We start from the raw sequence: 47920 nt of genomic DNA, 5'->3' as shown, positions 1-47920 counted from the left end.
GCGGGTGGAGTAGGGGTGGGTTTTTCGCCCCCTCCGCCCCTTCCCGTCCCGTTCCGGGGGGGGGGGGGCCCCCCCCCCCCCCCCCCCCCCCCCGGGCGCCCCCCCCGGCGGGCCCCCCCCCCCCCCCCCCCCCGCCCCCCCCCCCCCCCCCCCCCCCCCCCCCCCCCCGCCGCCCCCCCCCCCCCCCCCCCCACGACCGCGCACAGTGAGACGAACGCGTGCTTCCCGGACATCCCCCGTACCCCCGTCCCCGTGGGTCCCCGTCGCCGCCTCCGCTCTCGGTGCGGCACCCACACCATGCGGCGCGCGGCGACGGCGCGGTACCTCGGAACTCTGAGGGTCACTTCTTCCCTGGTGGGGTGTACTCCTTGAGGTAGTGAGCGACGCGGTCGGCGTAAGGGCGGTACTTCGGGGGAACCCCGCCCGCGTCGTTCACTTTCTTGTACGAGGTGCGGTAGGCGGCGGCGATCAGCACCCGGCGGTCGCCCGGCAGGCCGGATTCGAGGCGCGGCGCGATCCAGCACAGATAGCGGCCCATCGCCGGAATGGACTCGGCGGGCGGGAAGGGCGGCTGGGGAACCTCCTCCTCGGGCGTGCCGTCGTCGTTCATCCACCAGCGCAGCACGCTCGGTGTCCAGCGCGCGATGCCGTACTCGTCCTTGTCAGGGTCGGACAGGTCCGGGTCGAAGTCGCTCTCCACCTTGAGCATGGCGGCGAGGAGCGGGGGCGTGACGCCGCCCTGCGAGCAGTCGTGCGCCGTCTCGACGATCAGCAGGCGGTAGGCGGGCGGGATGCCCCGGTCGGTGCGGAGGTCGGCGGCGCCGTACGCGGTGGCGGTGACGTTCGCGCTCCGGTCGGCCCCCTTTCCGGCCGGACCGTCGTCGCCGGCCCAGGTGCTGATGCCGTATCCGAGCGCCGCGACGGCCACGGTGGCCGCGGCTGCCGACCCGCCGAGCACCAGCGCCGACCGGCGCCCGCGGCGGACGAACACCCGGGGCATCCCGGGCAGCCGCGATGCCCGTCCGCCCGTGCCGGCCACCGCTTCCACGCGCCGCAGCAGAGCCTCTCCGGTGACCCGCTCCTGGTGCGTACGGGCCAGGCAGTCCCGCAGGATCTCCCGCCAGGTGTCCGGGAGTTGAGGAGACATGCGCAGTTCCTCGGTGCCGCGCGCGTAGGCGACCGCGGCGTCCCGGCGAGCCAGGGAGGTGCCGCCGGGCAGCGGGTAGGAGCCGGTGAGCACGAGGTGGGCGAGGACGCCGAAGGCCCAGATGTCCGCCGACGGCCTTATCCGGCGCCCGCGTTCGCCGATCTCCGCCCACAGCAGCTCGGGCGGGGTGTAGTCGGGTGTCGAGAACGCGGGCGTGTACGCGTGGGTGCCCTCCATCTCGGCGGCCATGTTGAAGTCGGCGAGGCGGGCCGAACCGTCCTTCATCAGCAGCACGTTGGCCGGTTTCAGATCCCCGTGCACCCAGCCCGCCTGGTGCAACTGGACCAGCCCTTCGCAGATCTGGCCCAGCAGGGCGGACCCCGCCGGGGGACGCGGCGCCCGAGACAGCAGCGCGGCCAGTGAGCCCTCCGCCTTCTCCAGTACGAGGACGGTGGCGCCGTCGAGTCCGGGGCGGGCCGGGTCGTCCACCGTCAGGGTCTCGTAGAGGCGCACCAGACGGGGCGCGGAACGCAGACGGCTGAGCAACTCCAGCTCACGCTCGGCCAGTTCGCGCAGGTGGGTGAGCTGGCGGGGCGTGTGGGTGCCGGTGGGCAGGAACTTGAGGGCGGCCGTGCCGGGGAGTTCGGCCCGCGAGTCGGCCCGGCGTGCCTCGTACACGCTCCCGAACGCGCCCGTCGCGATCGGCGCGCGTATCTCCCAACTCCCCACGCGGTAGCCCTTGGGGACCGAAACCGCGTACGGATCGCTCATGACACACCCCGGGTCGCGGGCGCCGTCAGGACGGAGAGGTCGCTCTCGCGCACGAGGTCGAAGCGGAGCGCCAGGGAGACCAGGGACTCCTTCTTGCCGTTGAGGCGGGGGCCGGAGTCCGCGGTGTCGGGGCCGGGTTTGAGGCGGAGCTTGACGGCCAGGTAGTCGATGTTCCACTGGACGTTGGCGCGGCTCGCGGAGGGCCAGTGGGGGCGCAGCCGGTCGACCACCTGGTCGACCGTGGGGATCGGGGCGTGCGGTTCGCCGCGTAACCGGGGTTCGCACAGGGCGGCGAGGACCGCGAAGTAGCGCTTGGTGCGGTCCACGGAGAAGGCGGGCGCGGTGGTCGCGCCGTCGAGGCCGCCGGAGGCGCGCAGGTAGTCGTGGCGCGGCGCCCACACCTCGATGGGCAGCAGGTCGCCCGCCGCGGGCAGCACGATCCGGGAGAACTCGAAGGGGACCGGGGCGTCCAGCCGCCCCGGGCCGACCTTGATGTGCTCGCCGGCGCCCTCCGGGTTCTCGACGACGTACGTCTGGTGCGCGGAGAGGTTGCTGAGTGTCCAGAAGGCGCCCTGCGCGGTGATCTCCCCCGCCCGGCGGGAGACGCCGTCGTGCGGGATCGCGAGAACGTTGTCGTGCGCTGAACGCCCGAAGCTCAGCCGTTCGCCGGGTGCGAGCCGGAACTGGTCCGTGCTCCGGTCGGTGCGGGGCTCGTCCTCCGTGGTCGGCGGAGGTACCACGATGATGCTGTACAAGATGCGCTCCCCAGGCCTGGCAACTGCCGCAGTCAGGTTAGGGCGACACACCAGGGCCGTGTCTCCCCTTGTGCACAGGGAGACACGGCCCTTGGAGCGATTGGCGCGAACTGTTCAGCGGTGCCCCCGTGTTGCCGGGCTCCGCCGCTCGCCGGTCGCGGGTGTCAGGAGGTGCGGATCACGATCGAGGAGCACACCTTGTCGGCGAACGTCTGCTTCTTCGCGTCCCACGCCGGCCACAGCCAGCCCAGGTAGCACGCGAAGCTGTCGAGGAAGTGGGCGAGGCGGCGGACGAACGCCATGCCGACGCCCATCGGCCGGCCGTCGATCTCGCGCACCAGGCGGATGCCGAGCGCCTTCTTGCCGAGGGTCTGGCCGGTGCGGCCTTCCTGTATCAGCTGCCATATCGCGATGCCGATGATGGCGATGAAGCCGATCGCCACCAGCGCCGGGGTGTCCTTGCCGACGATCACCAGGATGTAGGGGACCGCGAACACGAGCATGTCGACCAGGGTGCCGAGGAAGCGCTGGCCCCAGTTCGCGTAGGGCGGCTGGGCGCCGTAGCCCGGCTGCTGCGGGTAGCCGTAACCGGCCTGGCCGGGCTGCTGCGGGTAGCCGTAGCCGGGCTGCTGATCCTGCTGGGGGTAGCCGTAACCCTGCTGCGGCGGAACGCCGGGGGGAGTCTGCGGGGCGCCGTAACCGGGCTGGCCCTGCGGCTGGCCCTGCTGGGGGTAGCCGTAGCCGGGCTGCCCCTGCTTCGGGTCCTGCGGCTGTCCGTACGGGTTGGGTGAGCCGAAACTCATGGCGGTTTTCCTCCAGGCAAGGGGCGGGGACGGCGCGGATGCGCGGAGGAACGTCATGATATGAGCGGTATGCCCCCCAACACGGACCGCGATGGTGCACCGCATATCGTTCTGTGACAGGCCAGTTCTTGTCCAGCCGATGAGCACATATGTTGTGCAGCTGCAATCTTCGTGATCTTCCCGGCCCCTCCCGGCTCCGCCCGATTGGAACGATGCCGCGGTCATCCGGGAGGATGGGGCACATGACCGCCCAGATTCTCGATGGCAAGGCCACCGCAGCCGCGATCAAGTCCGACCTGACCGTCCGCGTGGCGGCCCTGAAGGAGAAGGGCGTCACGCCCGGCCTGGGGACCGTCCTGGTCGGCGACGATCCCGGAAGCCAGAAGTACGTCGCCGGCAAGCACCGCGACTGCGCGCAGGTCGGCATCGCCTCCATCCAGCGCCAACTGCCCGCCACCGCCACGCAGGAGGAGATCGAGGCGGTGGTGCGCGAGCTGAACGAGGACCCCGCCTGCACGGGTTACATCGTCCAGCTGCCGCTTCCCAAGGGCATCGACGAGAACCGCATCCTGGAGCTGATGGACCCGGACAAGGACGCGGACGGGCTCCACCCGATGAACCTCGGCCGCCTCGTCCTGAACGAGCCGGCCCCGCTGCCCTGCACCCCCAACGGCGTTCTCACCCTGCTGCGCCAGTACGGCGTCGAGATCAAGGGCGCCGAGGTCGTGGTCGTCGGCCGTGGCGTGACCATCGGGCGCCCGATGCCGCTGCTGCTCACCCGGCGCAGCGAGAACGCCACGGTCACCCAGTGCCACACCGGCACCCGTGACCTCGCCTCCCACCTCAGGCGCGCGGACATCATCGTCGCCGCCGCGGGCTCCGCGCACCTCGTCAGGCCCGAGGACGTGAAGCCCGGCGCGGCCGTCCTCGACGTCGGCGTCTCCCGCGGCTCCGACGGCAAGATCGTCGGCGACGTCCACCCGGGCGTCGCCGAGGTCGCCGCCTGGATCTCCCCGAACCCCGGCGGCGTCGGCCCGATGACCCGGGCCCAGCTGCTCGTCAACGTGGTGGAAGCGGCGGAACGCAGTGTCGACTGAGGGCAGCTCCGGAAAGACGACGGACGGTTTGACCGGCGGGACGGGCGACGGACGTACGGCGGACGACCGTGTGGCCGACGAACGTACGGCGGAGCCGACGGCGGCGCGGAACGGGCGGGGCGGCGGTGCCGATCCGGCCGTACGGGGTGTGCCGGGCAACGGCGCCGATCCGGTCGCAGGGGGTGCGTCGGTCAACGGCGCGGGGCCCGCCGTACGGGAGGCGACCCGTGAGGGCGCCGACGACGCCGGGAGCGAGGCCGCTGAGCATGGTGGGCCGGACTCGCCGAGCGAAGCCGACAGTGAGGGTGAAGGGGAAGGCGCCGGCGGAAGCGAGAGGGACTTCACCGAACCGGTCGCGGTCGACGCGGTGAGCGCGCCCGACGCCGAGGGGAATCCCCGGCGTGCCACACGCCGCTTCCCGCTGTTCACCCGGGACACCGCGCGGCCCGAGGGCGGCGGCCGGGCGGCTCCCGGCGACGCCCCGGCGCCCGCCCGCCAGTGGCCGATCCTCGCCGTGCTCGGGCTCGTGGGGCTCGGCCTGCTGCTGACGGCCTTCGACGTGTTCCGCTACGGCACGATCCTCATCGGTGTCGCGCTGCTGGGCGGCGCGGTGCTGCGCTGGACCCTGCCCGACGTGGGCATGCTCGCCGTCCGCTCCCGCTTCACGGACCTGGTCACGTACGGCGTGCTCGGCGTGGCCATCGTGCTGCTGGCGCTGATGGCGCAGCCCGATCCGTGGCTGGAGATCCCGTTCCTGGACGACACCCTGCACTTCACGGTGCGCTGAGGGGAGCCCCGCGTTCTCCGTGACGCCGGGCACGGCCGCGGCCCGTCCTCTCCCCCGAGTCCAGGACGGGCCGCGACCGGGCGGGTGTGCCGCCCGGGAGCAACCCTTGTGCACGGGGGCGGCCCGTTCAACACCTGTGGGCCCGCTGTGGCACGGAAGTGACCATTCCGCTACGGTGTCCGCGCCACGCGAGCGAATCCGTCCCGTCTCGTGCGTAAGCCGGGAGTTCGACCGGTCGTACGACAATGCCGATGCGAGACTGGACCGCGGCCCAGCAGGCGTGCGACGGTGCATGCCTCCGCCCGAATGCTCCCGTGCGCCCCTGTCCCGGGAACTGAGATCCTGACCGGACGCATCCCTGTGGGTAACCAGAACGGGACTCGACGGAGAGGTGCCGCGCGCGGGTGAACAGTGAGTCACGTACGGGGGCACAGACCAGTCTCGTACGGGGGGAAAGAAGTAGGGGGGAGAAGCAATGCCTCGTTGGAAGGCCTTGCCGGATGAGCTCGATCCGCAGGTCAGGGAGTTCGCCAGCCAGTTGCGCCGGCTCGTCGACCGGAGCGGCCTGAACGTCGCGGCCGTCGCCGACCGCACGGGTTACAGCAAGACGTCCTGGGAGCGGTATCTCAACGGCCGTCTTCTCGCGCCCAAGGGCGCGATCATCGCCCTGGCCGAGGTGACCGGGACCAATCCCACGCATCTGACCACCATGTGGGAGCTGGCCGAGCGCGCCTGGAGCCGCTCGGAGATGCGCCACGACATGACCATGGAAGCGATCCGGATCTCCCAGGCGCGCGCCGCGCTCGGGGAGTTCGGCGCGCCCCCGGCGAACGGGAGCAACGGCAAGCAGGCCCGCAGGGGCGGCAGCGCCACCGCGACGCCCGGGATCGCCGGACCCGCCGGAGTGGCGCCGTCGGTGCCGCCGCAGCCGTCGGCCGCCGACGTCGAGGACTCGACCGGCGGACGCTCCTCGCGCGGGGCCTCCTCCTACGGGGGCGGCTCGTCCGGGACCGGTTCGTCCGGGAGTGGTTCGTACGCGGGTGGCTCGTCCGGCGGTGCCGGGCGGGGCGGCGGCTGGGGGGTCGTCGCCTCACCGCCGTCCGGCGGCGGGCAGTTCGGGCCCGCGAGTCCCAACGGTCCGTCCAGACCTGTGGGATCCGCCGGTCCCGGCGGGGGCCCGCCGCAGGACGCCCGGCCCTCCGCCGGGAGCGGGGGTTCGCCCGACAGGGCGCGGCGCAAGCGGCGCCTCACGATGTTCCTCGCGGGGGTCGTCGGCGCGCTCGTCGTGATCGCCGCGGCCGTCTTCCTCACCAGCCAGGGGGGCACGAAGGACGAGAGCACGCCCAAGACGCCCACCTCCTCCGCGGCCGTTCCCGACCCCGACCTGCCGGCCGGCGTGAAGTGCAGCGGCACCGACTGCACCGGCGAGGACCCGGAGAACATGGGCTGCGGCGGCGAACTGGCGACGACCGCCACCAGCGTCACCGTCGGCACGACCCTCGTCGAGGTCCGCTACAGCGAGACCTGCTCCGCCGCGTGGGCCCGCGTCACCCAGGCCGTCGTGGGCGACACGGTCGAGGTGTCCTCCGGCACCGAGGCCAAGCAGACCGGGTCGGTCGAGGCGGACACCGACGCGTACACCCCGATGGTGGCCGTGAAGGACGCGGGCGACGCGAAGGCGTGCGCGACGCTGGCTTCGGGCGAGAAGGGCTGCACGGAGTAGGACCCGCAGGAGCGAGAAGGGCTGCACGGAGTAGGACCCCCAGGAGCGGGAAGGGCCGGAGCGGAGGGAACGAAAAAACCTCCGCCCATCCGGAATGCCCGCCGACATCCGGGGCAGACGCTCGGTACCCCCACGGGATCCGGAACCCCCGGTACCCCATCGGCGGTCGCCGAGCCCACTCTCCCGGGCCCGGCGACCGCACCCCCACAGGGTTCTGTGGGCTGGGCCACACGGACCCGGACACTCGGGCCTGCGGATGCGCGATAGCCTGACGGCGGATCTCTCTTGACGCCAAGAGATCGATCATCGGTACCGACGCCGAGAGGCCTCTCACCGGTACCCCTGACCGATCGGCGCGGCGGACGCAGGGGAGCTCCTGCACCCCGGGGCAGGGACGCCCCACCGCCTGCTGTCATACGGAGAACGCCATGACCCGCACTCCCGTGAACGTCACCGTCACCGGCGCGGCCGGCCAGATCGGTTACGCCCTGCTCTTCCGCATCGCCTCCGGCCAGTTGCTCGGCGCGGACGTGCCGGTCAAGCTGCGCCTCCTGGAGATCACGCCGGCGCTGAAGGCCGCCGAGGGCACCGCCATGGAGCTCGACGACTGCGCCTTCCCGCTTCTCCAGGGCATCGACATCACGGACGACCCGAACGTCGCCTTCGCCGGTGCCAACGTCGGTCTCCTCGTCGGCGCCCGCCCCCGCACCAAGGGCATGGAGCGCGGTGACCTCCTGGAGGCCAACGGCGGCATCTTCAAGCCGCAGGGCAAGGCCATCAACGACAACGCAGCCGACGACGTCAAGATCCTCGTCGTGGGCAACCCGGCCAACACCAACGCGCTCATCGCGCAGGCCGCCGCCCCGGACGTACCGGCCGAGCGCTTCACCGCGATGACCCGCCTGGACCACAACCGCGCGCTCACCCAGCTCGCGAAGAAGACGGGCTCGACGGTCGCCGACATCAAGCGCCTGACCATCTGGGGCAACCACTCGGCCACCCAGTACCCCGACATCTTCCAGGCCACGATCGCCGGCAAGAACGCCGCCGAGACCGTGAACGACGAGAAGTGGCTGGCCGAGGAGTTCATCCCGACCGTCGCCAAGCGCGGCGCGGCCATTATCGAGGCCCGCGGCGCGTCCTCGGCCGCCTCCGCCGCCAACGCCGCCATCGACCACGTCCACACGTGGGTGAACGGCACCGAGGACGGTAACTGGACCTCCATGGGCATCCCGTCCGACGGTTCGTACGGCGTCCCGGAGGGCCTCATCTCCTCCTTCCCCGTCACCACGAAGGACGGCTCCTACGAGATCGTCCAGGGCCTGGACATCAACGAGTTCTCCCGCGCCCGCATCGACGCCTCGGTCCAGGAACTGGCCGAGGAGCGCGAAGCGGTCCGCACCCTCGGCCTCATCTGAGCCGACCCGTTAATCCCTCCCCCCGTGGGGCACCGCTCACCGCGGTGCCCCACGGGGCGTTCCGGGGGAAATCGCCCATCGCGCCGGCGCCTCAAGTGCCTGCCTTCGCAGGACAGTTAGGTCCCCTCGCTGGAATCATGAGGGTGTGTCGAGGGTCAACGGGTGGCGCGTACGACGGAACGGGAGCGCCTACGTAGGGGCGGGCTGCATTCTCCTGCTTCTGGGGGTCGGCTGGGCGGTGCAGCAAGGCCGTGTCGACGAGGCGGGGCTGGTGGCGACCGCGCTCGGGCTGCTGGTTTCGTTCTTCCCCACTCTGCAGAGACTGGCCACCGCCTGGTCCGTCGACGACGGTCCGCAGGTCCGCATCGACTCCGCGGCGCTGGCGGAGCGGGTGGAACAGGTCGAAGGCAGGCAGTGGCGGCTCCTGGTGGGCGGCGACCGCCAGCGCATCGACCTCCACTACTCCCTCGTCGACCAATACGTCCCCGGCGCCTCGGTACCCGCCCCGCACGGCCGCCTTCCGGGTATCACCGCGTACTACCAGGCCATGCGGCCGCGCCGGCTGGTCGTCACCGGCGCACCCGGGGCGGGCAAGACCGTGCTGGCCCTGGAACTGCTCCTCGGGCTCATCGAGGGACGGGAGGAGTCGGACCCGGTCCCCGTTCGTGTCTCGTTGTCGGCGTGGGCTCCGGGCACCTCGCTGGAGCAGCTCCTCGTCTCCCATCTCAGGCAGAACCACGGAGTGCCCCGGCGGCAGGCGGAACGCCTGGTGGCACACCGGCTGATCCTCCCCGTGCTGGACGGGCTCGACGAGATGGACCCGGACCTCGTCGACGGCGCCGGCCACCAGTGTCCCGACCCCGCGGCTCCGCGCGCCCGGGCGGCCTTGCACGCCCTGCACGCGTATGGCGAGGGCAGATGGGCGGGGCCACTCGTTCTCACCTGCCGGACAGCGCACTACGACGCCTTCGCCGGTGAGGAGCACCTCCGGGACGCGGCACGCATCCGGATCGAACCGGTTCCGGCGGCGGATGCCCTGGTCTACCTGACCGAACGCTCGGGAGCGGGGCCGCGCTGGCAGTCGCTGCTCGCGCATCTGCGCGGCGAACCCGGGGGTGTGCTGGCCCGGAGCCTGTCCACACCGTGGCGTCTGACGCTGGTGGCCACGAGCTACCGGCTCAGCGGTGACCCCGCGGAGTTGATGACGCTGGCCACGGCCCACGACATCGACGAGCATCTGCTGGGCCGGTTGATTCCGGCGACACGCGAACTGCATCCGCCGGCACGGGGATACACGGCGGGGGAGATCCGCGAGTGGCTGGCCCGCATCGCCCGCGATCTGCAGGAGGGCAACGCCGGTCGTCCGGGGGCCGACATCCACTGGCACCTGCTCTGGCGTCTGGCGGGCCGCGCGCGGGTACGCAAGTGGGACGGCGTGCTGAGCGGGCTGGTCGCCGCAGCGGGAATCCCACTCGCGTGGCTCACGCCCTACCCGCTCGTCGTCGCCGTGGTGACGGGCCTTTGCGCCACCCTGACGGTGCGTGTCGCCATGTCGCCCGCGGACGATCCCCTTCCGTTCGATCAGTGGCTGCCACCGGACCGTCAGCGACGCGCCAACTGGCGGACGGCTCTCGGCGGACTCACGGCGGCCGTGGTCACCGGTGGCGTCGTCGTGGGGGCCACCGGGGACACCCTCGCGAGCGTCATGGCCGGGCTGACCGCCGGCTGTCTGGCGGCGGTCGTCGTCGCCCTCGCCCATCAGATCGAGACGAGGGCCGCCGTCGTGACCAGTCCGCGGCAGGCCCTGCGCGCGGGCGCCGGGGCAGGTCTGTCGTGCGCGGTCCCGTCGCTGTTGCTGGCCACAATCCCGCTGATCGCGGCCTGGCACGGGCCTCGCATGGCCACCTCGCCGGTGGCCGACGCGCTTCCGCTGCTCGTACCGCTCTCCTGCCTGATCGCGGGCGTCGCGGCCCCCGCTTTCTGGGTCATCTTCGGGGCTTCGCCGCGCCGGTATCTGGCGTTCACCCTGTGCGCGGGCTCCCACCGGCTGCTGCCGCTGCGGTTGCTTCCGTTCCTGGAGTACGCCCATCAGGTGGGCCTGCTCCGCCTGTCGGGCAGCGCCTACCAGTGCCGCCACCGCGAACTGCAGCTCTGGCTGGCCCGCAGCCCGCAGTGAGGGCCGGGGCGTCGCCGACAGGGCCCATGAGCCGGGGTCCGGGAGCCGGGCTGACCCCACCGCTCAGGTACCGCGAGGGTTCAACCGCTTCTCGAACCAGTGAGCCGCGTACACATTGTCGTCGTAGCGCGGGATCTCCCGGTAGCCGCATGCCCGGTACATGGTCTGGGCCTCCGTGAGCACGGCGTGTGTGTCGAGGCGTACGACGTCGTAGCCGCGGGTGAGGGCCTCGCGTTCGAGGCCGGTCAGGATGCGGCGCGCGAGGCCCAGGCGGCGGGCCGCGGGGCGTACCCAGACGTGCCGGATCTCGCCCACGCCGGGTTCGAGCCCGCGCAGCGCCCCGCACCCCACCGGCTGCCCTTCCTCGTACGCGACCAGGAAGGCACCCGAGTCCCCCGACACCTCGTCAGGCCGTACGAGGGCGCCGGGGTCGAAGCCTTCCGGGAACCGTTCGTCGATGTCGGCCGCGTACCCGGCCAGGCAGTCGCGGGCGTCGCGCGAGGCGCCGTCGACGACCTCGACGGTGATCCCGGCCAGTCGCAGCAGGCGTTCGGCGACGGCGACGGCGGCGGTGAGGTCGCCGCGCTGCCGTTCGTCGAGACCGCCGAGCAGCCCCTCGGCGAGCTGGTCGGCCCGCCGGTTCTGCTCCTCCACCTCGGTCCGTCCTGCCGGTGTGAGCTCCGCGAGCCGCAGCCTGGTGTCGCCCGCGTGGACGCTCACCCGCACTAGCCCCTGCGCCTCCAGGGCCCGCACCATCCGGCTCAAGTACCCGGCGTCCAGGCCGAGTCGGCCCCTCAGCTCTCTCAGCGAGGCTCCGTTCCCGATCTCGAACAGCAGCCGCGCCTCACCGAGCGGCCGGTCCTGCCCGAGGTAGTGATCGTCGAGCACTCCGATGCGCCGGGTGAAGTAGCGGTTGAAACGCCGCAGCGCGCCAACGTCGTCCGCTGGCACTGGCACTGGCACTGGCACTGGCACTGGCACTGGCACTGGCTCCATAGTTCTTTGACTTTAGTCAAAGGAATCCCGGGGGTCTATGTCCACGTAGGGCACGGGCACGCACGGGCCCTACGCCGCCCCCAGTACCGCCCGCAGCTGGGCGAGCCCCCAGTCCAGGTCCTCCTTGCTGATGGCCAGCGGCGGGGCGATCCGGATGGTGGTCCCGTGGGTGTCCTTGACCAGGACGCCCCGGTCCATCAGCTTCTCGGAGATCTCCCGGCCCGTGCCGTACCCGGGAGCGATGTCGACCCCCGCCCACAGCCCGCGCCCGCGCACCGCCGTCACCTGGCCCGAGCCCGTCAACAGCCCCAGCTCGCGATGCAGATGGTCGCCCAGCTCGGCGGCCCGCCGCTGGTACTCGCCCGACCGCAGCATCGCGATCACCTCCAGTGCCACCGCACAGGCCAGCGGATTCCCCCCGAACGTCGACCCGTGCTCGCCGGGCCGGAACACCCCGAGCACCTCGGCAGAGGACACCACCGCCGACACCGGCACCACCCCGCCCCCGAGCGCCTTGCCCAGCACGTACACGTCGGGCACGACCCCCTCGTGCTCACAGGCGAAGGTCCGGCCCGTCCGCCCCAGCCCCGACTGGATCTCGTCCGCGATGAACAGGACGTTCCGCTCCCGCGTCACCTCGCGCACCCCCCGGAGGTAGCCCTCCGGCGGCACCACCACCCCCGCCTCCCCCTGGACCGGCTCCAGCAGCACGGCGACCGTCTCCTCGGTCACCGCCTCCCGCAACGCCGCCAGGTCCCCGTACGGCACGACGTCGAAGCCCGGGGTGTACGGCCCGAAATCCGCCCGCGCCTCCGCGTCCGTGGAGAAACTGACGATGGTCGTCGTACGCCCGTGGAAGTTGTCGCCCGCCACCACGATCCTCGCCCTGCCGTCCGGCACGCCCTTGACGCGGTACCCCCACTTCCGGGCGGTCTTCACGGCCGTCTCCACCGCCTCCGCGCCCGTGTTCATCGGCAGCACCGTCTCCATGCCGCACAGCTCCGCCAACCGCGCGCAGAACTCGGCGAACCGGTCGTGGTGGAACGCCCGCGACGTCAGCGTCACCCGCTCCAGCTGCGCTCTCGCCGCGTCGATCAGCCGCCGGTTGCCGTGCCCGAAGTTCAGCGCCGAGTATCCGGCCAGCATGTCGAGATAGCGGCGCCCCTCGACATCCGTCATCCACGCCCCGTCCGCCGTCGCCACGACGACCGGCAGGGGGTGGTAGTTGTGCGCACTGTGCGCGTCCGCCGAGGCGATGTACGCCCGCGTGGTCTCCGAAGTACTCACGGGGTCCTCCGTTTCCTGACGGGTTCTCGCCCCCTCCTATCGTCGCTCGCATGGTGGACCGGGGAACCCCGGGATCCGGCGCGCCCGGTAGGGTGACCGGCGAGCCGTGACTGGCGCGCTGGGATGGGACCGACCATCGGGGAGCGGCTCGCAGACTTAGTGCCGTGCGCCTGGGCCGAACCGTGAATCGTGAGTTCTGTACGCCACGCCGTCCGGAGGCCGACATGTCGCAGCAGCCCCTTTCCAGCGAGTCCACCGCGTTTCGCAGCGCCCTCGACGTGATCCGGGCCGTGGAGCCCCGCGTCGCCGACGCCATCGGCCAGGAAGTCGCCGACCAGCGCGACATGCTCAAGCTGATCGCTTCCGAGAACTACGCCTCCCCGGCCACCCTCCTGGCCATGGGCAACTGGTTCAGCGACAAGTACGCCGAGGGCACCGTCGGCCGCCGCTTCTACGCCGGCTGCCGCAACGTCGACACCGTCGAGGCACTGGCCGCCGAGCACGCCCGCGAACTCTTCGGCGCCGAGCACGCCTACGCCCAGCCGCACTCCGGCATCGACGCCAACCTCGTCGCCTTCTGGGCCGTCCTCGCCCAGCGTGTCGAGGCCCCGGCGCTCGCCAAGGCCGGCGTCCGCAACGTCAACGACCTCACCGAGGCCGACTGGGCCCAGCTCCGCCGCGACCTCGGCAACCAGCGCATGCTCGGCATGTCACTGGACGCCGGCGGTCACCTCACCCACGGCTTCCGCCCGAACATCTCCGGCAAGATGTTCGACCAGCGCTCCTACGGCACCGACCCGGGCACCGGCCTCATCGACTACGAGGCCCTGCGCGTCTCCGCCCGTGAGTTCAAGCCCCTGATCATCGTCGGCGGTTACTCCGCCTACCCCCGCCTGGTGAACTTCCGCGTCATGCGGGAGATCGCGGACGAGGTCGGCGCGACGCTGATGGTCGACATGGCCCACTTCGCCGGCCTCGTCGCAGGCAAGGTCCTCACCGGAGACTTCGACCCCGTCCCGCACGCCCAGATCGTCACCACCACCACCCACAAGTCGCTGCGCGGACCGCGCGGCGGCATGGTGCTGTGCGACGAGCCCCTCGCCGAGCAGGTCGACCGCGGCTGCCCGATGGTCCTCGGCGGCCCCCTTCCGCATGTCATGGCCGCCAAGGCCGTCGCGCTCGCCGAGGCCCGCCGCCCCGAGTTCCGCGACTACGCCCAGGCCGTCGTCGACAACGCCCGTGCCCTCGCCGAGGGCCTGATGCGCCGCGGCGCTACCCTCGTCACCGGCGGCACCGACAACCACCTCAACCTGATCGACGTCGCCTCCTCCTACGGACTCACCGGCCGGCAGGCCGAGACCGCTCTGCTCGACTCGGGCATCGTCACCAACCGCAACGCCATCCCCGCCGACCCGAACGGCGCCTGGTACACCTCCGGCATCCGGATCGGCACCCCCGCGCTGACCACTCGTGGTCTGGGCGCGGTGGAGATGGACGAGATCGCGGGGCTGATCGACCGGGTCCTGACCTCCGCCGAGCCCGGCACCACCGCCAAGGGCAGCCCGTCCAAGGCCCAGCACGTCCTGGACCCGAAGATCTCCGACGAGATCTCCCGCCGCGCCACCGACCTGCTCACCGGCTTCCCGCTCTACCCGGAGATCGACCTCGGCTGATCCCGGCCCGCGTCGCGGCGGACTCGCGGCGGACCCGGACTCACGAGTCGATCAGCTCCTGTCGCGGGCCCGCCTCCCGCTCCGCCCGCCGTCCGGCCGGTGACAGTCGGCGGAGCGCCACGGGGGCCAGCGGCCTGAGCACCAGCGCCAGTGCGGCGCCGGCCGCGGCTCCCGGTATGGCCCACCACCAGTCGGTGCCGTCGCCAGGTGTCCCGGCGGCGGCCGTCGTGACGGAGCCGTCGGTGGCCGTGGGCGCGGGAGCCGCCGCGTTCGCCGTCTGCCAGGGCGCCGGGTAGATGGCCCCGGCGCCCGCACCCGAGGACTCGCCGAGCACCCCGAGCGTCTTGAACAGCGCCCGCACCTTGTCCGGTTGCCCGGCCTTGTGCCAGTAACCGTTCGTGGACCGCGGCACGTCGTTGGCCGTGTGTATCCAGACCTCCCCGCCCTTTTCCGTGTCCGGATACACGCGGTCGACCCGCCACGGCGCCACGTCATGGACCAGCCACGTGACATTGATCTGACGGCCGCTGCCCACGCCCAGGCCTGGCGGCTCCTCAGTCGAACCGCTGGTCGCCTCGCCGAGCAGGCGTTGCAGCTCGCCGTACTCCTCGTCCGAGTAGTACAAGGCCGCGGACTCCTCGCTCTCCGGCGAGACCACCAGCACACTCGTCGGGCCGCCCGCCGTCGCGGCCGACGCACTCAGCAGCACCACAGCGACGGCCGGCGCCACCGCCCCCAGCACCAACGCCCCCAGCGCCGCGACCAGTTCACGAATCCTGCGCATCCGAACCCCCAACCAGCCAGTCGATCCACGTGCGGTGCCCGGCCGGGCACCGCGTGTCACTTCTGGTACACCGCTCGACGCGTCGGGGTTCCCACTCCGCCGGGACCGGTTTCCAGGCCAGTTCCCGAACTAGTTCCTGCCCGCGTCGACGGAGCCCTCGACGGAGCCCTCGACGGCCCCGTCGAGGGACTTGGCGATCTCCACCGCCCGCGACCTGGACGCCACGCCCTCCAGCCGGAGGGTCACATCACCGCCGTGGACCCAGAGCAGCGTCGGTCCGGCGGTCCGCCGGGAGCGGGTGAAGCGGTCGCCGTCCGCGTCCACCAGCCAGAGGTCCAGGAGATGAGCCCTGGGGAACCACAGGGCCTGGTCCGTGAAGTCGGTGCTCGCGCCCAGCGGCACCCATTCCGGCTGCTCCCGGGCCGTCTTGGTGAACATCGGGTCCAGCCGCGCCGCGAACTCGTCCAGCCGGATCGTGCGCCCCCGCTCGCGCCAGCACAGCGTGACCAGGAACCGCCCCTTCGGCTCCCGCGTGACCATCACCGCTCCCGGCGTGCCCAGCGCGGCGGGCACGAGCGGTGCGAAGCCCGCCCGGCGAGCGGCCTCGTCGAGCGTCAGCGACGTGCCCGCGCAACCGGGCACCACGGCTCCGGGCGACGGCACCGCCGACGGGTCGTACCGCACCTCGACCCCGCCGAAGCCGAACCAGTCCACCACCGCGGCACGCACCGGCGGGGTGAGCACGAGGACCGTGAGCAGCCCGCACAGAGCCGCCGTCAGGGCACGCCGGCGCGTCCGCGCCCAGCGGCGCACCCCACGGAGCCGCTCGCCGCGCCTTCGAGGCTCCGCGGCCGGGACCGGCAGCCGCTCGGCGAGTATCCGCTCCAGCACCCTCTCGACCATCGACTCGCTACCGGCCGTCCCCGGCCCGTCCAGCGAACGCCCCAGCGCCCGCAACTCCTCGGGCAGCCGCGAGACACCCTCACCCCCGCGCTCACGGCCGCCCCGGTCACCGGAGGGCGGCCCCGCGCCCCCGGGCTCGTACGGCTCACTCATGCTCGTCACCTCCCTCGCGGGCCCCGGGCTCGAAGTCCGGCAGCAGTCGCCCCAGCTTGCGCAGGGCGCGGTTGAGGCGTGACTTCACCGTGCCGCGGGGCCAGCCCAGGGCCTGGGCGGTCTCCGGCTCGTCCATCTCCAGCAGATAGCGGTAGGTGACGACGAGCCGATGGTCCTCGGACAACTGGTCCAGGGCGGCCAGCAGTGCCGCGCGGCGCTCCGTCTCCAGCGCCGCCCCCGCCGGGTCCGCCGATGCCGGTATCAGCGGCTCCGCCTCCACGAGCGCGGCCTCGCGGCCGGCCAGCGTCCGCTGGCGCACCGCCGTCCGCACTGTGTTCCTCGTCTCATTGGCGACGATCGACAGCAGCCACGGCTTGAACGCCGCGCCGTCCCGAAAGCGCCCCAGTGAGCAGTACGCCTTGATGAAGGCCTGCTGCACCACGTCCTCCGCGTCCGCACCCGCCCCCAACGCCTTGGCCGCCCTGATCGCGATGCCCGTGTGCGCGCGCACCAGCTCCGCGTACGCCTCCGGCTCACCGGCGCGCACCCGGGCGATCACCACGGCCTCGTCGACGACGATGCGGCCCCCCTCCCGCGTCCTCACATTGTTGTTACACCGCTCGGGCCCAATCGGTTCCCACCTGTTCCCGAGCAATGAGAGACACCTGAGAGAATGGGTGACATGGCCTCTGATCGTCCCCGCGTGCTCTCCGGAATCCAGCCCACCGCAGGCTCGTTCCACCTCGGCAACTACCTCGGCGCGGTCCGCCAGTGGGTGGCCCTCCAGGAGTCCCACGACGCCTTCTACATGGTCGTCGACCTGCACGCGATCACCCTCCCGCAGGACCCCGTGGACCTGCGCGCCAACACCAGGCTGGCCGCCGCGCAGCTGCTCGCCGCGGGACTCGACGCGGACCGTTGCACGCTCTTCGTCCAGAGCCATGTCCCCGAACACGCCCAGCTCGCCTGGATCATGAACTGCCTGACCGGTTTCGGTGAGGCGAGCCGCATGACCCAGTTCAAGGACAAGTCCGCGAAGCAGGGCGCCGACCGTGCCTCCGTGGGCCTCTTCACGTACCCGATCCTCCAGGTCGCGGACATCCTGCTGTACCAGGCGAACGAGGTCCCGGTCGGTGAGGACCAGCGGCAGCACATCGAGCTCACCCGGGACCTCGCCGAGCGCTTCAACGGCCGCTTCGGCGAGACGTTCACCGTGCCGAAGCCGTACATCCTCAAGGAGACGGCGAAGATCTTCGATCTCCAGGACCCGTCGATCAAGATGAGCAAGTCGGCGTCCACCCCGAAGGGCCTCATCAACCTGCTCGACGAGCCGAGGGCGACGGCCAAGAAGGTCAAGAGCGCGGTCACCGACACGGACACCGTGATCAGGTACGACGCGCAGCAGAAGCCCGGCGTCAGCAACCTCCTGACCATCTACTCGACCCTCACGGGAACCGGTATCGCCGAACTGGAGGAGAAGTACGTCGGCAAGGGTTACGGTGCGCTGAAGACGGACCTCGCCGAGGTCATGGTCGACTTCGTGACGCCGTTCCGGGAGCGCACCCAGCAGTATCTGGACGACCCGGAGACGCTCGACTCGATCCTGGCCAAGGGCGCCGAGAAGGCGCGTACCGTCGCCGCGGAGTCGCTCTCCCAGGCGTACGACAGGGTCGGCTTCCTGCCTGCCAAGCACTGACACCACCCGCCACGGCCGCGAGTTCCGCGGCCGGTACGGCGGTCGGGACGACAGCGCGTCCGTCAGGACGCCGGCGAGTCCGAAAAGACGGTACGAGACGAGGGCAACACCCGCACGACAGCCGGGATCGCGCGATACCGCCGTACAGTCGATAGCCGTACCGACCGAGCGGTCACCCCTGCCCGCGAGGACCGAGAAGAACCGATACGACGACAGGAGACGACGTGGGGACCGTAACGATCGGTGTGTCGATCGCGGTCCCGGAGCCTCATGGCAGCCTGCTCCAGGAGCGGCGCACGAGCTTCGGTGACCTCGCGGCTTCCGGCATCCCCACGCACGTCACCCTGCTCCCGCCGACGGAGGTCGCCGACTCGGCGCTGCCCGCCATCGAGGCGCACCTCCTGGAGATCGCCGGCGCCGGGCGCCCCTTCCTGATGCGGCTCTCCGGGACCGGTACCTTCCGCCCGCTGTCGCCCGTCGTGTATGTGCGGGTCGTCGAGGGCGCCGAGTCCTGCGCCTGGCTCCAGAAGCAGGTCAGGGACGTCTCCGGGCCGGTGGCGCGCGAACTGCAGTTCCCCTACCACCCGCATGTCACCGTGGCGCACGGAATCGACGACGAGGCGATGGACCGCGCCTTCGAAGAGCTCGCCGAGTACGGGGCGGCCTGGCCGTGCACCGGATTCGCGCTCTACGAGCAGGGCGCGGACGGTGTCTGGCGGCAGTTGCGGGAGTTCGTCTTCGGCGGAGCTGTGGTGCCTCCGCAGGCCGGGGCGCCCGCGGAGCGCGACACCACCCTGCCCGCGCACTGACCGGGCAGCCGATCCGTCGGAGGCCCGGTCTCCGGACCGGCGATCCGTCGGGGTCCCGCCCCGGAGGCCCGGTCTCGGACCGGCGATCCGTCCGGCTCCCGCCCCGGAGGCCCGGTATCAGACCGCCAGCAGTCGGAACAGGGGCCGCGGTGTGTGCCGTAGCGCCGACATCGCGTACCGCAGGGCGCCAGGTACCCACACCGTCTCCGAACGCCGCCGCAGGCCCCTCTCCACGGCTGTCGCGACCCCTTCCGGAGTCGTCGCCGGCCCTGTCCGCGGCAGACCGGCCGTCGCCCTCGTCGCGACGAACCCCGGGCGTACGACCATGACGTGTACGCCGGTGCCGTACAACGCGTCGCCCAGCCCCTGCGCGAAGACGTCCAGGCCCGCCTTGCTCGACCCGTAGATGAAGTCGGAACGGCGGGCACGCTCGCCCGCGACGGAGGAGAGCACCACCAGGGAGCCGTGTCCCTGGGCCTGGAGCGCCCGCGCGCACACCAGTCCGGCCGAGACCGCGCCCGTGTAGTTGGTCTGCGCGACCCGTACCGCCGCCAGCGGCTCCTGCTCGTCCCGTGCCTGGTCGCCGAGTACGCCGAACGCCAGCAGCACCATGTCGATGTCGCCCTCGGCGAAGACCTTGCCGAACAGGGGCTCATGGGACTCGGGATCGAGCGCGTCGAAGGCGACGGTACGGGCGTCCGCGCCCAGTCCGCGCAAATGTTCGGCGGCCTGCTCCAGGGCGGGCGAGGGCCGTCCCGCGAGCCACACCGTGCGGGTGCGCCGGGTGATCAGCCTTCGCGCGGTGGCGAGGGCGATCTCGGAGGTACCGCCGAGGATCAGCAGGGACTGGGGGAGCCCGAAAGCGTCCTTCATGACAACTCCTGGGGGTGGGGGCGGCGGGTCCGGTCCGACGTGGATCACGGGCCGGTGACCAGGCCGGTGTGGGCGGGCGTGATCGTGACCGTAGTGCCGAATGTCCCGAAAAGGGTGCATAACTCCTTCATCTCTCCGGCCCTCTTGGCTCCTCACTGGAACGGGTGATTAATGGCTGATTAGTGAGATTTCGTCATGGATTGACATTGTTCTGGGTTCGCTCCCTAGGAGAGTGCGATTCGTGGACGGTCCCCAGGAGAGTCCGGGGTACTCACACATTGGTTTTCCGAGGTGAGGGCAGAGTCGGATCATGGACTGGCTGAAAAAGCTTCCCGGCGTGGGACCGATGGTCGCCCGCCTGATGGCCACGCACGCGTGGCGGTCGTACGAGCGGCTCGACCGGGTGAAGTGGACGCGGCTCGCCGCGGCGATGACCTTCATCAGCTTCATCGCGCTCTTCCCGCTGCTCACCGTGGCCGCCGCGATCGGCGCGGCCACCCTCAGCACCGAGCAGCAGCAGGACCTCCAGGACAAGCTCGCCGAGCAGGTGCCGGGCATCTCCGACCAGCTCGACATCAACTCGCTGGTCCAGAACGCGGGCACGATCGGAGTCATCGCCGGTGCCCTCCTGCTGTTCACCGGCATCGGCTGGGTCGGCCAGATGCGGGAGTGTCTGCGCGCGGTGTGGGAACTGCCCGACCCGGAGGTGAACCCGGTCCTGGGCAAACTCAAGGACGCGGGCGTGCTCATCGGGCTCGGCGGCGCCGTGCTCGTCACCATCGCCGCCTCCACCGTCGCCTCCACGATGGTCGGCTGGACAGCCCGTCAGCTCGGTATCGACGAGAACGGCTGGGGCGGCCTGCTGCTCCAGGTCATCGCGTTCGGCGTCGCCGTGCTCGCCGACTTCCTGCTCCTGCTGTACGTCCTGACACTGCTGCCGGGTGTGCAGCCCTCGCGGCGGCGGCTCGTGGTCGGCGCGCTGATCGGCGCCGTCGGCTTCGAACTGCTCAAGCTGCTGCTCAGCAGCTACATCAGCGGTGTCGCGTCGAAGAGCATGTACGGCGCCTTCGGAGTGCCCATCGCGCTGCTGCTGTGGATCAACTTGACCTCGAAGCTGCTGTTGTTCTGCGCCGCCTGGACGGCGACGCCGAGCAAGGAGGCCGACGAGGAGGCGGCGGCGGAGGGGGTGGACGAGGCGGAGGAGGCCGAGGAACCCGCCGGGGTCAGCGACGCCGGCGCATCAGGTCAGGCAGCGGCCAGCGGCGGTTGACGAGGAAGCCACCTGCCGCGATCAGCACGAGGAGGCCGCCCGTGACCGCGAGCGCGATGCCCACGCCGCTCGAACCGGTGTCGGTGTCGGCGGACGCGGCCACCGGCTTCGTGGACGCGTCGCCCGGAGCGGGAGTCGACGCGTTCGCGCCGGGCTGTGCGCTCGACTCGGCGCCCCGGGGCGCCACCAGCTCGCCCACCGGCTCGACCTTGCCCGCCGCCTTGAAGCCCCAGTCGAGGAGAGCGGCCGCCTCCTTGTAGACCTCGTTGTGGTCCTTCTTCTCCGGCTTCATGACCGTGACGAGCAGCACCCTGCCGTCGCGCTCGGCGACACCGGTGAAGGTGGCTCCCGCGTTCGTGGTGTTGCCGTTCTTCACACCCGCGATGCCCTGGTACTGCGAGATGTCGCTGTCGCCGGTGAGCAGCCGGTTGGTGTTCTGGATCTCGAAGGTCCCGCGGGACGTCTTGCCCTTGCTGTTCTTCGTCGTCGCGCCCGGGAACTTCGCCGACACCGTCGAGGCGTACTCGCGGAAGTCCTTCTTCTGCAGGCCGGAACGGGCGAACAGGGTCAGGTCGTACGCCGACGACACCTGGCCCCGCGCGTCGTAGCCGTCCGGACTCACCACGTGCGTGTCGAGTGCCTGGAGCTCCTCCGCGTGCGCCTGCATGTCCTCGACGGTCTTGTCGACGCCCTTGTTCATGGCGGACAGGACGTGCACGGCGTCGTTGCCGGAGCGAAGGAAGACGCCGAGCCACAGGTCGTGGACCGAGTACGTCTCGTCCTCCTTTATCCCCACCATGCTGGAGCCCGAGCCGATGCCCGCGAGGTCCGAGGGCACGACCTTGTGCTCGGTCGTCTTCGGGAACATCGGAAGGAGGGTGTCGGCGAACAGCATCTTCAGGGTGCTCGCCGGGGGCAGCCGCCAGTGCGCGTTGTGGGCGGCCAGGACCTCGCCGGACTCGGCGTCGGAGACGATCCAGGAGCGGGCGCTGATGTTCTTCGGCAGTACGGGGGCGCCGGTGCCGAGGTTCACCTGGGTTCCGGCCCTGCCCAGCTGTTCGCCGCCCACCGTCGACATCTTCGCCGGGGGAGTGGCCGATTTCGACGGGCTCGGGGACGGGGTCGCGTCCGCGAGTGCGAACGCGGGGGTGGGTGCGGTGAGCGAGAGGGTCAGCAGGGACAGCAGGGTGGCGGAAGCGACCAGCAACGACCGCGGAGCGGTCCTGTCGGCGGCGGACATGGGCGAGTTGGTGGCGGGCACGGTCGAGAAAGTACATGGCTCCGGTCGGGAAGTCCCATCGCCCTCCCCACCCCGGCGCCGCGGCCCGGCCGGCGACGGCGATACTGAACCCATGAAGCTCACCCGCCCCGTCTCCTGGTTCCTGCTCGCCTTCGGGGTGTGGAGCTGGGGCATCTGGATCACTTTCATCAAGAACCTGGTCAAGGACGGCAGCGGGCTCGCGTTCGACGACGCGGGCGATCCGACGGCGTACTTCTGGGTGCACCTGACGCTCGCCGTCGTCTCCTTTGTCTTGGGGACGGTTGTCGGGGGCATCGGGTTCCGCGGGCTTCGCGCGCTGCGTGACGCGTCGGCCGCTCAGGCGTCGTCGCACTCGACGTCGTCGTAACGGGGGTACAGAGCCGTGGTCGTTGTTTTCGTGCTCGTTCTGCTGGCCGTGCTGGCCGCGATCGGGGCACTGCACTGGTACGAGTGGCGCCGGCTGGTGCGCGACACGACCGTGGGGGCGGGGGTCGCGCGGCGGGTGGGTACCGGGGTCTTCGTCGCCGGGCCCGTGCTGATGGTCGCGGCGCTGGGGGCCGAGCGGGGTGGGGCGCCGTTCTGGCTTCAGCAGACGCTGGCCTGGCCGGGGTTCCTGTGGATGGCCGTGTTCATGTATCTCGGGCTCGCCCTACTGGTGGGGGAGGTTCTGCGGCCGGTGCTGGGGCGGGTTCTGGCGCGGCGGGGGCGGGGCCTGTCGTGGCGGGGGCGGCGGGTGGCTGACTCGCCCGTGGCCGTGCCGCTCGCGGTTGTCGTGGGGTCGGGGCCGCACCGGAGCATCCGTCCTCGGTCTGGCGCGGAATCGGTCGGCCAAGAAGCGGACGGTGTTGACGCGCCAGCCGCTGCGGGCGGACGTTCCGGTACGTCCCCTGCGGCCGGTTCGGCGGCGGGTGCCGGGGCCGGGGCCGGGGCGGGGGCCGGGGCGCCAGCCGCTGCTGGGCCATCTCGTCGGCTCTTCGTCTCGCGGGTCGTGGGGGGTGCCGCTGCTGTGGCCGCTGCGGGGACCGTGGGGTACGGGACCTACGACGTCCTGCGTGGGCCCTCCGTCAAGCGGGTGACCGTGCCGTTGGCGAAGCTGCCGCGAGCGGCGCACGGGTTTCGGATCGCTGTCGTCAGTGATATTCACCTGGGGCCGGTTCTGGGGCGGGGGTTCGCGCAGCGGGTGGTCGACACCATCAACTCGACTCAGCCCGATCTCATCGCTGTTGTGGGAGACCTGGTCGACGGGAGTGTGAAGGACCTCGGGCCCGCCGCGGCGCCGCTCTCGCAGCTCAGGGCGCGGCAGGGGGCCTTCTTCGTCACGGGGAACCACGAGTACTTCTCCGGCGCCGAGCAGTGGGTCGAGGAGGTGCGGCGGCTCGGGCTGCGGCCGTTGGAGAACGCGCGCGTGGAGCTGGCCGCGTTCGACCTCGCCGGGGTGAACGACGTGGCGGGCGAGAGCGAGGGTCAGGGACCCGACTTCGCCAAGGCGCTGGGCGACCGGGACACCTCACGGGCCAGCGTTCTGCTGGCCCACCAGCCGGTGCAGATCCACGACGCCGTCGAGCACGGCGTCGATCTCCAGCTCTCCGGTCACACTCACGGTGGTCAGCTCTGGCCGGGCAACTTCGTCGCGGAGCTGGCGAATCCGACCCTCGCCGGACTGGAGCGGTACGGGGACACGCAGTTGTACGTCAGCCGGGGGGCGGGGGCGTGGGGGCCGCCCACGCGGGTCGGCGCGCCGTCCGACATCACGGTGGTGGAGCTCGCTTCGTTGCAGGCGTGAGGGCGGGCGGGGCGGACTGAGCTCCGTCGGCCGTGTTGGCGCCCCGGAATTCCGGCATTCGGAGTTTCGATGTCGCTGAGGTCACAGGGGTGTTGTGGGTTGATTGAGCCGCTGTCTGTCGGCGGCGGGGGCTTGTGGGACTTGGGCCGAGCAAATACCTGTGCGTGGGCTGAACTGCCTCACGTCGGCGGACGTATTGCTCAGGGAGCGGCGCCGACACCGGGCCGCTTTGGCAGGTGGGCTCAAGGAGGAATGGTGACGGATCTCGTACAGCGAGAAGTAGCTCTACGGATCTACCCCCCAACTCTGGGCGTCGTGGCCCAAGTGACCGTTCTGGTTTTGCTGGGGGCGACAGTGGGGCTCGGTGTGGCCGGTTGGGTCACGGGGCTGGGATTTACCGCGGTTACGTGGGTCCTGCTCTCGCGCGCTCTGCAGCAAGCTGACGTTCACCGATGGGGACCTGCTGACAGCGTCACCTTCGCCCGATTGATTCTGACCGGCGGTGTAGCCGCTCTTGTCATCAACTCTGTTGGCGGAGAAGCGCATCAGCCAGTACTCATCGGATTGGCCGCGGTCTCCTTGATTCTCGATGCCGGCGACGGTCAGGTCGCTCGCCGCACCGGAACCGTGTCGCGATTCGGCGCACGGTTCGACATGGAAGCGGACTCCGTCCTGGCGATTGTCCTGAGCGTCTATCTCGCGACGTCTCTCGGTTGGTGGTCCGTGACGATCGGGCTTTTCCGCTACGCCTTCGTACTGGCATCGTGGGTGATGCCGTGGTTGAGTGGCCCGCTGCTCCCCCGAATGTCGCGAAAAGTTGTAGCCGCGTCACAGGGAGCCGTATTGGTTGTCGCCAGTGCGGGTCTTCTTCCTACGCCAATGGCCCAGGCGTTCGTCGCGCTCTCGATTGGCACACTGGTCTGGTCGTTCGCCCTTGATATCGGGTATCTGTGGAGCCAGTCGGCGCACAAACGACTGAGGGAACTGAGCTACAGCGGAGCCTGATCGTCGGCCCCGTGTGATGCGCTCCGCCGCTGCTCCGCCGGTGTCGGCGTCCAACGCGGGCTCAGGCAGTAGATATCGCCCGCATTCGCCTCATGGGGGAGAGCCATGATGTGAGCGGACATTGTCTTCGACGAAACCCACTCATCGAAATTCAGGTTCATGCTCTCGCCCATGGAGACGTTGAAGAGCTCGAAGCCCAGTTCCGTCACGCGGTCGAGGCAGCGCAGCGCCACCGCACGTTCGATCGTCGTAAACTCGAATGACAGTGCGGGCAGCGCCTGACTGAGGCCGGCCAGTACTGAAGCCTCGAAACCTTCTACGTCGATCTTGGCGAACGCGGGCGTACCGTGAGTTCTGATGAGATTGTCGAGCGTGATGACCGGCACGTCCATCTCCGCGTCCCAGACCTGGTCCTGCCAGCCACTTGCCCCGTCGGCGGCCTTGATGAATTCCGCCGATGCTGTGGATACGGTGGGATTCGCTGAGTTGACGTAGAACCTCGCCGCTCCTTCGTGCGCACCGCACACGGCTTCGACTGCCACCACGTCCTCGTCACCGGCGTAGATTTCCCGGATGGCGCGGATGCACAGCGGTTGGGGCTCCACGGCCGTTACGCGTGCCCCAAGCCGACGGAAACTGCCGATGCGGTCACCGACGTGGGCGCCGATGTCGAAAACGAGGTCGCCGGGCCGCACGAACCGCGCGTAGAAAGCGTCCATCGCCGCATCCTGGTCGGCGTTTCCGTAGTAGAAATCGAGCGACCGGAGGATGGGGGAAGCGGCCGGGTCGGCCTTGAGGGATTCCAGGGCATCGCTGTTGACATCCATTTGGGTTCGACCTTCGACCTTCCTGTAATTCCTTGAATTCGTCATCCAGCGCCGCGCGTGACGGTCGTGGGGCGAATTTGGTCATCGGTCGGCTGGGGCGCAACCGGTCATCAAGGGGACGGCGTTGAACCGTACGCGGTCAGGAAACGGTCGCGGAAGTCGCTCATCTTCCAGACGGGGGTCTGCTGATTGGGCTGCAGGCCGTCCGTCCAGCCCCAGTGGGCGATCTTGTCGAGGACCTTCGGATCCTTGGCGACGATCGAAACCGGCACGTCACGGCTGGCGTTGTCGCCGCTGACCCGGGCGATGGGCTGGTGGTCGCCGAGGAAGACGAGCACGGTGTTGTCGTTGCCGTACTGCACCAGGTAGTCGATGAGGCTGGTCACCGAGTACTGGATGGACTTGCCGTACTCCTCCTTCGACCTGGTGGAGTTGGTGAGCAGTTCAGACGGGTCCGTGCCCTCCTTCTCGATGGCGTCGAAGATCGAGCCGTCGCCGAGCTGGTCCTGGGGGACCGTTTTGGGGATGGGCCCCCAGGGCTGGTGGCTGGAGGTCAGGATGATCTCCGACATCAGGGGCTTGTCGTGCTTCTTGCCGTGCTCCAGGCGTTCGAACGCGGCCAGGGCGAACTGGTCGGGCATGGGCGACCAGCTGAACTTGGGCCCCTCGTAACCGAGGTGGTGGGAGTCGTAGATGTGGTCGAGGCCGAAGAACTTCCCTTCCGGCCAGGTCTTCTGGACGCCCGGCATGATGCCGACCGTGCGCCAGGCACCCGTCTTCTGGAAGGCGCTGGTGAGGGTCATGTGGTCGCCGTTGGTGACGGTGCGGTAGCGCTGCTGGTTGTTGATCCACAGACCTGACAGGAAGGTGGAGTGGCCCAGCCAGCTGCTTCCGCCGTACGTCGCCGAGGTGAGCCAGCCGCTCTCCGCCGCGAATCCCGCCTCGCGCAGCTTCTCGTTCTCGGCTGTGAGGGTCGCGTTCACCCCTGGCGCGATGATCGGGTCCTCGATCGCGCTGCGGCCGTAGCTCTCGATGAAGGTGATCATCATGTCCTTGCCGCGCAGGCCGGTCAGCAGCTGGTCCGGCGGGGTGTTGGCGAAGGCGTCCTTCTTGGCCACCTTGGCGAACTCCGCCTCGTCCCGAAGGGTCGACTGCACCGCCTGCACCCGGATACGGACGAGGTTGGCCGAACGGTCGGCGGCGACCGGCAGGTCGTCGGTGAACTGCACGCCGAGCGTGGCGCAGGCGACCCAGACGGTGCCGAAGACCAGCGTCGTGCGGGTCGCGGTGGCGGCGTGCCGGGCCATGATGTTGCCCAGCCGGACGACCGCCAGCGTCATGACGACGAGCACGACGAGGACGAGGACCACGATCGCGACGACGGCTGCGAGCGTGCCGTTCTCGCCGATCGTGTCCTGGAGATACGTATGCGCGTCGCCGAACAGGGACCAGTCGAGGATCGGGTTGAATTCGCGCCCGAGGTATTCCTTGAAGCCCATGTCGAGGAGGTTCAGGATCATTTGCACGCCGAGGGCCAGTCCCGCGAGCACCGCCACCACGACGCGCGGCCTGCGCGGAAGGGCGATCAGAATCGCGGCACCGAAGATCGCCTCCACCGGGATACGCACGAAGGCGAGCGGTATCACGCCGGCGGCGTTGTTCGACATGAGCAGGGTGAACAGCACGAGCGCGGTGGCGAGACCTGTGGTGGTCCACGTCGCCACCTTCCCGGCAACGGGGTACCTCTCACGCCAACCGCCCCAGACCCGCCAGTTTCCCCGCCCGCCGCGCCCCGAGCCCGCCTCGGTGGGGGGTTCGAGGGTGGCCGAAGTTGTGGGTTCGGTGGGGGGTTCGGGGGTTGCCGAGGTTGTGGGTTCGGTGGGGGGTTCGGGGGTTGCCGAGGTTGTGGGTTCGGCAGCGGGTTCGGGTGTGTGTTCGGTAGGGGCTTTCGGCGGGTCTTCGGCGAGGGCTTCCGGCGGGTGTTCGGCGGCGGCTTCGGCTGGGGCTTTCGGCGGGTCTTCGGCGGCGGCTTCCGCCGAGGGCTCCGGCGTGGGTTCGGGCGCGGCCTCGGAAGGGGTCCCCGGCGTCGGCTCGGCGGCGCCTTCCCGCGTCAGCCCGTCCTCCTGAGGCGCCTGCGTCTCATCCGTCGTCTCGCTCGTTATCGGCGGCTGGCGAGAGCTCGTGTTGAACGACAACCCTGCGGTCCTTCCCTGCGAAGCGCTGTGCTGGTGCTGCGGGTGCTGGTGCTGCGTATCAGCCCGAGCAAGTCGGGCCGATACGCCCGTATCTGTGTACGGCGGCGCGGCGGCCCCTGTTCAATCACCCGGGTCCGCTTCCGGTCAAGCGGATCACCGTTTCTCGTCAAGGCCGACTCGCACAGCCTCGTCAACGGCCGGGCGAAGGCTCAAGCCCGTCCCCGCGTGGGCAGCGACACCGTCACCGCCAGGCCCTTGCCCGGCGACGTCCGCACCACCACCTCGCCCCCGTGCGCGGTCACCACGCCCTGCACTATCGCCATGCCGAGTCCGCTGCCCGCGCCGCCGCCCGCCCGGAAGAAGCGGTCGAAGATGCGGGCCGCGTCGTCCTGCGTCAGGCCGGGGCCCTCGTCCGCGACACACAGCCGTACGACGCCGTCCGCGCGCTCCAGACCCAGCCGCACCGGTACCTCCGCGGGGGTGTGGGTGCGTACGTTGCCCACCAGGTTGCCCAGCACCTGGCGCAGGCCGGACTCGTCGGCGTGCACGAGAAGGGTGCCCTCGGCGCCCACGGTCACCGGGCGGCCGGGCTGCTGGGCGCGCAGGTCCTCCGCCGCGTCCCGCACCAGACGGCTCAGGTCGACGTTCTTGAAGCGGAGTTCGGGGCGCTGGTCGAGCCTGGCGAGGGTGAGCAGTTCGTCCACCAGGCGGCCCATGCGGTCGGCCTCCGCGTGCATCCGGTCCCAGGCCCGTCTGCGCTCGGCCAGGTCGGGCAGCATGCCCTTCTCGATCAACTGGAGATAGCCGCGGATCGCCGACAGCGGGGTGCGCAGCTCGTGCGAGGCGTCCGCGACGAAGCGGCGCAGCTGGGCCGCGCTGTTCTCGCGTGTCCGGTGGGCCGCCTCGACCTGGTGGAGCATGGAGTTGAGGGCGATCCGCAGCTGTTCGACCTCCTGCGTCGGATGCCGGTTGGAGGGCACCCGGCGGGTGAGGTCCCCCTCGGCGATCGCGGAGGAGGTCTCCACCATGTCCTCCAGCGGGCGCATCCGGCGGCGCACGCTGAACATCGTCAGGCATCCCAGCAGGGCCAACAGCAGGGCGCCCATGGCCACATCGAGCTTGAGGGCCTTCGCGATGCCGTTGTGCAGCCCGTCGGTGGAGTTGGCGAGCAGGATGTAGGTGCCGTCGGACAGCCGGGTCCCCGTCACCCGGTACTCGGCGTCCTTCACGGTGACGTCGTGCGGTTCGGGGTCGGTGGCGAGGGTGCGCGGATCGTCCACGGCGGAGGCCAGCGCGAGTTGTGAACCGGTCAGCCTGAGGCCGCCGATGGAGACGGCGCTCCCGTCCTCGTCGACGGCCGTGAAGATCGAGTTCGACGTCGGCGAGGAGTCGGTGTCCGACTCCGGTTCGAGCCGGTCGCGTATGAAGGCCAGCGCGCTCAGCGAGTCGATCTGCCGCATGGTGAGCTCCGAACTGCCCAGGCCGTCACGCGTCTTGGTGAGGTTCGCGTCGATCTGGTCGAGCAGGTAGTGCCGCATGCCCATCAGGCTCACCGCGGTCGCCACGATGATGCCGAGGGCCAGCAGGGCCACGTTCGCCAGCGTCAGGCCGCCGCGCAGCGAGTGCATCGCGTGCCGGCAGCGGGACCGGGTGTTGCGCACGGACGGGATCAGCGCGCCCCAGATGCTCATGCGAGCCCGTATCCGACGCCCCGCCGGGTCTGGATCACGGGCGGTCCCAGCGGTTCGAGCTTGCGCCGCAGATAGCTGATGTACGTCTCCACGACCGTCGACTCGGCGGAGTGCTCGTACTGCCATACGTGCCGCAGCAGTTGCTCCTTGGGGACGATCCGGCCGCCGTTGCGGACGAGGAAGCGCAACAGGGCGTACTCGGTGGGGGTGAGCTCCACCGTGTGGTCGCCGCGGTGCACGCGGTACGTCGTCTCGTCCAGTTCCAGGTCGCCGTAGCGCAGGGGCGGCCGCTCGGGCAGGACGTCGGCCGGGCGGGTGCGGCGCAGTACGGCCGTGATCCGGGCGACCACCTCATCGATGTTGAACGGCTTGGTGATGTAGTCGTCGCCGAAGCCGAGCGCGCCCACGATCTCGGCCGGCGCGTCCCGTGCGGTGAGGAACACGACCGCCAGGTCCGGCTGGCGTTCCCGCAGTTCGCGGCCCAGGGCCCGGCCGTCGCCGTCCGGCAGCATCACGTCGAGCAGTGCCGCGTCGGGGCGGGTGCGCTCGGCGAGGGTGAGCGCCTGGCGGACGGTGGTCGCCGCCATCACCTCGAAGCGGTGGTAGCGCAGGGCGATGGTGAGGACGTCGGCGATGCTCGGCTCGTCCTCGACGACGAGGACCGTGGCTCCCACGTGAGCGGTCATGCCCCCAGTATCCGCGGCGCCGCCGACAGCGGGCCCGTTCCGCTCATTGGAGTTCCTTGAGAGTCATGCGTGAGCGCTGCCCTGCACCAGGGGTTGTCGACATCCTGAGGGCTCAGGACCCGGGGGACCCGACAAAGGAGCGTTGAGCGTGGCGACATTGGCGCGGTGGTGCTATCGGCACCGGCTGGTGGTCCTGTTGCTGTGGGTGGGGGCGCTGTTCGGACTCGGCTTCGCGGGTTCGTCCGCGGGGACGAACTACGCGGACACCTTCTCCCTTCCCAACACGGACTCCAAGCGTGCGTACGACCTGATGGAGAAGGCGTTTCCCGAGCGGGCCGGTGACACCGACACGGTGGTGTGGAAGGTCGACGGCGGATCGGTGCGGGACGAGTCCGTACGGTCCCGGATCGAGCCCGCGCTCGTCGAGATCGGCAAGATGAAGGGCGTCGGCGCGGTCACCGACCCGTACGCGGACGGGGGCGCCGCGCAGATCAGCAAGGACGGCCGGATCGCGTACGCGCAGGTCACCTTCGCCGAGCAGGCGAACGCCGTACCCAAGGAGCTCGTCGAGGACGTCGTCGACACCGCTCAGGACGCCGAACGCGACGGACTGTCCGTGGAGTTGGGCGGTCAGGCGATCCAGCGCGTCCAGGAACCGCCGACCGGTCTGGCCGAACTCGTGGGCGTCGGGGCGGCCGCGATCGTCCTGTACCTGGCCTTCGGCTCGTTCCTCGCGATGCTGCTGCCGCTCGCCGTCGCCGTCTTCGGTGTGGGCACCGGCATGTTCTCCACCCAGCTCCTGAGCCATGTCACCAACGTGCCCGAACTCGCCTCGCTGCTGGCGACGTTGATCGGCCTCGGCGTCGGGATCGACTACGCGCTGTTCATCGTCACCCGGCACCGGCGCGGCCTGATGCGCGGCGAGAAGCCGGAGGACGCGGCGGTCACCGCCCTCAACACCTCTGGCAGAGCAGTGCTGTTCGCGGGCGGCACGGTCGTGATCGCGCTCGCCGGCATGCTCGTGATGAACCTGCGCTTCCTGGACGGTGTCGTCATCGGCACCGCCCTCACCGTCGTGCTGAGCGTCCTCGCGGCGGTCACCCTGCTGCCCGCGCTGCTCGGCCTGCTCGGCATGCGGGTGCTCAGCCGCCGCCAGCGGCGCAGGCTCGCCGCCGAGGGACCGCAGCCGGACCGTACGAGCGGCCTGGCCGTGCGCTGGTCCGCGACCGTCGAGCGGAACCCGCGCAAGGTCGCCGCGCTGGCCGTCGTCGTCATGGCGGTCCTCGCGCTGCCGCTGCTGTCGCTCCGGCTCGGCACGACCGACCAGGGCAACGACGACGCCACGACGACCACCCGGCAGGCGTACGACCTGCTGGCCGAGGGCTTCGGCCCCGGCTTCAACGGCCCCCTCCAGGTGGTCACGGAGAACCCCGACACCGACGGTCTGGTCACCGGCATCCGCGACACCGAGGGAGTCGCCCAGGTCGTCGCCCTGCCGCCCGGCCAGGGCGTCACGGTGATCCAGGTCGTGCCGACCACCTCACCGCAGTCCGTCGAGACCGACGAACTCATCGACACCCTGCGCGACCGGGTCATCCCGGAGGCGGGCGTCAACGCGCACGTCGGCGGCGTGACAGCCGTGTCCAAGGACTTCAGTTCCGTGACCGCGGACCGGCTGCCCTACTTCATCCTGGCGATCATCGGCCTCGGCTTCCTGCTCCTCATGGTCGCCTTCCGCTCGATCGTCGTCCCGCTGACCGCGGCGGTGATGAACCTGATCGCGGCAGCCGCGTCCTTCGGCGTACTCGTCGCGGTCTTCCAGTACGGCTGGGGCCTGGACCTGCTGGGTCTGGGCAAGGAAGGCCCGATCAACTCCTTCCTGCCCGTCATCATGCTCTCGCTCCTCTTCGGCCTCTCGATGGACTACCAGGTGTTCCTGGTGAGCCGGATGCACGAGGAGTGGGTGCACACGCGGGACAACGCGCGAGCGGTCCGCGTCGGCCTCGCGGAGACCAGCCGGGTCATCAACTCCGCCGCCCTGATCATGGTCTGCGTCTTCCTGGCCTTCGTGCTGAGCGGCGACACCGGCGCCGCGATGGCGGGCGTCGGCCTGGCGGCGGCGGTCGCGCTCGACGCCTTCATCCTGCGTACGGCCCTGGTGCCGGCCGCGATGCACCTGCTCGGCAACTCCAACTGGTGGCTGCCCGCCGGTCTGGAGAAGCGGCTGCCGCACCTGGCGGTCGAGCCGAAGGAGGACGCCGAGCCCGCCCCTGTCGCGGCCTCGACCGGCGCCACGGTGGTGCACGGCTTCGTCCGTGACGGCGAGGGCGCGCCGCTCGACGGCGCGGTCGTCATCCTGCTCTCCAAGGGCGGCCGTCAGCTCGACCGCGTGAACTCCCTGGCCGACGGCTCGTACATCGTCTCGGCCCCGGCCCCGGGCACGTATCTGCTGGCGGCGACGGCCCCCTCGTACGCCTCCCGCGCCCGGCACGTGGTCGTGACCGAGGAACCGCTCGTGCACGACGTGGAGTTGACCGACGAGGAGGTCGACGCCGTCAACTGAGGCGGGAACGTCCGACAAGGCATGGAGGGGTGTGCTCCCGGAGGAGCGCGCCCCTCAGTGCTTTTTCGCCGGGTCGGGAAGCGCCTTCGTCATGCCCGGCAGGAAGTCCGTGAACAGTTCGTGCACCTCGTGGACGAGTGGCCGCAGGATACGGAAGCGGGCCAGGGAGACGCCGCGCGAGGTGAGACGGGCGCCGCGTTCGGCCAGCCGGTAGCTGCGCTCGCGCCCCTCGGTCCGGTCGAAGACCCAGTACAGGACCAGCCCCATCTGGGACAGCCACATCAACTCCGGGAGGATGTCGCGGAGTTCCTGCGGCACCTTCGTCTTCGCCCCGGCCAGCACCTCCCGGTGGACGCTGATGGCCTCGGCGCGCGCGTGTGCCGACTCGGGGGAGAAGGGGCTGAGCGGGCTGTCCGGGTCGGCGGCGTTCTTGAAGAACTGGACCGCGAACTCGTGGTACGGCGTGGCGATGTCCAGCCATGCCTTCAGCACGCCGCCGAGCCGGGCCTCCAGATCGGTCTCACGGTCCAGGACCTCGCGGGCCGCCGCCTGGTGCTCGGTGGCGATCCGGTCGTAGAAGCCCTGGATCAGGTGTTCCTTGCCGGCGAAGTAGTAGTACGCGTTACCCACGGAGACCCCGGCCTCCTGGGCGATGGCCCGCATGGTCGTCTTGTCGTAGCCGCGTTCCTGGAACAGCCGCATCGCCGTCTCCAGGATCAGAGCGCGGGTCTGCTCGCTCTTGGCGGGGCTCTTCGGGGGACTTTTCGCGGGGCTCTTCGCGGGCGGCGGAACCTCGCCGGGGCCGGGGCTGTCTGTCGGTGCTGGCACGGTGGAGAGCCTAACGAGTGGAGCAGGTGCCGCTGTCGCAGCCGGGAGGGTGATAGGTCCAGCCGGACCGGGGGTCGTACACCCATCCGTCACCGTTGTAGTAGGCGCCACCGGCTCCGGAGGCGCTCCCGGCTCCGGCCTTCTGCCTCGTACGCCATTTCGCGGCGGCGAGCATCGCGCCCTTCGCCAGACGCGCGCCCGAAGGGGTGCTCAGCCGGTGGGCGAGGGGCCGGTGCTCGCGCAGCGCCCAGAGGCAGACCACCCAGGCGGCGGGTCCCCGGTAGACCTGCCCGGCGTCCCCCACGACGGTGATCTCCTCAAGGGTGACCGAGTGGTCCAGCTCCGGATACCGCCCCCGGGCCTCGTCGGACCCGGCCGCGACGAACCGCAGCGGCACGAGCTGGGGCTGCCTGCCCAGCCAGTCGCGCAGGAAGGAACAGAGCGAACAGTGGGCGTCGTACAGGACGGTGAGCCCGAGGACCGGGACGCCGCGTGCGTCCCGGCCCGCCGTGGCCGCCGGGTCCGGCCGGGTCACTGTGCTCACGCCCCGGCCGACGGAGCGATCCAGTCCGTCGGCGTGACGGGCGGCAGCTGCTCCCGCTCCATGAGCCCCCGGCGCCGGATCCTGTTGAGCACGTACACGTTGCCGAGGTGCATGACCCCGAGCACCAGCAGCACCACGCCGAGCTTGGTCGACAGGGCCTCGAAGATCCCGCGGGCGTCCGTGATCTCGTCGTCCCCGTTCAGGTAGAGCGCGACGAAACCCAGGTTGACCAGGTAGAAGCCGACGACCAGCAGATGGTTGACGGCTTCGGCGAGCTTCTCGTTCCCGTGCAGTACGTCGGCCAGGAAGATCCGCCCGTTACGGCTCAGCGTGCGCGCCACCCACACCGTCAGCGCGATGCTGACCAGCAGATAGATGACGTACGAGACCACCGTGAGGTCCATGTCCCCACCCCTCCATGCTTTCTTGAACGCGTTCAAAACGCTGTCGAGAAAGAATGTAGCTCTGTTTTTGAACATGTTCAAGTGAGCGTTGGGGGGTGGGGGTTGAATGATGGGGGGTGGCGGCGTCGCGTCCGTTCAGGCCGGCCGGCTGAGCTCGGGCCGCTTGCTGTAGTCCGTGAGGCCGATGACGTTCCCCCAGGGGTCGGCGAACTCGACGGTCCACCCGGTGGCGCCCTTGAAGGGCGGGTCGAGGGTCGGCACGCCGGAGGCGGTCAGCTCCTCCGCCACCCCCCGGGCGTCCCGCACCTCCAGCCACACCCGCGGCGACGCCCACACCGGCGCCCGCCGGCTCAGCTCCTCGTCCAGCCGCAGCAACAGCCCCGGCGTCTCCTTCCCCACCTTCAGCAGGGCGATCCCGGCCTCGTCCAGCCGGAACGACACGGGGAACCCGGCCCGCTCGTAGAAGCTCACGGCCTCGTCGAGGTTCCCGACGGGCAGCAGCACGTTGTCGAACCCGAGCAGCTCGTACGACTCATCATCTGACATGTCGTCAGATTAGGTGGACGCGCTTCGGGAGGCCCGGGGGCTGACCGTGGGGGTCACCCGTTGGGGGGAGGCGGGTGACATTCCCCCTGGGTACGCTGAATCGACAGGCGAGACTCCGTCGCATGGGAGCAACCATGAGCGCCGCATCCGGGAACGGGCTCGACGACGAGCCGCCGTACCGCTGGCCCATCCCGCCTCCCGAGGGCTGGACCGCGGACGACCTCGACCGGATTCCGGGCCTCCCGCCGCACACGGAGTTGATCGACGGGAGTCTCGTCTTCATGAGTCCGCAGACCGTCTTCCACGGGCGCTGCCTGCGCCTCCTGGAGAACAGCCTCCTGAAGCAGGCACCGGACCACCTTGATGTCATGCGGGAGATGACCATCAAATTGGACGCCAGGAACCGTCCGGAGCCCGACGTTCTGGTCTTCCCGGTGGAAGCGAATACCGGCCCGCACCAGACCTGGTATCGCCCGGAGGACATCGTCCTGGCGGTGGAAGTCGTCTCCGCCGAGTCTCGCATGCGCGATCGCGAGGTGAAGCCCCGCAAATACGCCGCGGCCGGCTTCCGACACTTCTGGCGAGTCGAGGAAGACGACGCCAAGGGCCTCCCCGTCGTCTACGTCTACGAACTCGACCCCGCCACCAGGTCCTACGCCCTCACCGGCATCTTCCACGACCGCCTCGAACTCACCGTCCCCTTCGAGGTGGAGATCGACCTGACGTCGATCAACCAGCGGCGGGGATGAACGGAGGCGGGAGAGCTCGCCGGTGTCGCGAAGTCCCCCCTCCCTCCGCGTTCCCTCACCCGATGGCGATACGGGCCAGCCAGGCGGCAGACGCCCCGACGACCTGCGTTCCGGGTCCCGAAACCACGCTGGTCCTGCCGCCTGGGTAGAACCCCACGGAGCCGTCGGACCGAATGGCCCACATGTCGGGGATCGAGTCACCGTTGATGTCGGGCGTGCCCATCAGATGCGGCATGCTGCCGCTGGACCAGCCCGTCGCGCCGTACTCGGTGTCCGCGCCGCCCGAGGAACTTCCGGACAGCGCGAGCGAGTTCAGGTCGACGCCACCGCCGCTCGCGGCGACGCCCTTGCGGAGTATCAGCCTGCCAGAGATGTCGGTGCGGTAGACGAGGTCGGTGACGCCGTCGCCACTGACGTCCTGGACGGTGACGAGGTCACGGTCCAGCCAGGCGGCGGAGGTGATCAGGCGGGTCGCCTGGTCGATGGTCGCGCCGTGGTAGCCGGTGAGGGCCCACAGTTCCTCACTGGTCCCGGTGCTGACAGTGGCGAAGAAGTCGGTCCGGCCGTCACCGGTGGCGTCCCCGGCGCTGACGATCTGGGTGATGGCCGCCGGGCTGGGCGCTCCCTCGGGCAGCAGGATCTCCAACCGCTTGTCGACGTTCACCGCGCCATAGCCGTCCCCGGGGTACACCCACAGCTTGCCCCCGACACGGACGACGAGGTCCTGGAGGCCGTCGCCGCCGGTGATGTCGCCGTTGTGGGTGATCAGTGAGCCTCTGAAGTGACCGGCGGGGGCGGCCACGTATGGCTGCAGGTCATCGCCGTTGGGGTCCTTGGCCGGGTTGGCCCGGTAGGCGCCCGGCATTCCGTAGTCCAGGTCGCCGGTGCCCTTGGTGAGGTCGTCGCTGACAGCCTGGGACGGGTAGAGGACCAGGTTGCCGTCCATGGTGACGGCCATCAGGTCGGGAAGCTTGTCGCCGGTGAAGTCGCCTGGTGCGTCGGCCTGGTCCCGGGGCGTCACGTAGAAGAAGTACGTGGTCGGCTCCGAGACGTTGCCCGCGCTGTCGACCGTCCTGACGAACAGCACGTTGGGGCCGGCCGAGGGCGGCTTGGCGTTGGAGAGGGTGGAACTGATGAGGGTGGACGAGCCGTTCACGCGGTTCACGCTGCCCGTGTACGAAGGCGAGTTGAAGCCGTACTCGTAGCGCACGACGTCGGTGTTGAGGGCGCGCACCGTGAAGGCGCCGGGCGTCCCGAACTTCTTGACACTCCACTTGGCGTCCTCGGAACCACTGCCGAAGCCGTTCTCGCTGCCGTCGGCGTTCGGGAAATCGGTGGAGCTGACTTTTGGCGGCCGGGGGGCGGAGGTGTCCAGGACGAAGTGGCACGCTGATCTGGCGGGGTAGTAGCTGGAGCTGGAGTTCGCGTCGTCGAAGGCGCGCACCCGCCAGGAGTAGGTGGTGCCGTTGGTGAGTCTGCTGGTGGGGAAACCATTGGTGGTGCCGAGGGCGGTGCCCTTGTCGATGCCGGCGGAGACCTTTCCGGTGCCGCCGAGCAGATCCCCTACCGTGTTCCACTTGGTGGTGGGCCACAGGTCGAAGTCGAGATAGTCGAGGTTCTTGTCCTTGTCGGACGCCCGCGCGGTGAACGTCAGGTCGGACGATGCCATGCGGACGTACGGCTTGGTCGTGGTGCACTTGCCTTCGGGGCCGAGGTCGAGCGACGTGGGGTCGATGGTCGGCTTGCGGTTGTACACGAGCTCCAGGACGGGCGCGTTGTCCCCGTTGGCCTGGAACTTCTTCCACGCGTACTGCGAGTGCTCGTCACGGGCACGCATGCCGAACGTGATCGAGTCCTCACCCTCGTCCGCCCGCTTCTGAGCGGCCTGCCTCACGTCGAAGGTCTCGTAGGCGTCCCTGCATCCGGACTTGTAGCCGTGCGCGAAGCTCTTGGTCGCGAACTTGTTGCCGTCGTGCAGACCGGGCGCGTTCTTCCAGTTGGTGTGGGAGTTGATCTCCCGGGTGAGGTGCACACTCATCGAGCGGGCACTGCATGACCAGGCGTACGTCTCCAGCACGCGCAGCTTCGCACTGGTGATCTTCGTGCCCTTGAGGTCCTTGTCGAAGGCGATGTTGAAGTACGAGCGCGAGGTGCCCCAGGTGTCGGACTCGAAGCCGACGCGGGCCTCGTGCGTACCGCCCTTGTTGAAGCCCTTGCCGTTGTAGAAGGTGGCGTTGGGGTGGCGGCTGTAGGCGGTGGTCCAGTTCTGGGTGTGCTTCTTGACCGAGGGGTCGATGAAGACCGGGTAGGTGGTGGCCGCATCGGCGAGGAAGTCCTGGTCCGGTGTGAGGGTCCAGTTCCCGCCCGACAGGTCGGCCTCGACCACATTGCCGTGGGAGTCGGGGGAGGGCCCGTCGAGGGAAGGAAGGCTGAGCGTGGCCGCCGAACCGGTCTGTGACGGGGCGGGGGTCGGCTCGGGTGGGGCGGACGGCAGCGGGGACTCCGACACGGTGGGTTCGGGTCCGTCGGAGGCCGAGGGCAGCTCTTCCGGGCTCGGATCGGCCTGCTCGTCCGACTCGACTTCCTCTTCCTCGGTAGCGCTCGGACTTTCGCTGTCGCTCGGCGTGGTGCTGGCCGAGTCCGTCGGGTCGGGAGCCTCCGACTCGGTCGGCTGGGCGGTGGCGCCCACGCCGCCGTCGGTGACCGCCGGAGTGCCGCTGCTGTCCCACATCAGCGGGGTCGGCGACATCGCGACCTCTTCCGCGTAGGCGTTCTCGGCGGTGACGATGCCGGAGACCGGATCGAGGCGGAAGGTGAGGTCCGCGGAGCTGATCCCGTACGCGAGTTGCTGGACCTGCGGATCGGCCGCTGCCTGGCGGTTCTTCAGGACGAGCAACTGGGCGAAGCCGTCGTCGTCCGCGGTGAGGACCAGGTCGGCGCCCGGGAAGATCTCCGGATACAGGGCCCGGGAACCGTCGATGATCGGTGCGGGAACCGGCCCGGGCCAGGTGAGCTGGATGTCGTGGTCGCCAACATGCAGAGTCACCAGAGGGGTTGGGGTGGCATCCGCCGCGACTGAGACTCCCTTTGCCAGGGATACGCGCTTCACCGAAGAACGCGAAGCACGCTGATCCCCCTGTCCCTTCGAGTCGCTGCTGTCAGACCCTGCCGAGAACACCATCCGCGTGTTGGTCGCCGTGGGTTCCCAACCGTTTTTGGTGCGGCGCAGGTCGTAGTCGACGGGCTTCCACTCGCCGCCGACCTTGGCGCGGATGGACGAGGAGTACAGCCTCTTGGCCATAAGGCCGTCGGGCTGGGCCCAGGTGGTGGAGCGTGCCGTGCGCAGCGCGGTGACCTCGACGGGCTTACCCGTCTTGGCAGCCTGATTCAGCGCCACGCCTTCGGTGACCGCACCCGCGTTGTGCGCTCGGTTCACTTCGTTTCGCGGGGCGGAGTCGCCCAGCCGCAGGCCGGCGTAGGTGATGCCCGTCGCGGCGACCGCGGCGGCGAGTATCGCTGCGGTGGTACGACGGCCGGGCATGCGGCGCCAGTTGCGCGTGTTGCGCGTCATCGGGCGAGTTCCCCTTCTCCCCTTGGAACCGGCGCGTGGCTGGGCGCGACCGGGCCCGCCGATGATGACCTATGAGCGAGCTGTCGTCACGCGTTGCGAGCGGAGGAGGGAGTGAGTCGATCGGCCGTGAACGGCGTACTGATGGTTGGGTTCACGACTCCCGAGTGGCTCGCGGCGGCGTGGTCCTGGGCGCGAATCGCCGTCAAACATCTCCAAATACCCGGACCATAAAGGCATTTCGCGTGGGAAATCTGCAGAAAGCTTGGCACGCCGCAGAGCAGTGGAAGATCCAATTACGTCGGGTTGGCGCATCGGCGAGGCTACTGACCGCTACAGGTCGTTACGTACCGTGTTGATGATCACATCCACACAGGTTGTCTAGCGGAACTTCACAGGAGCCCCACACAATCTCCGTGATCTGAAACGCAATCACGCGTGGTCCGAACCTGGTCCCGCCTCAAGTGGTCCGGGGGGACTTCGCCGTGTTCGGTCGAAACTCGCATGTCCGTCGGCACCGTCTGCGCCGACTGCGCACGGCCATCGTGCCCGCCGTCGGGGCAGCCCTGCTGGTGGCCCTCCTGCCCAGCCAGTCCCTGGCGTTGCCACCTGATCCCGCGGCCGCCGAGACGGGCCGTGAGACGCTCGACCTGGAAACACTCGAGCAGGACGAAGTGGTGTCGGGGGAGGTCTTCCGACCGGACCTGGAGACCCTCAAGGCCAAGGTCCCGGCGGACCAGCAACAGGCTCCGGCCGGCACGGCGACGGCGCTGCCCGCCGACACCGGGTCAGTCAGTTTCGAGTCGACCGCGGCCGTGACAGGCACAGGTACGACCGCTCGACAAGCCGCACTGAAGCCGGTCGTCGGCCTGCCCGTAAGCCTGGGGCAGGCCCCCGCACAGTCCGCGCCCACGGGGACCTGGCAGGTCGAGGTCTTCGGCCGCACGGCGCCGGTGTCGCAGGGCGTCGACGGCGCAGTCGTGGCCGTCAAGGCCCCCGCGAGCGGATCCGTCCCGATCTCGGTCAAGCTCGACTATGCCCAGTTCAAGAACCTCTACGGCGCCGACTGGGCCTCCCGTCTGCGTTTCGTCCAGTTCCCCGAGTGCTACCTGACCACGCCGGACGACGAAGCGTGCCAGACGTACGAGGAACTGGAGACGGCGAACGATACGAAGACCCAGTCCATCACGGCCACTGTCGACACGGCGGCCGACGGAACCGTCACCCCGGCATCGGCCACAGCGACGGACTCCGGCGGCCCGTCCATCGCCCAGGCGTCCTTTGGAAGTTCGGTGACGCCGGTCGCCGCCACCGGTGACACCGCGGTCCTCGGTGCCGTCGACTCCGGTGGTGGTGGAGGAGGTTCGTTCAAGGCGACGCCCCTGGCCTCCAGTGGCAAGTGGGAAGCAGGGGGCTCCTCGGGCGCGTTCACCTGGTCGTACCCACTGGCGATTCCGGCCTCTCCCGCGGGACCGGCACCCGGCATCTCCCTCAACTACAGCTCTCAGACGGTGGACGGCCGTACGGCGGTCTCCTCTCCCCAGGCGTCCTGGATCGGTGAGGGCTGGGACTACGACCCCGGTCACATCGAGCGCCGCTACCGCTCCTGCCAGGACGACCGAAAGACGCTGAACTCCGGCACCCCCAACAACACGGCCACGAAGGACAAGACGTCCGACCTGTGCTGGGTGTCGTACAACGCGGTGATGTCCCTGCTGGGGAAGACCACGGAGCTGGTCCGGGACGCGCCCGCCGGCAGCGACCCGGAGACCGACACCGAGATCTACCGCCCGCAACAGGACGACGGCACCCGCGTCGAGCGGCGGACCGGCGGCACCAACGGGGACAACAACGGCGAGTACTGGATCGTCACCACCACGGACGGGACGCAGTACTACTACGGCCTCAACCAGGTCGGCGGAGGCCACGCGAACACCAACTCCGTCTCTACCGTTCCCGTCTTCGGCAACCACCCCGAGGAGCCGTGCCATGCCACGGCCTTCGCCAACTCCCGTTGTGACGCGGGTAAGAAGCAGGCCTGGCGCTGGGGCCTCGACAAGGTCGTCGACGTGCACGGCAACACCCTGGTCGTCAACTGGACGCAGGAGACGAACTACTACGCGGTGAAGAAGAAGTTCAAAGCACCCGAGCAGTACGACCGTTACGCGTACCCGACGAAGATCGAGTACGGCATGCGTGCGGATCTCACGAAGCCTTCCGCGACGGTCGAGTTCGGTACCAAGCAGCGCTGCCTCAAGTCGGAGGCCGTCTGCGCCGCGGACAACTTCGCCAAGACCGATGACCCGGGCGCGTACCGGCCCTGGTGGGACACCCCTGGCAACCTCAACTGCAAGTCCACGTCGAAGATGTGTCCCGGCTTCCCCTCCTTCTGGACGCAGATGCGGCTGGACACGGTGACGACGAAGGCGGCCCGAGCGGGCCAGACCGGCCTCGGCAAGGTGGACACCTATTCCCTCCACCAGTCCTTCCCGGAGGACTGGTACGACACGTCCCCCGGGCTCTGGCTGAACTCGATCACCCGCCGCGGCTTCGCCCCGGGCGACACCACCGGCACCCTCCAGTCGGAGAACGGCGTCAGCTTCGGCCAGTACACGGTCGGCGGGAACGCGGCATCCCCTCTGCACGGCCGCCTGAAGGATCGTCAGCTCCCGAATCTGGTTTCGAGCGGCACCAACGACCAGCGCCCCGGTTTCACCCGACCCCGTATCGGCACGGTCGCCACAGAATCCGGCGGCGACATCGAGGTGGAGTACAAGGGTGGCTGCGCCGCCGAACCGGCGGAGGACAAGGGCAGGAACAACGGGACCTGCTACCCGGTCCGCTGGTCGCCGGACGGTGACGAGAAGACACCCGCGAAATCCTGGTTCAACAAATACGTGGTCCACTCCGTGACGGAGAGGGACAAGGTCACGTCTCGCGGAAAGTCGGTCTTCACCAAGTACGCCTATTCGGCTCCGGCCTGGTCCAGGAACGACGACGAGTTCACCCGCCCGGCCCTGCGGACGTACAGCGACTGGCGCGGATACCGCCAGGTCGTGGTCATCAAGGGAAGCAATTCGAGCTCCGGGATGGGGGATCCGCAATCCCAGTCGTACGGGATGACGAGGTACTTCCAGGGCGTCGGCGGTGAGGTCAAGGACTCCACGGGCACGTACACGCTCCTCGCGGACGACGCACGGCAGTACGCGGGTGTCACGGCGGAGAGCATCACGTACCTGAACTCCGACAAGCGGGTGCAGAAGCAGACGCTGAACTTCCCGTGGTCGAAGGAGACCGCGTCCCGTACGCGGGAGGCAGAGACCGGCGTGGACATGGATCCGCTGCTGGCCCACCGCAGCGGTATCAGGCGCACGGACGCGAGACAGACGGTCGGGAACAACGCGCAGCCGACCGCCACGGACTGGCAGGCAGTCCGGACGCTGACTTCGGTCGATGACACGTACGGCCTGCCGATCCAGGTGGAGACGGCCGTGGTCAAGCCGAACGGGACCACCGAGACCCTCTCCAACCAGACCTGCACCAAGACGTCCTACGTCCACAACACGGCGGCATGGCTGATCGGGAAGGTCAAGGAGCAGCGGACCACGGCCACTTCGTGCGCCGGCTACGACGCGGCGGATCCGGCGACCAGGCTCGTCAGCGCTACGCAGTACAGCTACGACGGTCTGACTTACGGCGGGACTCCGACGAAGGGTCTGGCCACCTCCATGGCCGGGGTGGACGGAGCCGGAACCTCGTACTCGGCCGTCACGAAGACCACGTACGACCCGCTCGGACGCGTCCGCACCGTCGTGAAGCCGGGCGGGCAGAAGGCGGAGACGAGGTACACCCCCGCGGACGCGGGTGGGCCCGTCACCGAGGTGACCACGCTCAACGCCAAGGAACACGCGGTCACCACGACCTTCGACCCGGGCCGGAGCCTGCCACTGACGGTCACCGACGCCAACAGCCGCGTCACGCGCACCGAGTACGACGCCTTGGGGCGGCTCGTGAAGGGCTGGTCCGCCTCACGGTCCTCCGGCAATCAGTCGCCTGATGTGAAGGTCGAGTACCAGCCGGCGATCGCCACGTCCCAGACGACCCGTCCCGCCGCGGTCACCACCAGCACGCTGAAGGACGACGGCGCCTACAGCCGCCAAGTGACGATCTACGACGGTCTGATGCGTCAGGTCCAAACCCAGTCCGAGGCTCACGGCCCGGGCCGGATCATCACCGACACGACGTACGACGACCACGGTCTGGTCGACCAGCAGACCAGTGCCTACCTCGCCAAGGGCGAGCCGGCCGCGGAACTCTTCGCGCCCAAGTCCACATTCCTGATCCCCAGTTCGGAAAAGACGCGCTACGACGGACTGGAGCGTCCGGTCCGTCGGTCGACCTACTACGACGGCGACTACGCGCACGCGACGTACACGTACTACAACGACACCAGCACGTACGTGGACCCGGCGGGTTCGACCGTCCCGCGGACCCGGACCTTCACCGACGCTCTGGGCCGCGTCACCTCGATCCGCCACTACAAGGACGCGGCGACTACTGCCGACGGACGCGTCACCACCTACGAGTACGACGCCCGCGGCAACCGATCCAAGGTCATGGATCCGGCGGGCAACGTCTGGGCGTACGAGTACGACGCCCGCGGTCGAGTGACGTCCACGACCGACCCGGACGTCGGCAGGACGAACACCTGGTACGACACAGCCGACCGGCCGAACAAGGTGACGGACGCGAAGTCGCGGACGACGTACACGGATTACGACGAACTCAACCGGGTCACGTTCGTCCGTGAGGGCTCCGCCACCGCCGCCCCGGTCAAGTCGTTCACCTATGACAGCCTGCCCGGAGCGATCGGTCAGCCGGTTGCCTCGACCCGCCACACCTCGGGCGGCGACTACATCAGCCGTGTCACGGGTTACGACACCGATTACCAGCCCACCGGAACCGAGACGGTGATCCCGTCCAACACGTCGACCACGGGGCTGGCCGGCACGTACGCCTACGCGTACACCTACACCCCGACCGGGAAGACCCTGTCGGTCACTCTGCCCGCCGTGGGCGGGCTGGCGCGGGAGAAGGTCGTCACCCGCTACAACAGCGACGGCCTCACCGAGTCGACCTCCGGCCAGTCCTGGTACACGTCCGACGCGACCTACTCCCCGTACGGCGAACCCCTGAGGACGGTCTCCGGCGCGCAGCCCAGTCGGGTGTGGACGACGAACTTCGTCGACCCGCACACCGGCCGCCTCCAGCGGACGGTCACCGACCGCGAAACCGCCGACCCGCACCGCATCACGGACAGCTACTACTCGTACGACGTCTCCGGTCTGATCACCTCCAACGCGCGGCAGTTGGGCGAGACGTCAGGCCAGACATGGGACAACCAGTGCTTCACGTACGACGTGATGGGCGAGCTGGTGAACGCTTGGACGTCGAAGGTCACACCTGACGGAAAGGGCACCGGCTGCAAGTCCTCGGGCGGAGCCACCTGGGGCCCTCGCACCGACTACGCGGCCTCGTCCGGTCCGGTGGCGGACGCTCCGGATGCCTCGACCGACGTCCTGAGCCCGGACGCGTCTCTGACATCCACCCTGGCCGCAACCGCCCCGGACGCGGCCACGGTCGCCACCGGTGCCACGGCCTACCGCCAGTCGTTCACCTTCGACTGGCTCGGCAACCGCGCCGCTATGACGGAGCACGATCCGGCGGACGCGACGAAGAACACCGGCTTCACGTACAACTACGGCCCCACCCAGCCGCACACCGTGAACTGGATCAGCTCCACCCCCACCGGCAAGGGCAGCAGCTACACGTACGACGCGGTGGGCAACACCGAGACCCGCGACCTCGCTGCGACCACGCAGAACCTGACCTGGACCTCCGAGAACAAGCTCGAGACGATCACGGACGACGGCCAGAAGACGACGTACGTCTACGACGCCGCAGGCAACCGCATCGTCGAGAACTCCCCGTCGGGCTCGACGCTCTACCTGGGCGAGACCGAGGTGACGACGGACTCCTCGGGTGCGATCACTCAAGCGTCCCGCGCCTACAGCCAGCCCGGTGCTCCCACGGTGGTCCGCACGACGAGCAACGGCTCGACAACAGGCCACAAGCTCAGCGTCCTGCTCGCCGACCACCTCGGCACGGCGAACACGTCCGTGGAGCAGTCGACCGGTCAACCGGTCACCCGCCGCGCCTTCAAGCCGTACGGCGAGGTCCGTGGCACCAAGCCGACCGTATGGCCCAACAAGCGCAGCTATCTGGGCGTCGGCATTGACGACGCGGCCACCGGGCTGACGCACATCGGAGCACGCGAGTACGACCAGAGCACGGGGCGGTTCCTGTCGGCGGATCCGATTATCGATATCGCGGATCCGCTTCAGATAAACGGGTACAGCTACGCGAAGAACAGCCCGATCAGCACCAGTGATCCCGATGGCCTCAGGCCGATCAGCGACTGCGAAAGAGGCTGCTCTACCGGTGACGGCGATACCTACCGGGACTGGTTGAGCCCCAGCGCGGACGGTGGCTGGTCCTACAACTACGAAAACGCTCATTACGTCTACGACGTAGAAGGTGACCTGCACAGTGTCATCAGAACGGGCAATCGCCGGCCGACTCTCGGTACGAAGACAGTGCTCAAAGAGTACAAATTGGGCCCTCAGAAGATGGTTTTCAAGGCCCTTGCCACGCTCTTTCTGCCTGACCCCACGGATTGGCAGAAATGCCTGTCGGGTGATGGAGTAGCCAGCTGTGTCATCGCAGGCACTGATCTTCCCTTCGCCAAAGCTTTGAAGCTGGTCCCCGACTCCGTGGTCAAGAAGGGTGTGGAAGCCGCCGAGGAATGGCTGGCGAAGCTGATAAAGGGGTGTAAGTGCTTCCTCGCCGGCACCGATGTCCTGATGGCGCACGGAGAGACCAAGGACATCGAGGACGTCAAGGTCGGAGACGAGGTGATCGCCACCGATCCCGAAACAGGTGAGACCGGGACCCGAAAGGTCACACGTCTCATCAGGACTGCGGGCGACAAGTACTTCAACGAGCTCTCCATCGCCACGGAAGACGGCATAGAGCAGCTCACGGCGACACACGAACATCCTTTCTGGTCTCCCTCGGAACGCGACTGGGTGCCGGCCGGCCAACTCAAGCCAGGCATGACCCTGCGCACGGACGAAGGCGACACGGTTGTTGTCACCGGCAACCGCCCCTTCATAAAGCGGGCGGTTACGTACAACCTCACGGTCGACGAACTGCACACGTACTATGTGCTGGCTGGACACACGCCGGTACTCGTTCACAACAGCGGACCGTGGTGCGGGGTCGGCTCCGCAGAAGCTCAGGAAATCATCCAGAATGCCAAGGGGTATGGGTCCGGGCTCAAGCAGGATGCTGGGCACAGGGCGGCAGATTTCGTTGTCGGTGATATCGCAACTAAGGGTGTAACCACTCGACTTGTTGGTGGAGATGGAGTGGAGCGCTTGTTGGTGCAGATGCCGGGAGAGATGAACGGAAAGGCTGGACGCTTTGAGTGGCTAGTTGAGCGCGGCGGGAGCGGAAACCTGATCACTCATCAAAGATTTGTAAACGGAGGATCGATGAACGGAATCCCAAACAAACCATGAACGCGATGGCTAAGTTCAAGATCCCCGGTAGCTTTGTTGTGGATCGAGTGGATCTGACGACCAGGGAAGTCGCTTACGGGAAGCGTTGGGGGTGGTTGGATGATTCCGCCATCGTGCAGATCTACATGCGCAAAATGCAGGTCGGCCGCCCGCTGCTTGACGTAGAGGAAAGGTGGGCGCTCGCACTCTCGGAGGAGATCCGGTCCGGGGATCTTCCGGACCTATCGTCTGAGGACTTGGGTGACTCCCGCGAGCTGTCCGCCGTGTGGATCTATCTATCGCTGGCCTGGCTCCATCAAAATGGCCTGAGCGAGCAGCAATTGTTCAACGTTATCGAGGAGTTGTATTCGGACTTTGAGTATCCTGAGGAGATGGAGGGCTTCGTGAAATATATGCCTCCCCCTCCTGGGGGTAAGGGAGGAATTTCCGGAATGGCCGAAAGGCTAGAGGCGTTCCTGAGGTACTCGGAGGATCTGTATCGGCAACGGTGAGTGCGGGCACCGGCG

The 47920-nt window shown here is 69.4% G+C and carries 35 protein-coding genes and 1 riboswitch; of the genes, 16 read left to right on the top strand and 19 right to left on the bottom strand.

The features are described 5' to 3' along the window. Positions 1–340 precede the first annotated feature (340 nt). The 3 genes from ACIP79_RS11445 to ACIP79_RS11435 all read right to left on the bottom strand — a co-directional run bounded on the left by ACIP79_RS11445 (position 341) and on the right by ACIP79_RS11435 (position 3476). Entirely contained in the window at positions 341–1918 is a 1578-nt protein-coding gene (locus ACIP79_RS11445) for a serine/threonine protein kinase (protein WP_401222073.1), read from the bottom strand. Then, the gene (locus ACIP79_RS11440; protein ID WP_401222071.1) at positions 1915–2673 is read right to left on the bottom strand and encodes an FHA domain-containing protein; all 759 of its coding nucleotides are present in this window, start codon (positions 2671–2673) and stop codon (positions 1915–1917) included. The genes ACIP79_RS11445 and ACIP79_RS11440 overlap by 4 nt, the downstream gene beginning before the upstream one ends. A gap of 164 nt (positions 2674–2837) precedes the next feature. Further along, a complete protein-coding gene (locus ACIP79_RS11435; RefSeq protein ID WP_401222069.1) occupies positions 2838–3476 on the bottom strand; it encodes an RDD family protein in 639 nt (212 codons plus the stop codon). 242 nt (positions 3477–3718) lie between these two features. Here ACIP79_RS11435 and ACIP79_RS11430 point away from each other — a divergent pair, with 242 nt between their 5' ends. The 5 genes from ACIP79_RS11430 (at position 3719) to ACIP79_RS11410 (ending at position 10677) form a co-directional block, all read left to right on the top strand. Continuing rightward, positions 3719–4573, top strand: coding sequence for a bifunctional methylenetetrahydrofolate dehydrogenase/methenyltetrahydrofolate cyclohydrolase (locus tag ACIP79_RS11430; RefSeq protein ID WP_383680408.1), 855 nt, complete (start codon positions 3719–3721; stop codon positions 4571–4573). A 70-nt stretch (positions 4574–4643) separates the two neighbouring features. Continuing rightward, complete coding sequence (locus tag ACIP79_RS11425) at positions 4644–5360, top strand: DUF3017 domain-containing protein (RefSeq protein WP_401222067.1); 717 nt, start codon at positions 4644–4646, stop codon at positions 5358–5360. A 475-nt stretch (positions 5361–5835) separates the two neighbouring features. Continuing rightward, positions 5836–7083 (top strand): XRE family transcriptional regulator, encoded by a 1248-nt coding sequence (locus tag ACIP79_RS11420; RefSeq protein WP_401222065.1) that lies wholly within the window; start codon positions 5836–5838, stop codon positions 7081–7083. A 428-nt stretch (positions 7084–7511) separates the two neighbouring features. Then, positions 7512–8501: a malate dehydrogenase gene (locus tag ACIP79_RS11415; RefSeq protein WP_401222063.1), complete on the top strand. Its 990-nt coding sequence runs from the start codon at positions 7512–7514 to the stop codon at positions 8499–8501. A 145-nt stretch (positions 8502–8646) separates the two neighbouring features. Then, entirely contained in the window at positions 8647–10677 is a 2031-nt protein-coding gene (locus ACIP79_RS11410; RefSeq protein WP_401222062.1) for an NACHT domain-containing protein, read from the top strand. A gap of 63 nt (positions 10678–10740) precedes the next feature. Here the strand turns inward: ACIP79_RS11410 and ACIP79_RS11405 are convergent, their stop codons facing one another. Continuing rightward, positions 10741–11673 (bottom strand): GNAT family N-acetyltransferase, encoded by a 933-nt coding sequence (locus ACIP79_RS11405; RefSeq protein ID WP_401222060.1) that lies wholly within the window; start codon positions 11671–11673, stop codon positions 10741–10743. A 69-nt stretch (positions 11674–11742) separates the two neighbouring features. Beyond that, positions 11743–12960 carry an ornithine--oxo-acid transaminase gene (rocD, locus tag ACIP79_RS11400; protein WP_401222059.1) on the bottom strand — a complete coding sequence of 406 codons (1218 nt, stop codon included), beginning with the start codon at positions 12958–12960 and terminating at the stop codon, positions 11743–11745. A gap of 96 nt (positions 12961–13056) precedes the next feature. Next, positions 13057–13143, top strand: a riboswitch (ZMP/ZTP riboswitch). A 41-nt stretch (positions 13144–13184) separates the two neighbouring features. Between rocD and ACIP79_RS11395 the strand changes: the two genes are divergently transcribed. Next, positions 13185–14633, top strand: coding sequence for a glycine hydroxymethyltransferase (locus tag ACIP79_RS11395; protein WP_401222057.1), 1449 nt, complete (start codon positions 13185–13187; stop codon positions 14631–14633). Positions 14634–14673: 40 nt separating this feature from the next. Here ACIP79_RS11395 and ACIP79_RS11390 read toward each other — a convergent pair whose 3' ends face one another. The 3 genes from ACIP79_RS11390 to ACIP79_RS11380 form a co-directional block, all read right to left on the bottom strand. Then, the gene (locus ACIP79_RS11390) at positions 14674–15417 is read right to left on the bottom strand and encodes a hypothetical protein (RefSeq protein ID WP_401222055.1); all 744 of its coding nucleotides are present in this window, start codon (positions 15415–15417) and stop codon (positions 14674–14676) included. A gap of 129 nt (positions 15418–15546) precedes the next feature. Beyond that, positions 15547–16473: a hypothetical protein gene (locus ACIP79_RS11385; protein WP_401222053.1), complete on the bottom strand. Its 927-nt coding sequence runs from the start codon at positions 16471–16473 to the stop codon at positions 15547–15549. Continuing rightward, the gene (locus ACIP79_RS11380; RefSeq protein ID WP_401222051.1) at positions 16466–17077 is read right to left on the bottom strand and encodes an RNA polymerase sigma factor; all 612 of its coding nucleotides are present in this window, start codon (positions 17075–17077) and stop codon (positions 16466–16468) included. Before ACIP79_RS11380 ends, ACIP79_RS11385 begins: the two co-directional genes overlap by 8 nt. A gap of 78 nt (positions 17078–17155) precedes the next feature. Here ACIP79_RS11380 and trpS point away from each other — a divergent pair, with 78 nt between their 5' ends. Both trpS and ACIP79_RS11370 read left to right on the top strand, forming a co-directional pair. Next, positions 17156–18169, top strand: a complete 1014-nt coding sequence (gene trpS, locus ACIP79_RS11375) for a tryptophan--tRNA ligase (protein ID WP_401222049.1) — start codon at positions 17156–17158, stop codon at positions 18167–18169. A 224-nt stretch (positions 18170–18393) separates the two neighbouring features. Next, the gene (locus ACIP79_RS11370; protein ID WP_401222047.1) at positions 18394–18978 is read left to right on the top strand and encodes a 2'-5' RNA ligase family protein; all 585 of its coding nucleotides are present in this window, start codon (positions 18394–18396) and stop codon (positions 18976–18978) included. Positions 18979–19095: 117 nt separating this feature from the next. On the opposite strand, the gene ACIP79_RS11365 is transcribed toward ACIP79_RS11370, so the two are convergent. Then, positions 19096–19851: a decaprenylphospho-beta-D-erythro-pentofuranosid-2-ulose 2-reductase gene (locus ACIP79_RS11365; RefSeq protein WP_401222045.1), complete on the bottom strand. Its 756-nt coding sequence runs from the start codon at positions 19849–19851 to the stop codon at positions 19096–19098. Positions 19852–20161: 310 nt separating this feature from the next. Here ACIP79_RS11365 and ACIP79_RS11360 point away from each other — a divergent pair, with 310 nt between their 5' ends. Beyond that, positions 20162–21121, top strand: a complete 960-nt coding sequence (locus tag ACIP79_RS11360) for a YihY/virulence factor BrkB family protein (protein WP_401222044.1) — start codon at positions 20162–20164, stop codon at positions 21119–21121. Here ACIP79_RS11360 and ACIP79_RS11355 read toward each other — a convergent pair. Next, entirely contained in the window at positions 21075–22361 is a 1287-nt protein-coding gene (locus tag ACIP79_RS11355; protein WP_401222135.1) for a D-alanyl-D-alanine carboxypeptidase family protein, read from the bottom strand. The two genes, ACIP79_RS11360 and ACIP79_RS11355, sit on opposite strands and share 47 nt — an antisense overlap. A 112-nt stretch (positions 22362–22473) precedes the next feature. Between ACIP79_RS11355 and ACIP79_RS11350 the strand changes: the two genes are divergently transcribed. The 3 genes from ACIP79_RS11350 to ACIP79_RS11340 all read left to right on the top strand — a co-directional run bounded on the left by ACIP79_RS11350 (position 22474) and on the right by ACIP79_RS11340 (position 25170). Further along, entirely contained in the window at positions 22474–22749 is a 276-nt protein-coding gene (locus ACIP79_RS11350; RefSeq protein WP_401222042.1) for an SCO4848 family membrane protein, read from the top strand. A gap of 15 nt (positions 22750–22764) precedes the next feature. Further along, positions 22765–24165, top strand: a complete 1401-nt coding sequence (locus ACIP79_RS11345; RefSeq protein WP_401222041.1) for a metallophosphoesterase — start codon at positions 22765–22767, stop codon at positions 24163–24165. Positions 24166–24480: 315 nt separating this feature from the next. After that, positions 24481–25170, top strand: a complete 690-nt coding sequence (locus tag ACIP79_RS11340; RefSeq protein ID WP_401222039.1) for a CDP-alcohol phosphatidyltransferase family protein — start codon at positions 24481–24483, stop codon at positions 25168–25170. Here ACIP79_RS11340 and ACIP79_RS11335 read toward each other — a convergent pair. The 4 genes from ACIP79_RS11335 to ACIP79_RS11320 all read right to left on the bottom strand — a co-directional run bounded on the left by ACIP79_RS11335 (position 25155) and on the right by ACIP79_RS11320 (position 30569). Further along, on the bottom strand, positions 25155–25997 hold the full coding sequence (locus ACIP79_RS11335; RefSeq protein WP_401222037.1) for an FkbM family methyltransferase: 843 nt from the start codon (positions 25995–25997) through the stop codon (positions 25155–25157). The two genes, ACIP79_RS11340 and ACIP79_RS11335, sit on opposite strands and share 16 nt — an antisense overlap. A gap of 110 nt (positions 25998–26107) precedes the next feature. Further along, the gene (locus ACIP79_RS11330) at positions 26108–27721 is read right to left on the bottom strand and encodes a sulfatase (RefSeq protein ID WP_401222035.1); all 1614 of its coding nucleotides are present in this window, start codon (positions 27719–27721) and stop codon (positions 26108–26110) included. A 680-nt stretch (positions 27722–28401) separates the two neighbouring features. Then, positions 28402–29883, bottom strand: coding sequence for an ATP-binding protein (locus tag ACIP79_RS11325; RefSeq protein ID WP_401222033.1), 1482 nt, complete (start codon positions 29881–29883; stop codon positions 28402–28404). Continuing rightward, positions 29880–30569: a response regulator transcription factor gene (locus tag ACIP79_RS11320; RefSeq protein ID WP_383680444.1), complete on the bottom strand. Its 690-nt coding sequence runs from the start codon at positions 30567–30569 to the stop codon at positions 29880–29882. Before ACIP79_RS11320 ends, ACIP79_RS11325 begins: the two co-directional genes overlap by 4 nt. A 157-nt stretch (positions 30570–30726) precedes the next feature. Here ACIP79_RS11320 and ACIP79_RS11315 point away from each other — a divergent pair, with 157 nt between their 5' ends. After that, positions 30727–33132 carry an MMPL family transporter gene (locus tag ACIP79_RS11315; RefSeq protein WP_401222133.1) on the top strand — a complete coding sequence of 802 codons (2406 nt, stop codon included), beginning with the start codon at positions 30727–30729 and terminating at the stop codon, positions 33130–33132. Between the two features lie 54 nt (positions 33133–33186). Here ACIP79_RS11315 and ACIP79_RS11310 read toward each other — a convergent pair whose 3' ends face one another. From ACIP79_RS11310 to ACIP79_RS11295, 4 genes are all read right to left on the bottom strand, one after another. Beyond that, entirely contained in the window at positions 33187–33852 is a 666-nt protein-coding gene (locus ACIP79_RS11310; RefSeq protein ID WP_401222131.1) for a TetR family transcriptional regulator, read from the bottom strand. Positions 33853–33970: 118 nt separating this feature from the next. Beyond that, positions 33971–34504, bottom strand: a complete 534-nt coding sequence (locus ACIP79_RS11305; protein WP_401222031.1) for a thiol-disulfide oxidoreductase DCC family protein — start codon at positions 34502–34504, stop codon at positions 33971–33973. Continuing rightward, positions 34501–34908, bottom strand: coding sequence for a hypothetical protein (locus ACIP79_RS11300; RefSeq protein WP_401222029.1), 408 nt, complete (start codon positions 34906–34908; stop codon positions 34501–34503). The genes ACIP79_RS11305 and ACIP79_RS11300 overlap by 4 nt, the downstream gene beginning before the upstream one ends. A gap of 135 nt (positions 34909–35043) precedes the next feature. Further along, complete coding sequence (locus ACIP79_RS11295) at positions 35044–35454, bottom strand: VOC family protein (protein ID WP_401222027.1); 411 nt, start codon at positions 35452–35454, stop codon at positions 35044–35046. Between the two features lie 134 nt (positions 35455–35588). On the opposite strand from ACIP79_RS11295, the gene ACIP79_RS11290 reads away from it, so the two are divergent. Further along, entirely contained in the window at positions 35589–36203 is a 615-nt protein-coding gene (locus ACIP79_RS11290) for a Uma2 family endonuclease (protein ID WP_401222025.1), read from the top strand. A gap of 55 nt (positions 36204–36258) precedes the next feature. Here ACIP79_RS11290 and ACIP79_RS11285 read toward each other — a convergent pair whose 3' ends face one another. Continuing rightward, on the bottom strand, positions 36259–39774 hold the full coding sequence (locus ACIP79_RS11285) for a DNRLRE domain-containing protein (protein WP_401222023.1): 3516 nt from the start codon (positions 39772–39774) through the stop codon (positions 36259–36261). 482 nt (positions 39775–40256) lie between these two features. Here ACIP79_RS11285 and ACIP79_RS11280 point away from each other — a divergent pair, with 482 nt between their 5' ends. Both ACIP79_RS11280 and ACIP79_RS11275 read left to right on the top strand, forming a co-directional pair. Beyond that, complete coding sequence (locus ACIP79_RS11280; RefSeq protein ID WP_401222021.1) at positions 40257–47414, top strand: polymorphic toxin-type HINT domain-containing protein; 7158 nt, start codon at positions 40257–40259, stop codon at positions 47412–47414. A gap of 5 nt (positions 47415–47419) precedes the next feature. Beyond that, positions 47420–47905 carry a DUF2247 family protein gene (locus ACIP79_RS11275; protein WP_401222019.1) on the top strand — a complete coding sequence of 162 codons (486 nt, stop codon included), beginning with the start codon at positions 47420–47422 and terminating at the stop codon, positions 47903–47905. Positions 47906–47920: the final 15 nt, after the last annotated feature.

Source organism: Streptomyces sp. NPDC088747 (genome assembly GCF_044751025.1).
Taxonomy (GTDB): domain Bacteria; phylum Actinomycetota; class Actinomycetes; order Streptomycetales; family Streptomycetaceae; genus Streptomyces.
Note: the sequence above shows the minus strand (reverse complement) of the source record. Positions and strands in the feature narration are given on the sequence as shown.

Excerpts from the sequence above, each read along its gene's own strand:
- ACIP79_RS11445 (WP_401222073.1), bottom strand. The coding sequence starts at position 1,918 with ATGAGCGATCCGTACGCGGTTTCGGTCCCCAAGGGCTACCGCGTGGGG.
- ACIP79_RS11435 (WP_401222069.1), bottom strand. The coding sequence starts at position 3,476 with ATGAGTTTCGGCTCACCCAACCCGTACGGACAGCCGCAGGACCCGAAG.
- ACIP79_RS11430 (WP_383680408.1), top strand. The coding sequence starts at position 3,719 with ATGACCGCCCAGATTCTCGATGGCAAGGCCACCGCAGCCGCGATCAAG.
- ACIP79_RS11420 (WP_401222065.1), top strand. The coding sequence starts at position 5,836 with ATGCCTCGTTGGAAGGCCTTGCCGGATGAGCTCGATCCGCAGGTCAGG.
- ACIP79_RS11415 (WP_401222063.1), top strand. The coding sequence starts at position 7,512 with ATGACCCGCACTCCCGTGAACGTCACCGTCACCGGCGCGGCCGGCCAG.
- ACIP79_RS11405 (WP_401222060.1), bottom strand. The coding sequence starts at position 11,673 with ATGGAGCCAGTGCCAGTGCCAGTGCCAGTGCCAGTGCCAGTGCCAGTG.
- ACIP79_RS11395 (WP_401222057.1), top strand. The coding sequence starts at position 13,185 with ATGTCGCAGCAGCCCCTTTCCAGCGAGTCCACCGCGTTTCGCAGCGCC.
- ACIP79_RS11390 (WP_401222055.1), bottom strand. The coding sequence starts at position 15,417 with ATGCGCAGGATTCGTGAACTGGTCGCGGCGCTGGGGGCGTTGGTGCTG.
- ACIP79_RS11385 (WP_401222053.1), bottom strand. The coding sequence starts at position 16,473 with ATGAGTGAGCCGTACGAGCCCGGGGGCGCGGGGCCGCCCTCCGGTGAC.
- trpS (WP_401222049.1), top strand. The coding sequence starts at position 17,156 with ATGGCCTCTGATCGTCCCCGCGTGCTCTCCGGAATCCAGCCCACCGCA.
- ACIP79_RS11365 (WP_401222045.1), bottom strand. The coding sequence starts at position 19,851 with ATGAAGGACGCTTTCGGGCTCCCCCAGTCCCTGCTGATCCTCGGCGGT.
- ACIP79_RS11360 (WP_401222044.1), top strand. The coding sequence starts at position 20,162 with ATGGACTGGCTGAAAAAGCTTCCCGGCGTGGGACCGATGGTCGCCCGC.
- ACIP79_RS11355 (WP_401222135.1), bottom strand. The coding sequence starts at position 22,361 with ATGTCCGCCGCCGACAGGACCGCTCCGCGGTCGTTGCTGGTCGCTTCC.
- ACIP79_RS11350 (WP_401222042.1), top strand. The coding sequence starts at position 22,474 with ATGAAGCTCACCCGCCCCGTCTCCTGGTTCCTGCTCGCCTTCGGGGTG.
- ACIP79_RS11335 (WP_401222037.1), bottom strand. The coding sequence starts at position 25,997 with ATGGATGTCAACAGCGATGCCCTGGAATCCCTCAAGGCCGACCCGGCC.
- ACIP79_RS11325 (WP_401222033.1), bottom strand. The coding sequence starts at position 29,883 with ATGAGCATCTGGGGCGCGCTGATCCCGTCCGTGCGCAACACCCGGTCC.
- ACIP79_RS11320 (WP_383680444.1), bottom strand. The coding sequence starts at position 30,569 with ATGACCGCTCACGTGGGAGCCACGGTCCTCGTCGTCGAGGACGAGCCG.
- ACIP79_RS11300 (WP_401222029.1), bottom strand. The coding sequence starts at position 34,908 with ATGGACCTCACGGTGGTCTCGTACGTCATCTATCTGCTGGTCAGCATC.
- ACIP79_RS11295 (WP_401222027.1), bottom strand. The coding sequence starts at position 35,454 with ATGTCAGATGATGAGTCGTACGAGCTGCTCGGGTTCGACAACGTGCTG.
- ACIP79_RS11290 (WP_401222025.1), top strand. The coding sequence starts at position 35,589 with ATGAGCGCCGCATCCGGGAACGGGCTCGACGACGAGCCGCCGTACCGC.
- ACIP79_RS11285 (WP_401222023.1), bottom strand. The coding sequence starts at position 39,774 with ATGACGCGCAACACGCGCAACTGGCGCCGCATGCCCGGCCGTCGTACC.
- ACIP79_RS11275 (WP_401222019.1), top strand. The coding sequence starts at position 47,420 with ATGGCTAAGTTCAAGATCCCCGGTAGCTTTGTTGTGGATCGAGTGGAT.